The sequence below is a fragment of the Streptomyces torulosus genome (genome assembly GCF_001419765.1).
GTDB classification, from domain to species: Bacteria; Actinomycetota; Actinomycetes; order Streptomycetales; family Streptomycetaceae; genus Streptomyces; species Streptomyces torulosus.
In genome coordinates this window covers 1-54066 of sequence record NZ_LIRK01000342.1, presented here as the reverse complement: position 1 = coordinate 54066, position 54066 = coordinate 1, and the positions used below count along the sequence as shown (strand labels likewise).

49 protein-coding genes are annotated in these 54066 nt (G+C 68.3%); 26 read left to right on the top strand and 23 right to left on the bottom strand.

All coding sequences use genetic code 11. The annotated features are described in order from the left end of the window. Positions 1-390: 390 nt before the first annotated feature. Together AOK23_RS23710 and AOK23_RS23705 are read right to left on the bottom strand one after the other, a co-directional pair. Complete coding sequence (locus AOK23_RS23710) at positions 391-603, bottom strand: DUF5326 family protein (protein ID WP_055714681.1); 213 nt, start codon at positions 601-603, stop codon at positions 391-393. Between the two features lie 158 nt (positions 604-761). Further along, positions 762-1079, bottom strand: a complete 318-nt coding sequence (locus AOK23_RS23705; RefSeq protein ID WP_033530837.1) for a cupin domain-containing protein — start codon at positions 1077-1079, stop codon at positions 762-764. Between the two features lie 57 nt (positions 1080-1136). Here AOK23_RS23705 and AOK23_RS23700 point away from each other — a divergent pair, with 57 nt between their 5' ends. The 5 genes from AOK23_RS23700 to AOK23_RS23680 all read left to right on the top strand — a co-directional run bounded on the left by AOK23_RS23700 (position 1137) and on the right by AOK23_RS23680 (position 4801). Beyond that, positions 1137-1514 (top strand): phage holin family protein, encoded by a 378-nt coding sequence (locus AOK23_RS23700; RefSeq protein WP_055714680.1) that lies wholly within the window; start codon positions 1137-1139, stop codon positions 1512-1514. Between the two features lie 9 nt (positions 1515-1523). Further along, positions 1524-2015: a low molecular weight protein-tyrosine-phosphatase gene (locus AOK23_RS23695; RefSeq protein WP_055714679.1), complete on the top strand. Its 492-nt coding sequence runs from the start codon at positions 1524-1526 to the stop codon at positions 2013-2015. After that, positions 2012-3157 carry a cystathionine gamma-lyase gene (locus tag AOK23_RS23690; RefSeq protein WP_055714678.1) on the top strand — a complete coding sequence of 382 codons (1146 nt, stop codon included), beginning with the start codon at positions 2012-2014 and terminating at the stop codon, positions 3155-3157. Before AOK23_RS23695 ends, AOK23_RS23690 begins: the two co-directional genes overlap by 4 nt. A 184-nt stretch (positions 3158-3341) precedes the next feature. Next, a complete protein-coding gene (locus tag AOK23_RS23685) occupies positions 3342-4244 on the top strand; it encodes a LysR family transcriptional regulator (RefSeq protein WP_055714677.1) in 903 nt (300 codons plus the stop codon). 74 nt (positions 4245-4318) lie between these two features. Further along, positions 4319-4801, top strand: a complete 483-nt coding sequence (locus AOK23_RS23680; protein ID WP_055514539.1) for an NUDIX domain-containing protein — start codon at positions 4319-4321, stop codon at positions 4799-4801. Between the two features lie 44 nt (positions 4802-4845). On the opposite strand, the gene AOK23_RS23675 is transcribed toward AOK23_RS23680, so the two are convergent. Both AOK23_RS23675 and AOK23_RS23670 read right to left on the bottom strand, forming a co-directional pair. Next, positions 4846-6300, bottom strand: a complete 1455-nt coding sequence (locus tag AOK23_RS23675) for a globin domain-containing protein (RefSeq protein WP_240496523.1) — start codon at positions 6298-6300, stop codon at positions 4846-4848. Positions 6301-6720: 420 nt separating this feature from the next. Continuing rightward, positions 6721-7353 carry an HAD family hydrolase gene (locus tag AOK23_RS23670; RefSeq protein ID WP_055714676.1) on the bottom strand — a complete coding sequence of 211 codons (633 nt, stop codon included), beginning with the start codon at positions 7351-7353 and terminating at the stop codon, positions 6721-6723. 178 nt (positions 7354-7531) lie between these two features. Between AOK23_RS23670 and AOK23_RS23665 the strand changes: the two genes are divergently transcribed. After that, positions 7532-8398, top strand: coding sequence for a GNAT family N-acetyltransferase (locus tag AOK23_RS23665; protein WP_055714675.1), 867 nt, complete (start codon positions 7532-7534; stop codon positions 8396-8398). A gap of 37 nt (positions 8399-8435) precedes the next feature. Here the strand turns inward: AOK23_RS23665 and AOK23_RS23660 are convergent, their stop codons facing one another. Next, complete coding sequence (locus tag AOK23_RS23660; protein ID WP_055714674.1) at positions 8436-9644, bottom strand: MFS transporter; 1209 nt, start codon at positions 9642-9644, stop codon at positions 8436-8438. Between the two features lie 137 nt (positions 9645-9781). On the opposite strand from AOK23_RS23660, the gene AOK23_RS23655 reads away from it, so the two are divergent. Continuing rightward, positions 9782-10240, top strand: coding sequence for a MarR family winged helix-turn-helix transcriptional regulator (locus AOK23_RS23655; protein WP_055714673.1), 459 nt, complete (start codon positions 9782-9784; stop codon positions 10238-10240). A 9-nt stretch (positions 10241-10249) separates the two neighbouring features. Beyond that, complete coding sequence (locus AOK23_RS23650; protein ID WP_055714672.1) at positions 10250-10702, top strand: GNAT family N-acetyltransferase; 453 nt, start codon at positions 10250-10252, stop codon at positions 10700-10702. 77 nt (positions 10703-10779) lie between these two features. On the opposite strand, the gene AOK23_RS23645 is transcribed toward AOK23_RS23650, so the two are convergent. Together AOK23_RS23645 and dnaB are read right to left on the bottom strand one after the other, a co-directional pair. Continuing rightward, positions 10780-12168, bottom strand: a complete 1389-nt coding sequence (locus AOK23_RS23645) for a serine hydrolase domain-containing protein (protein WP_055714671.1) — start codon at positions 12166-12168, stop codon at positions 10780-10782. Positions 12169-12236: 68 nt separating this feature from the next. Beyond that, the gene (dnaB, locus tag AOK23_RS23640; RefSeq protein WP_055714670.1) at positions 12237-13709 is read right to left on the bottom strand and encodes a replicative DNA helicase; all 1473 of its coding nucleotides are present in this window, start codon (positions 13707-13709) and stop codon (positions 12237-12239) included. 450 nt (positions 13710-14159) lie between these two features. On the opposite strand from dnaB, the gene AOK23_RS23635 reads away from it, so the two are divergent. After that, positions 14160-15506: an MATE family efflux transporter gene (locus tag AOK23_RS23635; protein WP_107102849.1), complete on the top strand. Its 1347-nt coding sequence runs from the start codon at positions 14160-14162 to the stop codon at positions 15504-15506. A gap of 176 nt (positions 15507-15682) precedes the next feature. Here AOK23_RS23635 and rplI read toward each other — a convergent pair whose 3' ends face one another. From rplI to rpsF, 4 genes are all read right to left on the bottom strand, one after another. Next, entirely contained in the window at positions 15683-16129 is a 447-nt protein-coding gene (gene rplI / locus AOK23_RS23630) for a 50S ribosomal protein L9 (RefSeq protein WP_055714668.1), read from the bottom strand. 18 nt (positions 16130-16147) lie between these two features. Beyond that, positions 16148-16384, bottom strand: coding sequence for a 30S ribosomal protein S18 (gene rpsR, locus AOK23_RS23625; protein WP_003949403.1), 237 nt, complete (start codon positions 16382-16384; stop codon positions 16148-16150). Positions 16385-16466: 82 nt separating this feature from the next. Beyond that, positions 16467-17051: a single-stranded DNA-binding protein gene (locus tag AOK23_RS23620; RefSeq protein WP_055714667.1), complete on the bottom strand. Its 585-nt coding sequence runs from the start codon at positions 17049-17051 to the stop codon at positions 16467-16469. Between the two features lie 79 nt (positions 17052-17130). Beyond that, positions 17131-17421 (bottom strand): 30S ribosomal protein S6, encoded by a 291-nt coding sequence (gene rpsF / locus AOK23_RS23615; RefSeq protein WP_004950685.1) that lies wholly within the window; start codon positions 17419-17421, stop codon positions 17131-17133. Positions 17422-17684: 263 nt separating this feature from the next. On the opposite strand from rpsF, the gene AOK23_RS23610 reads away from it, so the two are divergent. From AOK23_RS23610 to AOK23_RS23600, 3 genes are all read left to right on the top strand, one after another. Then, the gene (locus tag AOK23_RS23610; protein ID WP_055537164.1) at positions 17685-17999 is read left to right on the top strand and encodes a hypothetical protein; all 315 of its coding nucleotides are present in this window, start codon (positions 17685-17687) and stop codon (positions 17997-17999) included. Positions 18000-18226: 227 nt separating this feature from the next. Continuing rightward, complete coding sequence (femX, locus tag AOK23_RS23605) at positions 18227-19348, top strand: peptidoglycan bridge formation glycyltransferase FemX (protein ID WP_055714666.1); 1122 nt, start codon at positions 18227-18229, stop codon at positions 19346-19348. A gap of 65 nt (positions 19349-19413) precedes the next feature. After that, entirely contained in the window at positions 19414-20445 is a 1032-nt protein-coding gene (locus tag AOK23_RS23600) for an alanine racemase (RefSeq protein ID WP_055714665.1), read from the top strand. 118 nt (positions 20446-20563) lie between these two features. Here AOK23_RS23600 and AOK23_RS23595 read toward each other — a convergent pair whose 3' ends face one another. Continuing rightward, positions 20564-22063, bottom strand: coding sequence for a glycosyltransferase family 87 protein (locus AOK23_RS23595; protein ID WP_055714664.1), 1500 nt, complete (start codon positions 22061-22063; stop codon positions 20564-20566). Positions 22064-22258: 195 nt separating this feature from the next. Further along, positions 22259-24916, bottom strand: coding sequence for a transglycosylase domain-containing protein (locus AOK23_RS23590; RefSeq protein WP_206336273.1), 2658 nt, complete (start codon positions 24914-24916; stop codon positions 22259-22261). 373 nt (positions 24917-25289) lie between these two features. Between AOK23_RS23590 and AOK23_RS23585 the strand changes: the two genes are divergently transcribed. The 3 genes from AOK23_RS23585 (at position 25290) to AOK23_RS23575 (ending at position 28512) form a co-directional block, all read left to right on the top strand. After that, positions 25290-25967 carry a PadR family transcriptional regulator gene (locus AOK23_RS23585; RefSeq protein ID WP_055537159.1) on the top strand — a complete coding sequence of 226 codons (678 nt, stop codon included), beginning with the start codon at positions 25290-25292 and terminating at the stop codon, positions 25965-25967. Between the two features lie 44 nt (positions 25968-26011). Then, on the top strand, positions 26012-27094 hold the full coding sequence (locus AOK23_RS23580) for an inositol-3-phosphate synthase (protein WP_055714662.1): 1083 nt from the start codon (positions 26012-26014) through the stop codon (positions 27092-27094). A 101-nt stretch (positions 27095-27195) separates the two neighbouring features. After that, positions 27196-28512, top strand: a complete 1317-nt coding sequence (locus tag AOK23_RS23575) for an MFS transporter (RefSeq protein ID WP_055714661.1) — start codon at positions 27196-27198, stop codon at positions 28510-28512. A gap of 53 nt (positions 28513-28565) precedes the next feature. Here AOK23_RS23575 and AOK23_RS23570 read toward each other — a convergent pair whose 3' ends face one another. Beyond that, positions 28566-30005: a CCA tRNA nucleotidyltransferase gene (locus tag AOK23_RS23570; protein ID WP_055714660.1), complete on the bottom strand. Its 1440-nt coding sequence runs from the start codon at positions 30003-30005 to the stop codon at positions 28566-28568. Positions 30006-30240: 235 nt separating this feature from the next. On the opposite strand from AOK23_RS23570, the gene AOK23_RS23565 reads away from it, so the two are divergent. The 7 genes from AOK23_RS23565 (at position 30241) to trxA (ending at position 39972) form a co-directional block, all read left to right on the top strand. Then, positions 30241-32664 (top strand): DUF6049 family protein, encoded by a 2424-nt coding sequence (locus AOK23_RS23565; protein WP_055714659.1) that lies wholly within the window; start codon positions 30241-30243, stop codon positions 32662-32664. 47 nt (positions 32665-32711) lie between these two features. Beyond that, entirely contained in the window at positions 32712-34931 is a 2220-nt protein-coding gene (gene murJ, locus AOK23_RS23560; RefSeq protein ID WP_055714658.1) for a murein biosynthesis integral membrane protein MurJ, read from the top strand. Between the two features lie 118 nt (positions 34932-35049). Beyond that, a complete protein-coding gene (locus AOK23_RS23555; RefSeq protein WP_055714657.1) occupies positions 35050-36774 on the top strand; it encodes a protein kinase family protein in 1725 nt (574 codons plus the stop codon). Between the two features lie 24 nt (positions 36775-36798). Next, positions 36799-37512 carry an RNA polymerase sigma factor SigM gene (sigM, locus tag AOK23_RS23550; protein WP_055714656.1) on the top strand — a complete coding sequence of 238 codons (714 nt, stop codon included), beginning with the start codon at positions 36799-36801 and terminating at the stop codon, positions 37510-37512. Further along, entirely contained in the window at positions 37509-38450 is a 942-nt protein-coding gene (locus tag AOK23_RS23545; protein ID WP_055714655.1) for an anti-sigma factor family protein, read from the top strand. Before sigM ends, AOK23_RS23545 begins: the two co-directional genes overlap by 4 nt. A 176-nt stretch (positions 38451-38626) precedes the next feature. After that, positions 38627-39598, top strand: a complete 972-nt coding sequence (gene trxB, locus AOK23_RS23540; RefSeq protein ID WP_055714654.1) for a thioredoxin-disulfide reductase — start codon at positions 38627-38629, stop codon at positions 39596-39598. A gap of 41 nt (positions 39599-39639) precedes the next feature. After that, positions 39640-39972, top strand: a complete 333-nt coding sequence (gene trxA, locus AOK23_RS23535; RefSeq protein ID WP_055537149.1) for a thioredoxin — start codon at positions 39640-39642, stop codon at positions 39970-39972. A gap of 119 nt (positions 39973-40091) precedes the next feature. Here trxA and AOK23_RS23530 read toward each other — a convergent pair whose 3' ends face one another. The 9 genes from AOK23_RS23530 to rpmH form a co-directional block, all read right to left on the bottom strand. After that, on the bottom strand, positions 40092-40709 hold the full coding sequence (locus AOK23_RS23530) for a GNAT family N-acetyltransferase (RefSeq protein ID WP_055714653.1): 618 nt from the start codon (positions 40707-40709) through the stop codon (positions 40092-40094). A 327-nt stretch (positions 40710-41036) separates the two neighbouring features. After that, entirely contained in the window at positions 41037-42137 is a 1101-nt protein-coding gene (locus AOK23_RS23525; protein WP_055714652.1) for a ParB/RepB/Spo0J family partition protein, read from the bottom strand. After that, positions 42134-43207 (bottom strand): ParA family protein, encoded by a 1074-nt coding sequence (locus AOK23_RS23520; protein WP_079049649.1) that lies wholly within the window; start codon positions 43205-43207, stop codon positions 42134-42136. Before AOK23_RS23520 ends, AOK23_RS23525 begins: the two co-directional genes overlap by 4 nt. Before the next feature lie 317 nt (positions 43208-43524). Further along, positions 43525-44241 (bottom strand): 16S rRNA (guanine(527)-N(7))-methyltransferase RsmG, encoded by a 717-nt coding sequence (gene rsmG, locus AOK23_RS23515; RefSeq protein WP_055537145.1) that lies wholly within the window; start codon positions 44239-44241, stop codon positions 43525-43527. Between the two features lie 115 nt (positions 44242-44356). Beyond that, positions 44357-44869: a Jag family protein gene (locus tag AOK23_RS23510; RefSeq protein ID WP_055514481.1), complete on the bottom strand. Its 513-nt coding sequence runs from the start codon at positions 44867-44869 to the stop codon at positions 44357-44359. 15 nt (positions 44870-44884) lie between these two features. Continuing rightward, positions 44885-46162, bottom strand: a complete 1278-nt coding sequence (gene yidC / locus AOK23_RS23505; protein WP_055714651.1) for a membrane protein insertase YidC — start codon at positions 46160-46162, stop codon at positions 44885-44887. Between the two features lie 3 nt (positions 46163-46165). Beyond that, positions 46166-46519, bottom strand: coding sequence for a membrane protein insertion efficiency factor YidD (gene yidD / locus AOK23_RS23500; RefSeq protein WP_055714650.1), 354 nt, complete (start codon positions 46517-46519; stop codon positions 46166-46168). After that, positions 46516-46887 carry a ribonuclease P protein component gene (gene rnpA / locus AOK23_RS45410; protein ID WP_079049646.1) on the bottom strand — a complete coding sequence of 124 codons (372 nt, stop codon included), beginning with the start codon at positions 46885-46887 and terminating at the stop codon, positions 46516-46518. Before rnpA ends, yidD begins: the two co-directional genes overlap by 4 nt. A 21-nt stretch (positions 46888-46908) precedes the next feature. After that, positions 46909-47046, bottom strand: a complete 138-nt coding sequence (gene rpmH, locus AOK23_RS45405; protein ID WP_015659252.1) for a 50S ribosomal protein L34 — start codon at positions 47044-47046, stop codon at positions 46909-46911. A gap of 418 nt (positions 47047-47464) precedes the next feature. Here rpmH and dnaA point away from each other — a divergent pair, with 418 nt between their 5' ends. The 4 genes from dnaA (at position 47465) to recF (ending at position 53961) form a co-directional block, all read left to right on the top strand. Beyond that, entirely contained in the window at positions 47465-49465 is a 2001-nt protein-coding gene (gene dnaA / locus AOK23_RS23490; RefSeq protein ID WP_055714649.1) for a chromosomal replication initiator protein DnaA, read from the top strand. A gap of 1043 nt (positions 49466-50508) precedes the next feature. Continuing rightward, positions 50509-51639: a DNA polymerase III subunit beta gene (gene dnaN, locus AOK23_RS23485; RefSeq protein WP_055514473.1), complete on the top strand. Its 1131-nt coding sequence runs from the start codon at positions 50509-50511 to the stop codon at positions 51637-51639. 213 nt (positions 51640-51852) lie between these two features. Then, a complete protein-coding gene (gene gnd / locus AOK23_RS23480; RefSeq protein WP_055714648.1) occupies positions 51853-52728 on the top strand; it encodes a phosphogluconate dehydrogenase (NAD(+)-dependent, decarboxylating) in 876 nt (291 codons plus the stop codon). 108 nt (positions 52729-52836) lie between these two features. Continuing rightward, complete coding sequence (recF, locus tag AOK23_RS23475; RefSeq protein WP_055714647.1) at positions 52837-53961, top strand: DNA replication/repair protein RecF; 1125 nt, start codon at positions 52837-52839, stop codon at positions 53959-53961. Positions 53962-54066 lie beyond the last annotated feature (105 nt).

The window sequence follows — 54066 nt, the reverse complement described above, 5'->3', positions numbered from 1 at the left end:
GTTCGGCGGAGCGGGTGCGCGGGTGTCCGGGGGCGCCGACCAGTGGGGTCGATCGGGGGCCCGGTTGTGCGGGTGGGCCGGCGGCCGGTGTGGACAGGGAGCGCGGCCGGGCCGGTGGGAAGAGGGGTTCTGCGGGTGCGGTGTCAGCCGTGGCCAAGGGTCACTCCCGAAGCGCGAGGAGGGCCGCCCGTGCGGGGGACACGGGAGGGGGTGCGCCGCCCGCGGGGTGGAGCCCGCGACGAGTTCCCGGACTCTAGCCGCCCGCCACCGCCCGCAGACGGCCCCGAGGGGAAACTTCCCCCGGCCGAGGGAACCTCACGTTCCTGTTACCGCCGCGCCCTGACCAGCCCTCACTCACTCACGCCTCAGCCGTTCCCCTGTGCTGACGCGTCACCAGTCGCTGCGGGACGACGAGCTCGCCGTGAACTTCCGTACGACATAGATGAGTCCGCCGACCAGGGCCACGAAGACCAGCACCTTGAACAGCAGGCCGAACACGACCTGGAGGATGCTGGCTATCAGCCCGCCGAACACGACCAGGGCGATGACCGGCACCGCGATCCACTTCACCCACCACGGCATCCCCGCGAAGATCTCCCGCATCGCCTTGCTCCTTGTCTCCGCCCGTGGCCCTCGTCGGGCACTGGTTCCGGGTCCCTTCATGTCCTGCCATCGATGCTAGGGCCGCGCAGGGGGCGTCCGGGGGCTTCGCACCCCTTGTCCGTCCCTGATCGTTCCCCTAGGGAACCCGGAAGTGGAGCTCAGCCCTCCGGCGGAGAGAACACCACCACGACCCGGAGATCCTCGGTGATGTGGTGGAACTTGTGGGCGACCCCGGCGGGCACGTAGACCACGCTGCCTCGCGCCACCTGCGTGGTCTCCAGGCCGACCGTGAGTGAGGCCCTACCGCTCACGACGAGGTACACCTCGTCCTGGCTGTGCGGTCGCTGCGGGTCGAGCTCGCCCGCGTCGAGCGCGTAGAGACCGACCGACATGTTCCGCTCGCGCAGGAACTGCAGATAGGCGCCGTCGTTGGCGGCGCGCTCCGCCTCCAGTTCATCCAACCGGAATGCCTTCATCGACTTTGTCGCCCCTGCCCGGTGCTCGTACCGATCCGTTCTGCCACGATCAGACACATGATGAATTTCCTAGTCAAGACGATCGCCAACGCGGGCGCACTGGCCGTCGCCGTCTGGCTGCTCGACAAGATCACGCTCACCGGGGACAGCACGGGCAAGAAGGTCGGCACGCTGCTGCTGGTGGCGCTCGTCTTCGGCTTGGTGAACACCGTGGTGAAGCCGCTCGTCCAGCTCCTCACGCTGCCCCTGTTCATAGTCACCCTGGGCCTGTTCACATTGGTGGTGAACGCCCTGATGCTGCTGCTCACCTCCTGGCTGGCCGACAAGATCGATCTGAGCTTCCACGTGGAGGGCTTCTGGACCGCCGTCCTGGGCGGCCTGATCATCTCGATCGTCTCCTGGGCACTCCACCTCGTCCTGCCCGACGCCGACTGAGGCTGTGAGATGACCTACCGCGTCTGTTTTGTCTGCACCGGCAACATCTGCCGCTCGCCGATGGCCGAGTCCGTCTTCCGCGCCCGCACGGAAGAGGCCGGACTCGACGGCCTGGTCGAGGTCGACAGTGCGGGCACCGGTGGCTGGCACGAGGGCGAGCCGGCCGATCCGCGTACCGTCAGCGTCCTGGAAGCCCACGGCTACGGCAGCGGTCACACCGCGCGCCAGTTCCACGCCTCGTGGTTCTCCCGCCTCGACCTCGTCGTCGCCCTGGACGCGGGTCATATGAAGGCGCTGCGCCGCCTCGCGCCCACCCCGGAGGACGCGGACAAGGTCCGCCTTCTGCGCTCCTACGATCCCGCCTCGGGTGACGACCTCGACGTTCCCGACCCTTACTACGGTGGCATGGACGGCTTCGAGGAGTGCCTCGAGCTGGTGGAGGCCGCGAGCGAGGGCCTTGTGACCGCCGTACGCGAGCAGGTGGAAGGACATGCCGCATGACTGAGGAGAACCCCGCCCCGGAGCTGGGCGAGGGCACACGAGCCGTCCGCGTCGGGCTGCCCGAACCCGTCAAGCATGAGCCGACCCTTCCGGGCCCGGTCTTCGCCGCCCACTACCACCTGCCGGGCGACCCCACCGGCCCGTACGCGTACGGGCGGGACCAGAACCCCACCTGGACCCTCCTGGAGCGAGCCATCGGGGAGCTGGAGGCGCCCGGCCAGGAGGAGGTCGAGACGCTCGCCTTCGCCTCGGGCATGGCCGCGATCTCGGCGGTCCTCTTCTCCCAGCTGCGCTCCGGAGACGTCCTCGTCCTGCCGAGCGACGGCTACAACGTGCTGCCGCTGGCCGGTGAGCAGCTGCGGTCGTACGGCGTCGAGGTGCGCAGCGCCCCGACCGGCGGCGATGCCCAGCTCGACGCCCTGGACGGCGCCAAGCTGCTGTGGGTAGAGACGCCGTCCAACCCGGGGCTCGACGTGTGCGACATCCGCCGGCTCTGCGAGGCGGCGCACGAGCGGGGCTGCCTGGTCGCCGTCGACAACACCCTGGCGACCCCGCTCGGGCAGCGGCCGCTGGAGCTGGGCGCGGACTTCGCGGTGGCCAGCGGCACCAAGCAGCTGACGGGGCACGGTGATGTGCTGCTCGGTTACGTGGCCGGGCGCGATGCCGGGCTGATGGCCGCCGTGCGGCGCTGGCGCAAGATCGTCGGAGCGATCCCCGGCCCGATGGAGGCCTGGCTCGGGCACCGTTCCCTGGCCACGCTCCAGCTGCGGGCCGACCGGCAGAGCACCAACGCCCTGGCCGTCGCCGAGGCGCTGAAGGGTCGCCCCGAGGTGACCGGGCTGCGGTATCCGGGGCTGGGGGACGATCCGTCCCACAAGATCGCCTCGCAGCAGATGCGGCGCTACGGATGCGTCGTCTCGTTCTCGTTGCCCACGCGCGCGCGTGCCGACCGCTTCCTCGACGCGCTGCGTCTCGTGGACGACGCCACGAGCTTCGGCGGCGTGCGGTCGACTGCCGAGCGGCGTGGACGGTGGGGCGGGGACGCGGTGCCGGAAGGCTTCATCCGGTTCTCGGCCGGCGCGGAGGACACCGACGACCTGGTGGCGGATGTACTGCGGGCCCTCGCCGTGGCTACCGGCTAGTACTCCGCTACGTACAACGGACGGTCCGAGCCTCCCCCCTCGTGGCTCGGACCGCCCCGGTTCCGCGCGCGAAGAACCGCGCGACCAAGGCTAGTTGACTCTGTGTCAGTGTCCAATCACAGTAGCGACAGAGACCTATCGACTTATTTATAGTTGGGCGCTCCGGGGCGGCGAAGGGGCGACCATGGATCTGGCCTTACTGCGTACGTTCGTGACCGTGCACCGGGCCGGTTCGTTCACCCGTGCCGCGGCCCTGCTCGGCCTCTCGCAGCCGGCCGTCACCTCCCAGATCCGCACCCTGGAGCGGCAGCTGGGCCGCCCGCTGTTCCTGCGCCAGGCTCGGGGCGTGACGCCGACGACGATCGGCGACGAACTCGCTCACAAGGCGGCCCCTCATCTCGACGCGCTGATGGAGATCGCCGAGACGGGCCTGGACGACGATTCCTCCTTGGGGACACTCCATCTCGCCGGTCCCCCGGAATTCACCGCCGAGCGCGTCCTGCCCGCTCTCACGGAACTCATCGACGACGGCCAGGGCTTCGCGTTGCGGGTGTCCTTCGGGAACGCCGACGAGACGCTGGAGGGCCTCGGCGCCGGCCACCACGACCTGGCCATCACCACCGCGCAGCCCCGCGGCGCGCTGCTGACCGCGACCGCCCTCTGCGACGAGGAGCATGTACTGGTCGCCGCCCCGCGGTGGGCCGAGCGCATCGGACCCGGCAAGCTGCATCCCAAGGAGGCGCACCTGCTGGAAGGGCTTCCGGTCGTCGAGGTGCACGAGTCGCTGCCGTTCGTCGCGCGCTACTGGGCCTCGGTCTTCGACTCCCGGCCCGCCGCCTCCGGCACGGTGGTCGTCCCGGACCTGCGCGCGGTGCTGGCCTGCGCGATCTCGGGGGGAGGTCTGGCGGTGCTGCCCCGCTATCTCTGCGTCGACGCCCTTGAGCGAGGGGACGTCATAGCGCTTCTCGAGCCGGCGGTGCCGCCGCTGCGGACGTACTTCCTGGTGGTCCGTACCGGCACCCTGGCCATGCCGCACATCGCCCGGGCCCACGAGTGGCTGCTGCGCACCGCGGTGGGCTGGTCCTGAGGCAGCGGGTGTCGTGGCTCATTTCCATGGTCGGGCGATGTTTCACGTGGAACATGACGGGCCACATTTCTCCCATGACCGTCCGACCCGTGGTCAAACGCACCGCCCGCGCCATCCTGCTCGACGGCGACGACCTGATCCTGATCAAGCGGACCAAACCGGGTGTCGATCCCTACTGGCTCACGCCTGGTGGCGGGGTCGAGCCGGAGGACACGACCGTCGTCGACGCGCTCCATCGCGAGGTGCACGAGGAACTCGGCGCCAAGATCACCGATGTCGTGCCCTGCTTCGTGGACACCGTCGAACACATCGGTGAGGACGGTGGCGCGACGGGGGTCAAGGTCCAGCACTTCTTCGTCTGCCGTCTGGAATCCATGGACACGTCGAAGCGACACGGCCCCGAGGTGGACGAGCCGCTGGGCGAGTACGAGATCGTGCGGGTGCCCTTCACCCGGGTCGGGATCGCCTCCGTCCACCTCGTCCCGCTGTCGCTGCGGCACTACCTCGACGGGAACATCGAGGGCGTCCGCGCGATGCACGCGCCCGACCTGGGCTGACGGACAGCTGGCGCTGCCCGTCACGGCCCGGTCGGGCTTCCGGCTCAGTCGCCGGCGGCCACCAGTTCCTCCACCGAGTCATGGCGTATGCGGTCCGACGGCACACCCACGCCCCTGAGCGCGTCCACACCGCTGCGGATCATCCCGGGCGGACCGGAGAGGTACGCGTCGTACTCGATCCACGGTCCGTATTCGCGTATGGCGTCGGGCAGCTGGAGCAGCCCGTGCCGGTCGACCACCGGCCGGACCTTCAGCCAGGAGTTGCTCTGCTGCAGTCGCAGCAGGGTGTCGATGTCATAGAGGTCCTGGTCACTGCGGGCCCCGTAGAAGACCTCGGCCGGGCGGTACCGTCCTCGTTCGGCGACGTCCTCGATCATGGCCTTGATGGGGGCGATGCCGGTACCGCCGCCCAGGCAGAGCAGTCCGCTGTCGGTGCTGTGGTCGACGGTCATCGCACCGGCCGGCGGACCGAGCCGTATGACGTCGCCGGGTCGGGCACGGTGCACGAGCGCGTTGGAGACCCAGCCCGCCGGGACCGCTTTCACATGGAACGACAGCAGTCCGTCCGAGCGGGGCGCCGAGGCGAAGGAATAGTGCCGCCAGATCCGCGGCCACCAGGGAGTCTCCACGCTGGCGTACTGACCGGCGAGAAACGGATACGGCTGGTTCGGCCGGACGGTGAGGACCGCTATGTCGGCTGTTCTCAGCTCGTGCGAGACGACCTCGGCGAGCCACCACGGCGGGGAACGCAGCTCGTCCGCGGCGGCCGCGTCGATCATCACCTGAGAGATCGTGGTGTACGTCCGGACCCAGGCCGCCTCGGTCTCCTCGTCCCAGGTCGTGGGGGCGTAACGGCTCAGGGAGCCGATCAGGCACTCGCCGACCGCCGGGTAGTGCTCAGGCTGCGTGCCGTACTTGCGGTGGCCTCGGCCGAGGTTCTGGAGGTAGTCGACGAGGACGGGGGTGTTGTCGATGTGCTCGGCCGCGGTCAGCAGTGCCTTGAGCAGACGGTCCCGTTGGGCGTCCATCGCCGGCGGGAAGAGGGAGCGCAGGTCCGGGTGCTGGACGAAGAGGAGCGCGTAGAAGTACGAGGTGACCTTGTCGGCGACGGGTCCGACCTCGGCCATGGTCCGCCGGATGAGCACGGCGTCGGGCGAGGCCTCGGGGGTGCGACCCGCGCGGGTGGTGGGGACCCGGGCCTCGAAGACGGACTGCTCGGAGCCGTGCTCCTCACCGAGGGCAGCCGGTCGGGGCGGAGGGCTGGACGGCGGGTCCTGGAACGGGGGTATTCGCTCCCGGGCAGCCTCGTCCAGGGCCCGCTGCGGCCCGGTCGACGGCTCCTGGGTGCGGCCCACGGGACGCAGCCCGGCGAGACGGTTGCCCTCGATCTCCTGATCCCCGTCGGGGGACGGCTGGGTGCGCGGTGTGAACCAGCTGCCTCCGTCACTGTCCCCCGCAGCGCCGTTGCCGGCCGACGTGGTGGTGGTCGGAGCGTCCATGGTGTGCCTCGCCTCGAGCATCTTTCGGTCGATCTGCGCACTCCCTCAGCCGGAAGGTCGCATGTTTCCCCCGCGGACGGCCTTGCTTTCCCCGTTGTGTTCCCCCACGACCAATGCGGCCACATTCAACCCGGCTTCCCGCACCGTACGGACAAGTAGGCGAGAGTGTGACGTGAGCCGCAGCAATATGTGGCAGCGTTCCACAGCACACCAACGCCCACGTTCCACAACGGTGAACGCGGGTCTTCGATCTCTCTGTCCGGTTAGGCTGCATTGGACTGTGTTCGTACCCGCAGGATGAGACGACTACATCTCGCTTCGGACACGAACCGGACTCGACCCTACCGGCACGCGCGTCACATACAAGTCCCCCCATGTCCCGGCGGGAATTCAACAGGGGCGAATCAGCGATTCCTTCAATTACCGGGCGTGGCGCACCAATTCATAGGCATCCCACAGATCCTGCCCCGTGTAGGAGTGCGTGGCCAGCGCGGCCACATGCTGATCCGCATTTACGGCGACCGAGATCGGCACCGAGCCGAAAAGGTCCGCGTCGGACAGCGAGTCACCGTATGCGACACAGTCCGCGCGGGTCAGTCCGAAGCGCGCGCAGAGGCCGTCCGCGATCTCGACCTTGGCCGCCGGGGTGAGGATCCCTGCCGGATCCACCGGCTCGGCGAAGGGCACTTGGGGAAAGAGCGAACCATACGCCGCATGCGCACCCCACGCCGTCAGCCGCTCGACGAAGAACGAAGGCGAGAGGGAGATGACGGCGCAGTACTCTCCCCTGTCCCGGATCTCGGCCCAGGTGTCCTGGATACGCCGGAGCCAGGGCGCCGCCTCGAAGGCAGCGGCGACATGGATCTCGGTGAGCCCGGTCCACAGACCATGGACGCGCTGTGCGTAGATCCGTGAATCGATACGCCGGGTCACGAAATCCCGTTCGAGCTCGGCGATCTCGTGGTCCAGGCCGAGCTGTCGGGAGATCTCCACAGGCGCTGCCGATCGGTGCAGCAGGGTCCCGTCCAGATCGAACAGGTGCAGTCGCGTCATAGCGGCCGAGGCTAGCCAGCCACACGCTTCACGCCTGCTCGGGTGTGCCCGCGCGTTGCTGTTTCACGTGAAACATCTGTCCGCGCGCTGTGCGGTTGTGAGCAAGATGGCCAAAAGCGCGTACGTCCCCCAGCAATCCGGTGGACGTCGGGGTCCTGCGTCGGACAGCCTGGCCCGCGTGCCGACACCTTCCCCTTCTGCTCTCCCCATCCGCCGTCTCACCCCGCGCGATCTCACCGCCTGCGCCGACTTGTCCGAGAACCGGGGCTGGCCCCGCGAAGAGCACAAGTGGGGGCTGCTGCTGGCAGCCGGGGCCGGGTACGGCATCGACGATCCGGAAGGTGGCCTCGTCGCCGCCTGTGTGGTGACCGAGTACGGAGCGGCAGGCCGCCCGGACCTGAGGGCGATCGGCATGGTGCTGGTGGCCGAGCGGCACGCCCGGCAGGGCATCGGCCGCCGTCTGATGCGCCACGTCATCACCGAGTCCGGGACGACCCCGCTGACGCTGCACGCGACGCCCAACGGACAGCCGCTCTACGAGGAGCTGGGGTTCAAGGTCACGGGGCGAGCCGAGATGGTCCGGGGAAACTTCTCGGCCGACGGGGACGATCCCGCTGTCACCACCCGCCCGGCCACCGCCGAGGACCTCACGACGATCGTCCGGCTCGACGGGGAGGTGTTCGGCATGGACCGCACTCACGTACTCACCCGGCTCCCCGCCTTCGCCGATCAGATCCGCGTCGCCGAGGAGAGCGGCCGAGTCATCGGTTACGCGGCCGCCTGGCCCAACATGGACACCCATGTCGTCGGACCGCTGATCGCCCGGGACACACGGACGGCAAAGGCACTCATCGCGTCCCTGGCCGCCCACACCGGACTCCCCCTCCGCACGGACATCGACGTACGGCACGAGGAACTGCTGGCGTGGGTGAAGCAACACGGCCTGAAGTCGGTCGCCTTCAACGCGGTGATGACCTACGGGATTTCCGAGCTGCCGGGCGACTGGTCCCGCCGATACGCTCCGCTGACCGTGGCGGCGGGCTGAGCGCTCGAGCCGGGCGGGCACGGCCGACGCACAACTGTCAGCGGTGCACGGCCGTCCGCCGGTCGGCCATGGCCCCGCCGGCCACAACGGTGCTCGGCACGTACCTCCTGCGCTCCAGAGCCGCCGAGAGGAACGCCAGCACGAGGGCGCTCACCGCGAGGGCGGCTCCGACCCAGTTGGGCGCCGTGTAACCGAAGCCCGCGTCGATGACGAGGCCGCCGAGCCAGGCGGCGAGCGCGTTGCCGAGGTTGAAGGCGCCGATATTGACGGCCGAGGCCAGGGTGGGCGCACCCTGCGCCTGGTCGAGGACGCGCTTCTGCAGCGGCGGCACGGTGGCGAAGCCCAGGGCACCGACCAGCGCGATGGTCACGGCCGCGGCGACCTTGTCGCGGGCGGTGAGGGTGAACAGCGCGAGGACGACGGCCAGGGCGCCAAGGGTGACGTACAGCATGGGCATGAGCGCGCGGTCCGCGTACCTGCCGCCCACGAGGTTGCCGGCGACCATGCCGAGACCGAAGAGAACGAGGAGCCAGGTGACGGAGGCGTCGGCGAAGCCGGCGGCGTGGGTCATCATCGGCGCGATGTAGGTGATGGCGGCGAAGACCCCGCCGAAGCCCAGCACGGTCATCGCCATGGCGAGCAGGACCTGGACGTTCTTGAAGGCCGCGAGTTCATGGCGCAGGCGCACGCCCTGCGGCTTGGGCATGTCGGGGACGAGCCGGGCGACGCCCAGCAGTCCGACGACGCCCAGTGCCGCCACCGCGGCGAAGGTGACCCGCCAGCCCAGGGACTGTCCGATCAGTGTCCCGAGGGGCACTCCGATCACGTTCGCGACGGTGAGACCGCTGAACATCATCGCGATGGCACCGGCCTTCCGGTCCGGAGCGACCAGATCGGCGGCGACCACCGAGCCGATCCCGAAGAAGGCGCCGTGGGCGAACGAGGCGACCACCCGTCCGATCAGCATGACGGTGTAGGTGGGCGCGAGGGCCGCGAGCAGGTTCCCCACGACGAAGAGCCCCACCAGCAGCATCAGCATCCGCTTGCGGGACACCCTCGTCCCCAGGGCGGTCATGATCGGGGCGCCGAGCACCACGCCGAGCGCGTAGCCGGTCACGAGGAAGCCGGCGGTCGGAATGGAGACGCCGAAGTCGCCCGCGACCTCCGGCAGCACCCCCATGATCACGAACTCCGTCGTGCCGATCCCGAAGGCCCCGATCGCCAGGGCCAGCAGCGCGAGAGGCATGAGGACGTACCTTTCAGAAGATTGCAGGTGCAGTGTTCGAGCGTACACAATAATTGCAGACGCGCTATATCTGCCTGAGCTGACTATTGCACCAGTGGCCTATCCTGGGGTGAACCGCTCCGGGAAGGAGGAGACCGATGACAGCCACGGACCCCGCGCTCACCGCCCTCGCTCAGGGCTGGTGCGCTCTCTCCCTGCTGCACGGGAGGATCGAGGCCCGCATCGAGCGCGCACTGCAGTCCGGGCACGGTCTGAGCGTGCGCGAGTACTCCCTGCTGGACGTCCTGAGCCGCCAGCACGACGGCGAGGGCGGGCACCTGCAGATGAAGCAGGTGGCCGACGCAGTCGTCCTCAGCCAGAGCGCCACGACCCGCCTGGTCACCCGGCTCGAGGACCGCGGCCTGCTGTCGCGCTACCTGTGCCCGACCGACCGCCGGGGCATCTACACCGACGTCTCCGAAGCCGGGCTCAAGCTCCTGGCAGAGGCCCGCCCCACCAACGACGCCGCACTGCGCGAGGCGCTGGACGAAGCGGCGAAGAACCCCGAACTGGCGCCCCTGGTCCGCGCCGTGGAGTCACTGAACGCACCTGCGTAGGGTGCGGGCATGGAAGATCTTGAAATTCGCTCGGCGGCCAAGGACGACATCGCCGACATCGTCGCCATGCTCGCCGATGACCCGCTGGGCGCCCGGCGTGAGTCGCCGGACGATCTGACGCCGTACTTCGCGGCCCTGGAGCGCCTGAGCGGTGACCCCCACCAGCACCTGATGGTCGCCGTCCGCGAGGGCCGCGTCGTCGGCACACTTCAGCTGACGATCATCCCCGGTCTCTCCCGGCGCGGCTCCACCCGGTCGATCATCGAGGGTGTGCGCGTGCACGCGGATGAGCGCGGGAGTGGTCTCGGCACCCACCTCATCGAGTGGGCGATCGCTGAATCACGACGTCAGGGATGCCAGTTGGTCCAGCTGACGTCCGATGTCACGCGCACCGATGCCCACCGCTTCTATGAGCGACTCGGCTTCGAGGCCACCCATGTGGGCTTCAAGCTTCCGCTCTGAGCACACCCGGTGATGGGCAAGGGTCCTGTTTCACGTGAAACATCGCACGCCAGGACCCCGCCCCGCCCTTTCGGCGACTACGCGATCCCGCGCCACCCCTCGGAATCCACCCCACCGGGCACCGGAGCGCCCTGCTCGTACGGCTGACGCGTGAACACGAAGGAGCCGATGTCCAGGTGACTCACGCGCTTGTCGGGCCCTCGTACGGCCTGTAGGCGCTCTCCCGCGAAGTATCCGTTGAGACCGGTCCAGTCGCCGTCGTCGTCGCGCCGGAAGCGAGCGCTGCGCCCCGTGCCCGACAGCGGCTCCAACGACACACCTCCGCCGGCCACGAGTCGCAGCACGAAGCTGTACGTCCCCCAGTACCAAGGCCCCACCAGTTCCAGGACCGACTGGTCGACCTCGGGCAGCGGACGCCACGGCTCCGGGATGCGCGGCTCGGCCTCCGCCACGATGCGGACCAGATCGGCGGCCACCTCCGACACCACCGGCCCGGAGGTGCAGTTGGCCAGCACAACGGCCGCGACATCGTCCTCGACGCTGATGGTCAACTGTGCGAGGAAGCCTGGCACCGATCCTCCATGACCGACGAGCAACCGGCCGTCCCGGTCCTGGATCTGCATGCCTAGCCCGTATGCCGAGCCGGCCGACACATCGGCGGCGTCACCCGCGGCAGCGGCAGGCGCCCGCATCTCCTGAACCGACGCCGCGCTCAGCACCCGGTCGTCGCCCTTGGCCAAGAACGCGGCGAAGCGCGCCAAGTCCCTTGCGGTCGACCAGAGTTGCCCTGCGGGCCCCATCTTCCCGAGGTCCTCGACCCGCTCCGGCATCATCACGTCGGCCCAGGGGTGGACGGCCCACCCACCGGCGTGCGGCGCCTCGGGGTGCCACGTCGTGCGGGTGAGGCCCAGCGGTTCGAGCACCTCGCGCCGCAGGACGTCCTCCCAGGAGGCGCCCCTCACCCGCTCGACCAGCGCGCCGAGGAGCGTGAAACCGGGGTTGGAGTAGTGGAAGCGGCGGCCGACGGGATGCCGGTGCGGCTCCTCGCCGAGCACGTCGGCGAGTTCCGGACGCAGGGAGCCGGGGGTCCGCTCCCACCAGGGGGAGGGCGACTCGGCCGCCAACCCGCCCGTGTGGGCGAGCAGGTGGGCGATGGTGACCTCCCCTGCGTTGGTGCCGGGCAGATGCTTCTCCAGCGGATCACCGAGATCCAACAGGCCCTCGTCCCGCAGGCGCAGGACCAGCACCGCCGTGAAGGTCTTGGTGATCGAGCCGATCCGGTACTGCACGTCCGCGTCCGGCGCATGCCCGTCGACGGAGGTCCGCGCCCCGTTCCACACCGTCCTGTCACCTCGCACGACCGCGGCGACCAAGGACGGCGCGCGGCCCTCGGTCTGAGCGACGGCGATACGGTGCAGCAGAGCCCGGCGGGTGGCAGGAAGCAGCTCTTCCAAAGGTTGTGTCATGGGCTCAGTCCACCCGGCCCGGCCACGCACGTCGAGCACATTTCGTTCCGGACGGCCGAGCGGTCGGATCAGGTCTGGGCCATGTCCACGAACCGCGAGTAGTGACCCTGGAAGGCGACAGTGATCGTCGCCGTCGGACCGTTACGGTGCTTGCCCACGATGATGTCCGCCTCGCCGGCGCGCGGGGACTCCTTCTCGTAGGCGTCCTCGCGGTGCAGCAGGATGACCATGTCGGCGTCCTGCTCGATGGAACCGGACTCACGCAGGTCGGAGACCATCGGCTTCTTGTCCGTGCGCTGCTCGGGACCACGGTTGAGCTGCGACAGCGCGATGACCGGCAACTCCAGCTCCTTGGCCAGCAGCTTCAGGTTTCGCGACATGTCCGAGACTTCCTGCTGACGGCTCTCGGACCGCTTGCCGGACTGCATCAGCTGCAGATAGTCGATGATGACGAGCTTCAGGTCGTTGCGCTGCTTCAGACGGCGGCACTTGGCTCGGATCTCCATCATCGACAGGTTCGGGGAGTCATCGATGTAGAGGGGCGCGGCCGAGACGTCCGGCATCCTGCGGGCCAGCCGGGTCCAGTCCTCGTCGGTCATCGTGCCGGAGCGCATGTGGTGCAGGGCTACGCGCGCTTCCGCGGAGAGCAGACGCATCGCGATCTCGTTGCGGCCCATTTCGAGCGAGAAGATCACGCTCGGCAGGTTGTTCTTGATGGAGGCGGCACGGGCGAAGTCCAGCGCCAGCGTGGACTTACCCATGGCGGGACGGGCCGCGATGATGATCATCTGACCGGGGTGGAGCCCGTTGGTGAGCTGATCGAGATCGGTGAAGCCGGTCGGCACGCCGGTCATCTCTCCCGACCGTGAACCGATCGCCTCGATCTCGTCGAGTGCGCCCTCCATGATGTCGCCGAGCGGCAGATAGTCCTCGGTGGTGCGCTGCTCGGTGACCGCGAAGATCTCCGCCTGGGCTCTGTTGACGATCTCATCGACGTCGTCGTCAGCCGCGTATCCCATCTGGGTGATGCGGGTGCCGGCCTCGACCAGGCGGCGCAGGACGGCGCGCTCGTGGACGATCTCCGCGTAGTACTCCGCGTTCGCCGCCGTCGGCACCGTCTGCACCAGCGTGTGCAGATAGGAGGCGCCACCGACCTTGGTGATCTCGCCGCGCTTGGTGAGCTCGGCGGCGATGGTGATGGGGTCGGCGGGCTCGCCCTTGGCGTAGACGTCGAGGATCGCCTGATAGATGGTCTCGTGGGCCGGCTTGTAGAAGTCTGCGCCCTTGAGGATCTCGACGACGTCGGCGATGGCGTCCTTGGACAGCAGCATGCCGCCGAGGACGGACTGCTCCGCGTCGAGGTCCTGCGGCGGCACACGCTCGAAGGCCGAACCCCCGCCGTCCCACTCCCCGTTGTCCCGGCCGCGGTCGTGCTGATCGTCCCGTCCCCGGCCGCCGTCGTGGCGTCGTCGGGAGGCAGGCAGACGATCACTGGGTCCGCTGTCGGCCCACGGGTCGTCCAGGGGCTCGGAAATGCTCACCGAGCGACCTCCTCCCGTCCGCCGAGCGGACCTCGCCGTGCTTCTCAGTTCTACGGCACGACACTGACAAATGAGAGGCCCAACTCCGGTTACGGCACGTCGGATTTGCGGGGTATCCGCGGTCTGCCGAGGGAGTGGGCGCCGCACCACCGTAGGCCCGCGGGCACCTTCAGCCAATCTGGTTATCCACAGGCCATGTGGACGAAGCCCCAGATGCTGTGGAGAACTCCGCGAAACCTGTGCACGACTCGGTGGACAGCCCTGTGAACAAGCCCTCGCCTCAGCCATGGCAACCAGTCTGACCTGCATGTTTACCGTCCACCGGCTGTGCAGAAGAAAAACTTCCCCAACAGGATCAAGATCATCACGATCCGTGCGCGACGACACACTCAACCGGGCTCCGTGTAATAGCCAAAGGCGGATTGCATCTCTTACCTGTGGAAGATTAGATTGGTGCTCATGACACAGGCTCCAGCGACCTCCAAGGTCGACCGCCGGCGCCACGACCGCGAGATCGTCGCACTCGCCGTTCCGGCCTTCGGCGCACTCGTCGCCGAGCCTCTTTTCCTCATGGTCGACACCGCCATCGTCGGCCATCTCGGCACCGCACAACTCGCCGGTCTCGGCGTCGCCTCCGCCCTCCTCGTCACGGCCGTGAGCGTCTTCGTCTTCCTCGCCTACGCCACCACGGCGGCCGTCGCCCGGCGGGTCGGAGCCGGCGATCTCAGAGCAGCCATCCGCCAAGGTATGGACGGCATCTGGCTCGCTCTGCTGCTCGGTGCCGTCGTCGTCGCGGTCGTACTGCCCACGGCACCTGCCCTGGTCACCCTCTTCGGCTCGTCGGAGACAGCCGCCCCCTATGCCACGACCTATCTGCGGATCTCGGCACTGGGCATCCCCGCCATGCTCATCGTGCTCGCCGCCACGGGCGTCCTCCGTGGCCTCCAGAACACCAAGACTCCTCTGTACGTCGCCGTCGGGGGCTTCGTCGCCAACGGCGCCCTCAACGCAGGACTCGTCTACGGCGCCGACCTCGGCATCGCCGGTTCCGCCTGGGGCACGGTCATCGCTCAGTGCGGGATGGCCGCCGCATACCTCTGGGTCGTGGTCCGCGGAGCACGCAGACACGGCGCTTCACTGCGACCGGACACGGCCGGGATACGCGCTTCCGCTCAGGCGGGGGCGCCACTGCTGGTCCGTACGCTCTCCCTGCGCGCCATCCTGATGATCGCCACCGCAGTCGCCGCCCGACTCGGCGACGAGGACATCGCCGCCCACCAGATCATCCTGTCGCTCTGGAGCCTGCTCGCCTTCGCCCTGGACGCGATAGCCATAGCCGGGCAAGCCATCATCGGCCGGTATCTCGGAGCTGGCGACGCTCAGGGCGCCCGCGAAGCCTGCCGCCGCATGGTGCAGTGGGGGATCGCCACGGGTGCCGTTCTCGGGCTTGCGGTGATCGCGGCCCGTCCTCTGTTCATCCCACTCTTCACAGGGGACCCGGCGGTCCGGGAGGCCGCGCTGCCCGCACTGATCGTGGTGGCTTTCGCCCAGCCGATCTCCGGGATCGTCTTCGTGCTAGACGGTGTACTGATGGGCGCGGGGGACGGACCCTATCTGGCCCGGGCCATGCTGGTGACCCTCGCGGTCTTCGCGCCCGCCGCTCTGCTCGTCCCGACCTTCCATGGTGGCCTGACCGCCCTGTGGGGCGCGATGACACTGATGATGGCGACCCGCATGCTGACCCTGGGGCTTCGTTCCCGCTCGGGCCGCTGGATCGTCACCGGAGCCACTCGCTGAGCGGGCCAAGCGCTGTTTCACGTGAAACATCACCCGGTTCACACTGTTTCACGTGAAACAGCCACCGGTGTCGGCACCAGCGCCAGCAGATGAGGGCCACAGCGCTTCTGCACGCAAGTGGGGCCGCACCCCTTCACAGGGTGCGGCCCCACACAGTGCTCTATCGCGCGCAGCGCTTAGGCCGCGATGACCTCGATGTTGACCTTGGCGGCAACCTCGGGGTGCAGACGCACGGACGTCTCGTGAGAGCCCAGCGTCTTGATCGGAGCACCCAGCTCGATGCGGCGCTTGTCGACCTCGGGGCCACCGGAAGCCTTGATCGCGGAAGCGATGTCGGCCGGGGTGACGGAACCGAAGAGACGACCGGCGTCGCCGGAGCGGACAGCCAGACGGACCTTGACGGCCTCGAGCTGGCCCTTGACCTGGTTGGCCTGCTCGATGGTCTGGATCTCGTGGATCTTGCGAGCACGACGGATCTGCTCGACGTCCTTCTCGCCGCCCTTGGTCCAGCGGATAGCGAACTTCCGCGGGATCAGGTAGTTGCGAGCGTAGCCGTCCTTGACGTCGACGACCTCGCCGGCAGCACCGAGGCCGGAGACCTCGTGGGTGAGGATGATCTTCATGAGTCTGTCACCCTTCCCTTAGCGCGCGGTGGACGTGTAGGGCAGCAGCGCCATCTCACGGCTGTTCTTGACGGCCGTGGCGACGTCACGCTGGTGCTGCGTGCAGTTGCCGGTCACGCGGCGGGCACGGATCTTGCCGCGGTCGGAAATGAACTTCCGCAGCATGTTCGTGTCCTTGTAGTCCACGTACGTGACCTTGTCCTTGCAGAAAGCGCAGACCTTCTTCTTAGGCTTGCGCACAGGCGGCTTCGCCATGGTGTTTCTCCTGTGTGATCAAGAAGTGTGGGGTACGGCCCCCGCCCTCGACCGACAGACCGGTGATCCGGCCCGAGCGGTCCTAGAAGGGGGGCTCGTCCGAGTAGCCGCCACCGCTGCCGGAGCCTCCGCCCCAGCCGCCACCGCCGCCGCCCTGGTTGCCACCGGCGGGAGCGCTGGTCGCCCACGGGTCGTCAGCGGGAGCGCCGCCGCCCTGCTGACCGCCGCCGGGGCCTCCGCCCCAGCCGCCGCCACCCTGGCCGCCGCCACCGCCGCCGCCGTAACCACCCTGGCCACCTCGGCCGGCGGTCTTGGTGACCTTGGCCGTGGCATTGCGCAGGCTGGCGCCGACTTCCTCCACGTCCAGTTCGTAGACCGTGCGCTTGACGCCCTCACGGTCCTCGTAGGACCGCTGCTTCAGTCGGCCCTGCACGATGACGCGCATGCCTCGCTGGAGCGACTCGGCGACGTTCTCCGCCGCCTGACGCCAGACCGAGCAGGTCAGGAACAGGCTTTCGCCGTCCTTCCACTCGTTCGTCTGACGGTCGAAGGTGCGGGGGGTGGACGCGACACGGAACTTCGCGACCGCCGCACCGGAAGGGGTGAAGCGCAGCTCGGGGTCGTCGACAAGATTGCCGACGACCGTGATGACGGTCTCGCCTGCCATGGGGAACCTCTCGGCGGGTTTGCTGCTCTGGCTGCTTGGTTGCTGCTACTCGAAACCCGAGATCAGCTGAGCGGGAGGCTCAGTGGGTCTCGGGACGAAGGACCTTGGTCCGGAGGACCGACTCGTTCAGGTTCATCTGGCGGTCGAGCTCCTTGACGACCGCAGGCTCGGCCTGCAGGTCGATGACCGAGTAGATGCCCTCGGGCTTCTTCTTGATCTCGTACGCGAGACGACGACGGCCCCAGGTGTCGACCTTCTCGACCTTTCCGTTGCCCTCACGGACGACGGAGAGGAAGTTCTCGATCAGCGGGGAGACAGCACGCTCCTCGAGATCGGGGTCGAGGATGACCATCACCTCGTAGTGACGCATGTGGAACCCACCTCCTTCGGACTCAGCGGCCACGGTCGTTCCGTGGCAGGAGGGTTGTGATGCGTACGCAACGGTATCGGCCACCACTGACAATCGGGGTTCCCGCTGGGATTCCCTGTCATGGCCTGGGCAGACACCGGTGCAGACGGTACACAGTACCCGCACACCCGCTTCCGGTTGAAATTCGGCGGTGGTGACCGTCAATCTGTACACATCGGGTGTGTATGGCGCTACGATGCGCCGCCTTCCGCAGGAGGTGCCCCATGGCACAGACATTGCGACCCAACATCGCCGGATCCCTGTTCGCGACCGACGACAAGCCCCACCCCGTGCAGGACACGCTGCTCGCCGTGACGCTCGTCCTCGGTGCGGTCTCCTTCATCACGGCGATGTTCCACCACCTTCATCTGATCAGTTCCTGGACGGGGCTGGTGGGAATCCTGACCGGCGCGTACGGGCAGTTCATCTCGGAAACGACTCGTGAGCGCTTCGGCCTGATCGTGGGTCTCGGTGCCTCGGCCGTCGGCTTCTTCCTCGGCATGGCCCATGGAGGTCTGTTCGGCGGACTCATCGGCTGACTCTTCTCCCGGCCGCGGGGTCGACACGACGGGCGGTGCCTCGCACTGTCCGCCGTCCCACATCGGACCAAGCGGCCGAATAGCACCGTCCTGCGCCCCGGCCGCGCATCGGCCGGGGCCGAGGTCCCATGCGGCCATTCGGCGTGCCCGCAGGGCGCAGTAGGCTTCGGCGCGAGAGCCGGAGCCCCTGTACCCATGGGGACACACCAGCCCGAGGAGCGCCCCGAATGAGCCTGACCCTGAGGACGATCAGCCGAGAGCAGCATCTGGCGTACATCCAGAGCCTGCCCTCGGCTAGCCACATGCAGGTCCCGGCCTGGGCCGACGTCAAGGCCGAGTGGCGCTCCGAGAACCTCGGGTGGTTCGACGACAAGACCGGTGAGATGGTCGGCGCCGGCCTGGTGCTGTACCGCCAGCTTCCCAAGATCAAGCGCTATCTGGCCTACCTGCCCGAGGGCCCGGTCATCAACTGGTTCGCGCCGAATCTCACCGACTGGCTGGAGCCGATGCTCGCGCATCTGAAGAACCAGGGCGCCTTCTCGGTGAAGATGGGCCCGCCGGTGATCATCCGGCGCTGGGAGGCCACCTCCATCAAGAAGGGCATCCAGGACCCGGATGTGAAGCGGCTGCGCGACATCGAGGCCGACTTCATCGAGCCCCGCGCCTTCGAGGTCGCCGACAAGCTGCGCCGCATGGGCTGGCAGCAGGGCGAGGACGGCGGGGCCGGCTTCGGTGACGTACAGCCCCGCTACGTCTACCAGGTGCCGCTGGCGAACCGCTCCCTCGAAGAGGTCCACAAGAACTTCAACCAGCTGTGGCGCCGCAACATCAAGAAGGCCGAGAAGGCCGGCGTCGAGGTCGTCCAGGGCGGCTACCACGACCTGGAGGAGTGGCAGCGGCTGTACGAGATCACCGCTGTCCGCGACCGCTTCCGGCCCCGCCCTCTGTCGTACTTCCAGCGCATGTGGACGGCCCTCAACACCGAGGACCCCAACCGCATGCGGCTCTACTTCGCCCGGCACAACGGCGTGAACCTGTCCGCCGCGACGATGCTGGTCGTCGGTGGGCACGTCTGGTACTCGTACGGCGCGTCGGACAACATCGGCCGTGAGGTCCGGCCCTCGAACGCGATGCAGTGGCGCATGCTGCGCGACGCCTACGCCCTCGGCGCGACCGTCTACGACCTGCGCGGCATCTCCGACTCGCTGGACGAGACGGACCACCTCTTCGGCCTGATCCAGTTCAAGGTGGGCACGGGCGGCCAGGCCGCTGAATACCTCGGTGAGTGGGACTTCCCGCTCAACAAGCTGCTCCACAAGGCGCTCGACATCTACATGTCGCGCCGCTGACTCCCCCGTTTTTGCTTCCATACCTCTGATACACCGCAGCCACGAGAAAGGTTCCGGGACCGGCCATGGCGCTCACGCTCTACGTCGACACCGCGCGCTGGCGGGCACACCACAAGCACGTTCAGGAGCAGTTCCCGGGACTCGTCCCCGTCTGCAAGGGCAACGGCTACGGCTTCGGGCACGAGAAGCTGGCGGAAGAAGCCACGCGCCTCGGCGCGGACGTCCTCGCCGTCGGCACGACGTACGAGGCGGCCCGGATCAAGGACTGGTTCAGCGGTGACCTGCTGGTGCTGACGCCGTACCGACGGGCCGAGGAGCCCGTTCCCCTGCCCGACCGCGTGATCCGTTCCGTGTCGTCGGTCGACGGCGTGTACGGCCTCGTGGGCGCCCGCGTGGTCATCGAGGTCATGTCCTCGATGAAGCGGCACGGTGTGAGCGAGCAGGAACTGCCCCAACTCCACGCGGCCATAGAGAACATCCGCCTGGAGGGCTTCGCCATCCACCTGCCGCTGGACCGCACCGACGGCTCCGACGCCGTCGAGGAGGTCATCGGCTGGATGGACCGCCTGCGTGCGGCCCGTCTGCCGCTGCACACGATGTTCGTCAGCCACCTCAAGGCCGAGGACCTCGCCCGGCTGCAGCAGCAGTTCCCGCAGACTCGCTTCCGCGCCCGGATCGGCACCCGGCTGTGGCTGGGGGACCACGAGGCCACCGAGTACCGCGGAGCAGTCCTGGACGTCACGCGCGTCTCCAAGGGCGACCGCTTCGGCTACCGGCAGCAGAAGGCGGCCTCGGACGGCTTCCTGGTGGTCGTGGCGGGCGGCACGTCGCACGGGGTGGGGCTGGAGGCTCCCAAGGCCCTGCACGGCGTCATGCCGCGTGCCAAGGGCGTCGCCCGAGCCGGCCTCGCGACGGTCAACCGGAACCTTTCTCCGTTCGTCTGGGGCGGCAAGCAGCGTTGGTTCGCGGAGCCGCCGCACATGCAGGTGTCGATCCTCTTCGTGCCCGCGGACGCCCCCGAGCCGCAGGTCGGCGAGGAGTTGGTGGCCCATCTGCGGCACACCACCACTCAGTTCGACCGGATCGTCGACCGCTGATCCATGCCCGCCCGGCCGCCACACGGTGCCGGGCGGGACCGCAAGCCGCATTCATGTGAAAGGCCGTGAACGGGGTTCCCGTGCACGGCCTTTCGTGTGCCTCACCTGCCGCGTTCGCTCAGGGCGAACGGTCCGTGGAGTCCTGGCTGCCCCACTCCACAAGGGGGCCGTCGAAGTGCGCTGCGTGCCGCGGGGGACGGGCGGCGGCACCGTACACATGGACGTCTTCCGCGCCGTCCAGCACGCCGCCGGACGGATCGTCGTCTCCGGCGCGGCGCACCATGTCCCGCTCCGGCATGAAGATGTCGCGTACCACGATGACGCACAGGTACAGCGTTCCCAGCAGATGAGCCATGATCGCCACGTGGTAGCCCTCGGGGGGCAGTCCCTTGTGGGCCTCTCCGCTCGTCGTGTACGCGAGGTACAGCCAGATCCCCAGGTAGTACACGACCTCACACGCCTGCCAGATGAGGAAGTCGCGCCAGCGGGGCCGGGCCAGCGCGGCCAACGGCACCAGCCAGAGCACGTACTGCGGTGAGTAGACCTTGTTGGTGAGGATGAAGGCCGCCACGATCAGAAAGGCCAGCTGGGCGAAGCGCGGACGCCGTGGCGCGGTCAGTGCCAGTGCGGTGATGCCGCCGCAGATGAGGAGCATGGCGATCATCGCGTACGCGTTCGCCGTCTCAGGGGTGATCTGGATGTTCATCCGCTGCGAGATGACGAGGAAGGCGGAGCCGAAGTCGACGCCTCGTTCCTGGCTGAAGCGGTAGAACTTCGCCCAACCGTCGGGCGCCAGGAGCATCACGGGGAGGTTCACCGCGAGCCAGGCGCCGACCGCGCCAAGGAGCGCGATCCCGAACTCGCGCCACTTGCCCGCTCGCCAGCACAGGACGAAGAGCGGGCCGAGCAGTAGGAACGGGTAGAACTTGGCGGCTGTGGCGAGCCCGATCAGCACACCGAAGGCCAGAGGGCGCTGACGCGACCACATCAGCATCGCGACCGCCAGCAGGGCCACGGCGAGCAGATCCCAGTTGATGGTCGCCGTCAGAGCGAACGCCGGCGCCAGGGCCACCAGAAGGCCGTCCCAGGGGCGCCGGCGATGGATGCGCGCGGAGCACACGGCGATGACCGCCGCGCAGGCCATCAGCATCCCCGCGTTGACCATCCAGTACCACTGCTCTTGTTCCTGGATGGTGCCGCTGCCCGGGGTGAGCCATGCCGCGACCTCCATGAAGACACCGGTCAGCACCGGGTACTCGAGGTACTCCATGTCGCCGGGGATCTTGTCGAAGTACGGCACCAGCCCGTCGGCGAAGCCGCGCCCCTGATAGAGATGAGGGATGTCCGAGTAGCAGGCGTGGGTGTACTGGGAGCTGGCCCCGAAGAACCAGGCGCCGTCGTAGCAGGGCAGCTTCTGCACCATGCCCAGCGCGAACATGCCGATCGCGACGAGGGCGACGACCCGGACCGGGCTCCACCAGGACGTCCCGAGCAGTGCACGTCGCCCGATGGGGCCGCCGATCAGCTCACTGCCGGCCGCAGCGACCTCGTCCTCTTTGGTCGGCCGCACCGGCTCCGGCTCGTCCACGCTCATTCGCGTCGTCTCCGCACTGGGCATGCCGCACATCCTGCCGTACGTGCCCAGGACTACGTCGAGGACCGCCGCATCCAGCTGTCCGGGATGGCTTGTGTTTCACGTGAAACAGCCTCTTGAGCGCCCGCTCTCGTGCCGCCGCACACGAGAAGGGCCGCCGCACCTCAGCGGTGCGGCGGCCCTTGTTTCACGTGAAACACCCTCTACCGGGACGAAGAGCTATCCGGCGGGTCCTCCGAAGAGTCCCCCGTTCTGATTGCCTCTTGTGTTGTCCTCCGGTTCGCTCGGGGTTGGTGTCACCCCGCCGTCCGTTCCACCGGTGTCCGTGCCCCCTGTGTCCGTACCGCCGGTGTCCTGACAGGTCGGGTCGAACGGGTTCTTGCAGGGCTTGTCGCTGGGCGTCGGCGACGGAACGACAGGCTCGCTCTGGGACGGCGACGGCGACGGCTCCGGGCTCTCCTCCGGGCTCTCTTCCACCGAGGGAGTCGGCGTCGGGTCCGGGTCGTCGTTGACGATCACACCGATGGGCTGCGGCTCCGGGAACGCCTTCGGAGGCACGTTCCTGAGCGCGTCCTCCATGTAGTCGTGCCAGATCTCCGCCGGGAAGGAGGCACCATGGATCGTCTTCTGGCCACCCGTGCCGTACATCTCCAAGAACGTGCGGTTCTTGTTGGATTCGTCGTCGTCCATGCGGTACATGCTGATCGCCGTCGACAACTGCGGGGTGTACCCGACGAACCAGGCCGACTTGTTGCCGTCGGTCGTACCGGTCTTGCCGGCCACCTCGCGGCCGGCCAGCTGGGCCGAGGTACCGGTTCCCTTGTCGACGACGGTCTTGAGGACGTCGGTGACGTTGTCGGCGACGTCCGCGGTGAAGGCCTCCTTGGGGGAGGCGATTTCTTCGTGGTCGAACTTCGTCAGGCCCTCGTACTCGACCTTACTCACGGAGAACGGGTCGTTCTGCTTGCCGCTGGCGGCGAAGGTCGCGTACGAGCCCGCCATACGGATGGCGCTGGGGTCAGAGATACCGATCGAGAACGAGGGGAAGCTGGTGCCCGTGAGGCTGTCCTTCTTGAGGCCCGCCTCGATGGCCGCTTCCTTCACCCGGTCGAGACCGACGTCCATGCCCAGCTGGACGAAGGCGGAGTTCGCCGAGACCCGCATCGCCTCACGCAGGTCGATCTGGTACTTCGGCGCGCTGCCGTACGACTCGTCGCCGTCGTTGGCCTGCAGCCACTCCTTGCCCTCTTCATTGGTCCAGACGGTGCCGTCGTAGTCCTCGATCTTGAGGTTGTTCTTGCCGCTGTAGAGGCTCTTCGGCGAGACGATGGTGCGCTCGTCCTGAGCCTGATCCGGGTCCAGATCGGGGTCGCGCTTGCCCCAGGTCATGGCTGCCGCCAGGACGAAGGGCTTGAACGTCGAACCAACCTGCGCTCCGGTCACGTCGGCGTTGTTGGTGAAGTGCTTGGTGGCGTCCTCACCGCCGTAGATCGCCTCGATGGCACCCGACTTCGGATTCACCGACGCCCCGCCGAACTGCACATGCGTGTCCGTCTCCGGCCGCAGCTTGGGCTTGATGTGCTCCTTGCGCACCTTCTTCACGGCCGCTTCGAGTTCCTTGACCTTGTTTTTGTCGAAGGTCGTGTGGATCTCGTAGCCGCCCTGCTCGAGCTGCTTCGGCGTGATGTCGGTGTTGTTGAGGATGTAGCCCTTGGCCGTGTCGACGAGGTAGCCGATCTGCCCGCCCAGCTGGGCGTTGGACCTGGGCCGCTCGATCTTGGGAAAGTCCTTGTACTTGGCCCGCGTACCCGGCGAGAGGCGCTTGTCCTTGACCATCTCGTCGAGGATCCATCCCCAGCGGTCCGTGGCCCGCTTGGTGTTCGCCTCGGGCGTGGCTGCTGGGTCGATCGACGTCGCTCCGGCCGGGTCGTAGTACGTCGCACCCTTGAGGATGGCGGCGAGGAAGGCGCACTGACTCGGGTTGAGCTTCTCGGCATCCTCGCCGAAGTACGTGCGGGCGGCAGCCTGAAGGCCGTAGGCGCCACGGCCGAAGTAGGCCGTGTTCAGGTAGCCGCGCATGATGTCTTCCTTCTCGACGGAGGCGCCCACCTTCACCGAGATGAAGAGTTCCTTCACCTTCCGGGAGAGGGTCTGCGACTGGTCGTCGAGCATGGCGTTCTTGACGTACTGCTGGGTGATGGTCGATCCACCCTGCGTCTGGCCGCCCTTGGCCATGTTGACGACGGCGCGGGCGATACCCATGGGGTCGACGCCGCTGTCCGTCTCGAACGTCTTGTTCTCGGCCGACATGACCGCGTAGCGCATCGCCTTGGGGATCTTCTCGTAGGCGATGATCTGGCGGTTGACCTCACCACCCGTCGCGACCATCTGCGTGCCGTCGGACCAGTAGTAGACGTTGTTCTGCGCCGTCGCGGCCTCGGCCGGGTTGGGCACCGCGACGACGGCGTACCCGATACCGGCGGCCGCCACGAGGCAGCCGAAGAACCCGATGAAGAGCGCCGTCACCTGGCGCCAGGACGGCACCCACCGCATGGCCCCGTACTTGCCGACGCGCGGATAGTCGATGAAGCGCTTCTTGCCGGGAGGAGCAGGCCGGCCCCGACCCGGTCCGCGTCCCGCGGGCTCGGCCGCTCTCCGGCGGCTGCCACCGGTGCCGGTACTTCTCTGCGCTGCCCGTCGGGCCGCTGCGCGTCCCTCGTAGGGGGAGTCATCACCTCCCGCCCCGTAGGTCTCGGAAAGTGACCCATTGGTGCCCCGCGGTGCAGCGCGGCGGCCGGAGGGCGCCGATTGGCCGCGCCTGGCCGCGGCACGTCCGCCTCCCTGCGGCTGCGGCGGTTTGCGACGGTGCTCGCTCATCGAACGACTACTCCTCGGGCAGGCGCACCCGTGCGCGCCTGGAAACGGCGGCTGGTTTCCGGTCCCCCCGAAGTACGGATGCGGTCGTGTTGGCATTCATCCGTACCGCACCCAGGACCACGACGTGCTCTAACGTCACTCGCTTCCCGGTGGTGTGCATGCCGGACAGACTACGCACCGTCAAAACCTACTGAGCACCGAACTTCACCCCAAATCCGGCAACTTGCTTCGTATCAATCAGTGATGTGACCCCGTTCACCGTGCCCCCACTTGTCGCATACGTAGGGGCGTTCTATCGTCGTGATGTATCGAGTCGATACATCAGCTCGGCATAGTGAGTGTCGGGACGGCCAGCAGGAGAGGGGAGGCGACGATGAGCCGGCGCTCCGGGATCCTCGAGTTCGCCGTACTCGGCCTGCTGCGCGAAGCCCCCATGCACGGTTATGAGCTGCGCAAACGACTCAACACTTCACTGGGTGTGTTCCGCGCCTTCAGCTACGGGACGCTCTACCCCTGCCTCAAGACGCTGGTCGCGAGCGGCTGGTTGATCGAGGAGTCGGGGGGTGCCCAGGACGACGCTCCCGCCGCCCTCACGGGCCGCCGCGCCAAGATCGTCTACAGGTTGACGGCGGAAGGCAAGGAGCACTTCGAGGAACTGCTCTCGCAGACGGGTCCAGACGCGTACGAGGACGAGCACTTCGCCGCTCGCTTCGCGTTCTTCGGGCAGACCTCCCGCGATGTGCGCATGCGCGTCCTGGAGGGCCGACGCAGCCGTTTGGAGGAACGGCTGGAGAAGATGCGTGCCTCCTTGGCACGCACGCGCGAGCGCCTCGACGACTACACGCTTGAGCTCCAGCGCCACGGGATGGAGTCCGTGGAGCGCGAGGTGCGCTGGCTGAACGAGCTCATCGAAAGCGAGCGGGCGGGCCGTGATCTGAAGGGTCCCGCCCATGGAGAACCCGCTCGCGACACCACAGAGGGAGCGCCGGGCGCCCTGCCCCGGCCCGGGGACACCCCCGGTCCGGATGCGCCCGGCGACACCGCCACGTGAGGTCCCTGCCAGGACCTCACTCGTACACACAGGGAGCAACCGGAATGGGTTCGGTTCGCGTAGCCATCGTCGGCGTGGGTAACTGCGCCGCGTCGCTGGTGCAGGGAGTCGAGTACTACAAGGACGCCGACCCGGCGTCCAAGGTCCCCGGCCTCATGCACGTGCAGTTCGGTGACTACCACGTCCGAGACGTGGAGTTCGTCGCGGCCTTCGACGTCGACGCGAAGAAGGTCGGACTCGACCTCGCGGACGCCATCGGCGCCTCCGAGAACAACACCATCAAGATCTGCGACGTGCCGAGCACCGGCGTCACCGTCCAGCGCGGCCACACCCTCGACGGTCTCGGCAAGTACTACCGCGAGACCATCGAGGAGTCCGCCGAGGCCCCGGTCGACGTCGTCCAGGTCCTCAAGGACAAGCAGGTCGACGTCCTCGTCTGCTACCTGCCCGTCGGCTCCGAGGTCGCGGCGAAGTTCTACGCCCAGTGCGCCATCGACGCCAAGGTCGCCTTCGTCAACGCCCTGCCGGTCTTCATCGCCGGCACCAAGGAGTGGGCGGACAAGTTCACCGAGGCGGGCGTCCCGATCGTCGGCGACGACATCAAGTCGCAGGTCGGTGCCACCATCACGCACCGCGTCATGGCGAAGCTGTTCGAGGACCGGGGCGTCGTCCTGGACCGCACCATGCAGCTGAACGTCGGCGGCAACATGGACTTCAAGAACATGCTCGAGCGCGACCGCCTCGAGTCCAAGAAGATCTCCAAGACCCAGGCCGTCACCTCCCAGATCCCCGACCGGGAGCTCGGCGAGAAGAACGTCCACATCGGCCCGTCCGACTACGTGGCCTGGCTCGACGACCGCAAGTGGGCCTACGTCCGTCTCGAGGGCCGTGCCTTCGGTGACGTCCCGCTGAACCTGGAGTACAAGCTCGAGGTCTGGGACTCCCCGAACTCCGCCGGCGTCATCATCGACGCGCTGCGCGCCGCGAAGATCGCCAAGGACCGCGGTATCGGCGGCCCGATCCTGTCGGCGTCGTCGTACTTCATGAAGTCGCCGCCGGTGCAGTACTTCGACGACGAGGCGCGGGAGAACGTCGAGAAGTTCATCAAGGGCGAGGTCGAGCGCTGACGGAACGAGGCGCGGTGCGCTAAGTTCACTCGCTCTACGGGTCGTTGAGGGTCCCCGGGTCGTACACCCGGGGACCCTCCCCCTATGTGAGGCTGTGCCCCATGGCTGTCGTACGAGACCTGCGGGTGCTCCTGCGCTTCCGGGACTTCCGGCGTCTGCTCGCCGTACGACTGCTCTCCCAAGGAGCGGACGGGGTCTACCAGGTCGCGCTCGCCACCTACGTCGTCTTCTCCCCGGAGAAGCAGACGTCGGCCGCGGCGATCGCCTCGGCCATGGCCGTCCTGCTCCTTCCCTACTCCCTCGTGGGGCCCTTCGCCGGTGTCCTGCTGGACCGCTGGCGGCGCCGTCAGGTGCTGCTCCACGGCAATCTGCTGCGCGCACTGCTCGCGTCGGTGACGGCCGTCCTGATCCTGATCCACGTTCCGGACTGGCTCTTCTACGTCTCCGCGCTCTGCGTCACGGCGGTCAACCGCTTCGTGCTGGCCGGGCTCTCCGCCTCACTGCCCCGTGTGGTCGATGCCGACCGCTTGGTGGTCGCCAACTCCCTCTCTCCCACCGCCGGCACGCTCGCCGCGACAGCGGGCGGTGGACTCGCCTTCGTCGTACGGCTGCTGGGCTCGGACTCGGATGCCGTGGTGGTCCTCCTCGGCTCGGCGCTGTATCTGTGCGCGGCCCTCGCCTCGCTGCGCCTCGCCCGGGATCTGCTCGGCCCGGACCCCGCGTGGATACAGACGCGGTTGGGTGTCGCGATCGCCGGCACGGCACGGGGGCTGGTGGCGGGCGTACGACATCTCGTCGCACCGGGGCGGCGGGCAGCGGCGTGGGCGCTCGCGTCGATGACGATGATGCGGTTCTGCTACGGCGCCCTCACGGTCATGGTGCTGATGCTGTGCCGGTACGCCTGGTCGTCATCACCATCAGGAGCGGCCGACGCGGAGGAGGGGCTCGCTCTGCTCGGACTCGCCGTGGGGATCTCGGGGGCGGGTTTCTTCACCGCGGCCGTGCTGACGCCCTGGGCGACTGGACGTCTGGGGCCGGCCCTCTGGATCGTGACGTGCGCCGCAACCGCCGCCGTACTGGAACCCGCTCTCGGCCTGCCCTTCACGGAGCGACCCATGCTGGTCGCCGCGTTCGTCCTGGGGCTCGTCACTCAGGGAGCGAAGATCTCGACGGACACGATCGTGCAGTCAGCCGTCGACGACGGCTACCGCGGTCGTGTCTTCTCGCTCTACGACGTTCTCTTCAACGTGGCGTTCGTCGGCGCCGCGGCAGTGGCCGCGCTGATACTCCCTCCCGACGGCCGCTCCGTCGCCCTGGTGATCACGGTGGCAGTGATCTATGGAGCCGTCGCCGTGGGCATGGCGCGCTTCGGAATGGCGAAGCAGTCGCACCAGACAGGCCGGCGCACGGTGACCTGAGCCCGATGTTTCACGTGAAACATCGCGCCGTCGCTGAGGCAGCCCCCCGGAACCTAGGGCATTTGAGCCCACCACTCCTTGAGCGCCGCCACCGCCTCGTCATGCTCCATCGGCCCGTTTTCCAGCCGCAGCTCCAGCAGGAACTTGTAGGCCTGCCCGATGACCGGGCCCGGGCCGACGCCCAGGATCTCCATGATCTGGTTGCCGTCGAGGTCTGGACGGATGGCGTCCAGCTCCTCCTGCTCCTGAAGCTGCGCGATGCGCTCCTCCAGACCGTCGTACGCACGGGACAGCGCACTCGCCTTGCGCTTGTTCCGCGTGGTGCAGTCGGAGCGGGTCAGCTTGTGAAGGCGATCGAGGAGCGGACCCGCGTCGCGGACGTAGCGGCGGACGGCGGAGTCCGTCCACTCTCCGGTGCCGTACCCGTGGAAGCGCAGATGGAGCTCGACAAGACGCGAGACGTCCTTGATGAGGTCATTGGAGTACTTGAGGGCCGTCATGCGCTTCTTGGTCATCTTGGCCCCGACCACCTCGTGGTGATGGAAGGAGACCCGGCCATCCGTCTCGAAGCGCCGCGTACGGGGCTTGCCGATGTCATGCAGCAGCGCGGCGAGGCGGAGGGTGAGGTCGGGCCCGTTCTCCTCAAGCGCGATCGCCTGTTCCAGGACGATCAGCGTGTGGTCGTAGACGTCCTTGTGCCGGTGGTGTTCATCACGCTCCAGCCGCAGCGCGGGAAGCTCGGGCAGGACGTTCTGGGCGAGACCGGTGTCCACCAGCAGGGTCAGACCCGTGCGGGGGTGCGCGGAGAGGACCAGCTTGTTCAGCTCGTCCCGCACCCGCTCCGCGGACACGATCTCGATCCGGCCGGCCATGTCGGTCATCGCCGAGACGACCTCCGGCGCGACCTCGAAGTCGAGCTGCGCGGCAAATCGAGCGGCCCGCATCATGCGCAGCGGGTCGTCGGAGAACGACTCCTCCGGCGTACCGGGGGTGCGCAGCACTCGCGCCGCTAGATCCTCGAGCCCACCGTGCGGGTCGATGAACTCCTTCTCCGGCAGCGCCACCGCCATCGCGTTGACGGTGAAGTCACGCCGCACGAGGTCTTCCTCGATGGAGTCGCCGTACGACACCTCCGGCTTGCGGGAGGTCCGGTCGTAGGCCTCCGACCGGTACGTCGTGACCTCGATCTGGTAGCCGTCCTTCTGGGCCCCTACCGTGCCGAAGGCGATCCCGACCTCCCATACGGCGTCGGCCCAGGGACGCACGATCTTCAGCACGTCCTCGGGGCGGGCGTCCGTCGTGAAGTCCAGGTCGTTTCCGAGCCGGCCGAGCAGCGCGTCCCTGACCGACCCGCCGACCAGGGCCAGCGAAAAACCCGCCTCCTGGAAACGGCGGGCAAGATCGTCGGCGACGGGGGCGACGCGCAGCAGTTCACTCACCGCGCGGCGCTGCACCTGGCTCAGGGCACTGGACTGTTCGTTGGCGTTCGGCACAACAGAAAAGGGTACGTGGCCACCGTGGCGGTGGTCGCCTTCATTGAACGTGCACAACGGTTTCGCGTAGATGACCCCATCCCCGGCCCCTTTGATACGTGTACATACAGGGACAGCCCGGTCCCGCCGCCCGATCTTGTGGCGCGGACCGCGGCACTTCACCTCGGCGCGCATCGTTACCATGCGTGGACGCACATTCCGACGACCACTGACGACGACGAGGACGGGCGAGCGCGTGGCCGAGGCGGCAGACTTCCAGGGGACCAGTCCCTCACCTGCCCGCCGCTGGCTGCTGCGTGCAGGGGCGCTGATCGCCGGGGCGCCGCTGCTGGCCGGTCTGCTCCAGCTCTCCGCCGCTCCGGAGGCACTGGCGGCGCCGAAGGCCGCGCCGACCGATGCCACGGGGACGAACACCGTCGCTGTCTCGCTCGACTCGCTCAGCCCCAGCGCGCCCACCGACGGCGACACGGTCACCGTCTCCGGCACGGTGACCAACAGGGGCAAGCAGACGATCACGGACGCCCATGTGGGCCTGCGGGTGGGCTCGGCTCCCCTCACGACCCGCTCCGCCATCGACAGCGCGGCCAAGCGCAACGGGTTCGACCAGTTCGTCGACGGGACGGAGGTCGGCGGGAAGTACGTGGAGAAGTTCTCCAAGCTCGCTTCCGGTGTGGCCCAGCCCTTCACCATCTCAGTGCCGGTCAAGGAGCTGGACCTCGATGCGGACGGCGTCTACCAGCTCGGTATCTCCCTCTCGGGCCAGACCTCCGCGGCCCGGTACGACCAGATCCTCGGCATCCAGCGCACGTTCCTCCCGTGGCACCCCGACGAGGCGGACTCGAGGACGAAGACCACGTACCTCTGGCCCCTGATCTCCACCAGCCACCTCACGGCCGAGACCGGGCCCGGAGAGCGCCAGGCGCCCACGTTCCTCAACGACGACCTGGCCAAGGAGATCTCCGCGGGCGGTCGCCTGGAGCAGATGCTGGCGTTGGGCAAGGATCTCGATGTCACCTGGGTGATCGACCCCGACCTGCTGGCGTCCGTCGTCGCGATGACCGAGAGCTACAGCGTCCGAAGCGGAAGCACGACCGTCCCGGGCAGGAGCCAGGCGGTCGCCAACGCGTGGCTGGCCGACCTCGAGACCGCGGTCCAGGGCAAGGAAGTGGTCGCGCTCCCCTTCGCGGACCCCGATCTGGCGTCGCTGGCGCAGAACGGCAAGGCCGTCACGGGCTCCCTCAGCCGCCTCAAGGACGCCACCGACGTTGCCGCGGACACCGTCGAGAACATCCTCCACGTGGAGCCGAACACCGAGTTCGCATGGCCCGTGAACGGCGCTGTGGACCCGTCCATCATCAAGGTCGCCACCTCGGCGGGCGCCGACACGGTGATCGCCCGCAGCGACAGCCTTCAGGAGAACCGCGGCCTGTCCTACACGCCCACCGCCGCCCGCCCCATCGGTGGCGGCACCACGGCCGTCGTCGCGGACGCCCAGCTGTCCACGGCGTTCCAGGGCGACATGACGAAGGCCGAGAGCTCCACGCTGGCGGTGCAGAGGTTCCTCGCCCAGAGCCTGATGACGAACCTGCAGACCGACAGGCAGCGCAGCATCGTGATCGCCCCGCAGCGCATGCCCTCGGCCAGCCAGGCCCAGACGATGGCACAGGCCCTGACCACGCTCCAGGGCGGTACCTGGTCGCAGTTCCAGGATCTGTCCGCGGCGTCCGAGGCGAAGCCCGACCCGAACGCCAGCACCAGGATCCCTTCCGCCTCGGCGTACCCCAAGTCGCTGCGCAAGCAGGCGCTGCCGAAGTCGGCGTTCGAGGAGATCCACGGCACACAGAGCGACCTCGACCGCTTCAAGGTGATCCTCAACCGCCAGTCGCGTGTGGTCACCCCCTTCGGCCGGACCATGGACCGGGAGATGTCCACGTCGTGGCGGGGGCACGCCGCGGACGCGAGGGCCTACCGGGACGGCGTGCAGTCCTACCTGGACACGCTCACCAGCCAGGTCCGGCTGATCGAGAAGTCCGAGACGAAGCTCTCGGGGCGCAGTGCCACGATCCCCGTGACCGTGCAGAACAACCTCGTGCAAGGCGTCGACAACCTGACCCTACGCCTCACGTCACGGCTTCCGAAGCGCCTGAAGATCGGCGACGACGACTACGACGAGCGGTCCATCGACATCTCGGGCGGACACAGCGAGTCCGTGAAGTTCACCACCAACGCCAAGGCCAACGGCAAGGTCGACGTCGTCGCCCAGCTCTACACGAAGGACGGCCAGAAGTACGGCTCCCCGGTCGTCTTCACGGTGAGCGTCACCGAGATCACTCCCACGGTGATGCTCGTCATCGCCGGCGGTGTCCTGCTCCTCGTCCTCGCCGGGTTCCGGATGTACACCCAGCGCAAGCGCGCCGCCGCCCGCCAGGCGGCGGAGGGCGCCTCGCAGGACGAGCCGGCGGACAGCACTTCTCCGGACGAGGAAGCGAACACCGAGGCGACTTCGGTCGTACACACTGACGGAGTCGTACACACTGACGAAGGGGATTCCTCGGCCGAGCCCGTGACAGACGCGCCGGAGCACCCGAGTGACCCGGCCACGGACACCGCATCGGAAAACACCGACCGGTCCGGAACGGGTGAGAGAGTGGACCGTTGAGCGATTGTCGTGGCCCGTGGGCCCGGGGACGATGAGGTGGGGTAACCATGAACGCGCCGTACGACGGTGACCGCGGCCCGGGCGCGGCCGACTCGGGCTACCCCGACGGCTCGCTGCCCGGTTCGGCCCAGGTGCCGCCGCAGCCTCCTGCGGACATGTACCTCCAGGACGCCTACGACCAGGACCCCTACCGCGCGCGGGATCTGTCCGCCCAGGACCCGGTGGCCGAGGCGCTCTACGACCGCGCCGCGCACCCTCCGCCTCCGGGTGCCCACCAGCCGCAGCAGCCGCTCTACGGGCAGCCGGCGCCGTCGCAGTACGCCCCCGACCCGCGAGTGTGGGCCCAGACCCCCGCGCCCGAGCCAGACGGTCCTTCGCGGCATCTGCCGTACGGCGACAACGCCCGTACGACCCAGTTCGTCGGAGTGGACGACCTGGTCACGCAGGCCGGCGAGGAGCGCCACGAACCCGACGCCTTCGCCCACCTCTTCCGGGACCAGCAGCAGAGCGGCAGCGGCCCGGTGGGGCAGCCCTCCGTGCCCGGCCCGACCCCCGCTCCGGCCCCCGGTCCGGGCCGTCCGCAACACGAGGAGCCCGCCGCACAGGCCCCCGCGGCGGCGCCGGCCCCGAAGAAGGGCGGGCGGGCCTCGGGTCTGCTGAAGTCGAGCGCCGTGATGGCGGCGGGCACCATGGTCTCGCGCCTCACCGGCTTCATCCGCTCGGCGATGATCGTCTCGGCGCTGGGCCTCGCCCTGCTGGGCGACGCCTTCCAGGTGGCCTACCAGCTGCCGACCATGATCTACATCCTGACCGTCGGCGGCGGCTTGAACTCCGTCTTCGTGCCGCAGCTCGTGCGTGCGATGAAGGACGACGACGATGGCGGCGAGGCGTACGCCAACCGCCTGCTGACCCTCGTCATGGTGGTTCTCGGCGTTCTCACGGCGCTCGCGATGTTCGCGGCCCCGCTCCTGGTGCGGGCGCTGTCCGTGGGAGTCGCCAACAACCCCGCGGCCAACGAGACCGCCGTGACGTTCACCCGCTACTTCCTGCCGTCCATCTTCTTCATGGGCATCCACGTGGTGATGGGGCAGATCCTCAACGCCCGCGGGCGGTTCGGCGCGATGATGTGGACGCCGGTCCTCAACAACATCGTCATCATCGTCACCCTCGGCGCGTTCCTGTGGGTCTACGGCAGCGCGGCCGACTCCCGGATGACAGTCGGCAACATCCCGCCGGAGGGCGTGCGCCTGCTAGGTGTGGGCATCCTGCTCGGCCTCGTCGTGCAGGCCCTGGCGATGATTCCCTACCTGCGGGAGACCGGGTTCCGGCTCCGGCTCCGCTTCGACTGGAAGGGCCACGGCCTCGGCAAGGCCGCGATGCTCGCCAAGTGGACGATCCTCTTCGTCCTCGCCAACCAGGCGGGCGCCCTGGTGGTCACCCAGCTGGCCACCTCCGCGGGCATCGGCTCCGACGTCAAGGGCACCGGCTTCGCGTCCTACGCCAACGCCCAGCTGATCTGGGGTCTGCCACAGGCCATCATCACCGTGTCCCTCATGGCGGCCCTCCTCCCGCGCATCTCGCGGTCGGCGGCCGAGGACGACGCGGGAGCCGTCCGCGACGACATCTCGCAGGGCCTGCGCACGACTGCGGTCGCCATCGTGCCGATCGCCTTCGGGTTCCTCGCGCTGGGCATCCCCATGTGCACCCTGATCTTCGGTTCTTCCGGCACCGTCGAGGCCACCAACATGGGCTTCATGCTGATGGCTTTCGGCCTCGGCCTGATCCCCTACTCCGTGCAGTACGTCGTCCTGCGCGCCTTCTACGCGTACGAGGACACGCGGACGCCGTTCTACAACACGGTCATCGTGGCCGCCGTCAACGCCGGGGCCTCCGCGATCTGCTTCTTCGTGATCCCGGCCCGCTGGGCGGTGGTCGGTATGGCGGCCTCGTACGGTCTCGCCTACATGATCGGTGTGGGCGTCGCCTGGCGTCGCCTGAAGCAGCGGCTGGGCGGTGACCTGGACGGCTCCAGGGTGATGCGGACGTACGCACGGCTGTCCATCGCGTCGCTGCCCGCGGCGCTGGTCAGCGGCGCGGCCTGCTACGGGATCAGCCGGAGTCTGGGACAGGGCGTGGGCGGCTCGATGCTCGCCCTCGTCGGGGGAGGAATCGTTCTGCTCGGTGTCTTCTACGTCGCCGCGCGGCGCATGCGCATCGAAGAGCTCAACTCGATGGTCGGTATGGTCCGGGGACGACTGGGGCGCTGAGACGGGGTTAGGCGCACAACCATCGTCCGTCGTCGCGTGTCGCTCATAGCGGCGGACTGTGGGCACAATTGGCTTTGGCGCCGCAGAGCGCGCAACGGATGGGGAGGCAGGAACGACGGTGGCGGAACGGAGCACGGCTGCCGTCGACGTGGCAGACAACAGCGGCGACGAGCCGCTGACCGCGCAGGCGGACCAGTCCACGGCCGACGGGGAGGCCCAGAACCGGGAGCGGGACACGGACAGCTCGGCGAGCGAAGAGGCACAGGGAAGCGGCGGCACCGAGAGCCCTTCCAGGACGACACCGCCCGAACTGCACAGCGGTCACAAGCTCGCCAGGCGCTACCGCCTCGAAGAGTGCGTCACCCGTCTGGACGGTTTCAGCAGTTGGCGTGCCGTGGACGAAAAACTGCGGCGTGCGGTCGGAGTTCATGTCCTGCCCGCCGACCACACACGCGCCCGTGCCGTGCTGGCGGCGGCGCGTTCCTCGGCGCTGCTGGGTGACCCCCGCTTCGTCCAGGTACTGGACGCCGTGGAGGAGAACGACCTCGTGTACGTGGTGCACGAGTGGCTTCCCGACGCCACGGAACTGACGACGCTTCTCGCTTCCGGCCCGCTGGAACCGCATGACGCGTACCAGATGGTCACGCAGGTCTCGCACGCCATGGCCGCCGCGCACCGCGAGGGCCTGTCCCACCTCCGGCTCAACCCGAGCGCTGTTCTGCGCTCCGCCGCCGGGCAGTGGCGCATCCGCGGCCTCGCGGTGAATGCGGCGCTGCGCGGCATCAGCTCCGACACCCCGCAGCGCACGGACACGGAGGCGATCGGCGCGCTGCTCTACGCGTCGCTCACCCAGCGCTGGCCGTACGAGAACGACGCGCACGGCCTCTCCGGGCTCCCCAAGGGCGTCGGGCTGATCGCTCCCGACCAGGTACGGGCAGGTGTCCACCGTGGTCTGTCGGAGCTCTCCATGCGCGCGCTCGCCAACGACGGCGCCACCGCCTCGCGGCACGAGTCTCCGTGCACGACGCCGGAGGAGCTGGTGAAGGCGATCGGTGAGATGCCTCGCATCCGCCCGCCGGAGTCGGCGTTCACCGCCCCGCCCGACTATCAGCGCACGACGTACCAGCAGGGCACGTACGGCCGTCCGTCGCCCCATCCGGGCGCCACGCAGCCCATTCCGACCCCTCCGCCGCCGCTGCAGAGCCGTACCGGCAAGGCCCTCAAGTGGGCGGTGTCGGCGCTGCTGATCGCCGCGCTCGGTCTGGGCAGCTGGCAGTTGGCGGACGCCTTGATGGAGCGCGGTGACCGGTCCAACGACACGGACACGGGCCAGACGACGGACAACGACAAGGGCGACAACACGGCCAAGCCGCTCCGGAAGCTCGGCATCAGCGGTGCTGTGGAGTACTACCCGGACGGGAAGCCGCAGCACGCCGACGACGTGGATCTGACCTACGACAAGAGCGGTTCCACGTACTGGCGGACCTACTCCTTCAACGACGGCCCCACCTTGGCGCCCTACAAGCAGGGTGTCGGCATCGTCTACGACCTGGGCTCCGCCCAGGAGGTGTCGGCCGCGTCAATAGGGCTGTACTACACCGGGGACCACACATCGGCCACGCTCTACGCGGCCGACTCCCTCTCGTCGTCCGCCCCTCTCGGTTCGATGACGAAGATCGCCTCGAGCACGACCAGCGGCACCAACCTGAAGATCTCCGCCAAGAAGCCGGTGAAGACCCGGTACGTTCTGATCTGGCTCACCGCCGTGCCCAAGTCGGCGCCCGACCAGTTCAGTGGCGCCGGCTACAAACAGGCGATCACCGACGTGAAGTTCATGGGCTGAGAGTTCTTCGAGGAAGGGGGTCCGATGGCGCCAGTCGCTGACCACAGCGGGACGAGCGATCAGGACCTCCTGGCCCAGCATGTCGGGGGTGACCCCGATGCCTTCGCGGAGCTCGTACGGCGCCACCGGGACCGGCTGTGGGCGGTGGCGCTGCGGACCCTGGGAGACCGTGAGGAGGCCGCTGACGCCGTCCAGGACGCGCTGGTTTCCGCCTATCGGGCCGCGCATACCTTCCGGGGCCAGTCGGCCGTCACGACCTGGCTGCACCGCATCACGGTGAACGCCTGCCTGGACCGCGCCCGGAAGGCCGCCTCGCGCAAGACCTCCCCGGTCGACGACACCGAGCGGCTGGAGCAGCTCCTCGAACCGCAGGAGTCGGCATCCGCTCCCGCCGAGCGCAACGACGTCCACCGCGAGCTCCTGGAAGCCCTGGGCACACTGCCGCAGGACCAGCGGGCGGCCCTCGTCCTGGTGGACATGCAGGGCTATCCCGTGGCGGAGGCCGCACGGATCCTCGATGTCCCGACCGGAACGGTGAAAAGCCGCTGTGCCCGTGGCAGAGCCCGACTTCTGCCGCTGGTCACCCATCTCCGCGGCGACGGTGGAGGGGACGGCGGCGAAAAGGCCGGGCGCGGAAGGAACCGGACGCAGGGGACATCCGTCCCACCCGCAGCAGGACCACATGATGCAGGGCCAAGCGATTCAGCTGCTGTGAAGGGCGGAGGTGGGCGAGCGTGACATCCACGACCGACACAGCCGGACACCCGGACGTCGAGGAGATCTCCGACCTCACCGAAGGTCTTCTGCCGCCGTCCCGTACCGAGGACGTCCGACAGCACCTGGACGAATGCTCCCTCTGCTCCGATGTGTATGCCTCGCTGGAGGAGATCCGCGGCATGCTGGGCACCCTGCCGGGCCCTCCGCGCATGCCCGACGACGTGGCGGGACGGATCGATGCGGCTCTGGCTGCCGAAGCCCTGCTGAGCGCCACCAGGCCCGATCCGGAGATCGAAGAGACCTCGGAAGCGTCCGACTCCTCTGGCACGACTGGTACGACGTCGCGGGCGGACGATGGTGTTCATGTTTCACGTGAAACATCGACGGCGGCCGATCGTCCCGCCGGTCATGGCCGGGGGCCCACGGGCCCGGGCCGCTCCACACCCAAGCGACGCACTCGCCGCGTCAGGATCCTCGCCGCGGCCTTCGCGACCGCCGCTCTGGGGCTCGGTGTACTGCTCGTCCAGTCGATGAACGACAGCGGCTCCGGGGAGAACCCTCCGAGTGCTCAGAGCCCGGCCTCCGACGTGTTCTCCGGCGTCAAGCTGCAGAAGCGGGTGGACGATCTTCTCGGCGGCCAAACGACGAAGGATGCACCGGGCCGGGATTCGGTCGGCGCCAATACGGCACCCGACGATCCGGAACGCTTCGACTCGAACCCCACCACGAAGCTCACGAAGGACGTGCCTCCTTGTATCGCCAAGGGCATCGGCGACGTGACCGGGGCCATCGCTTCAGAACCCGGGACCTATCAGGGGGCGGACGCCTATCTCGTCCTGTTGCCCGTCCCGGAGGACGCTTCGCACGTCACGGCCTACGTCGTCGACGCCTCCTGCGTGGGCAAGGCCTCGGCACCCGCCGGAGAGGTTCTGCTGAAGCAGACCTTCTCCCGCCCCTGAGGACGGCGCGCCGCGCCACCCCTGGCATCCCTGGCATCCCTGTGCGGTGTCACGTCTCCGTGTGCCCGGACACACCGGGAATGCACGCCCCTTAGGATCCGTTGGGTGGGGTGAGAGTTCCGAGAGCAGCTCCCACCGGCAGTACGCAGCACTCCCCAGAGACGAGGAATCAAGCCGTGAGCGACGTCCGTAACGTGATCATCATCGGCTCCGGGCCCGCCGGCTACACGGCAGCGCTCTACACCGCGCGCGCGTCGCTGAAGCCGCTGGTGTTCGAGGGGGCCGTCACCGCAGGCGGCGCGCTCATGAACACCACCGACGTGGAGAACTTCCCCGGCTTCCGGGACGGCATCATGGGTCCCGACCTCATGGACAACATGAGGGCCCAGGCCGAGCGCTTCGGTGCCGAGCTCGTTCCGGACGACGTCGTCGCCGTCGACCTGACCGGCGAGATCAAGACGGTGACGGACACCGCGGGCACCGTGCACCACGCCAAGGCCGTCATCGTCACGACGGGCTCGCAGCACCGCAAGCTCGGGCTGCCCAACGAGGATGCCCTCTCCGGGCGTGGCGTCTCCTGGTGTGCCACCTGTGACGGGTTCTTCTTCAAGGACCAGGACATCGCTGTGATCGGTGGCGGTGACACCGCCATGGAGGAGGCCACCTTCCTCTCCCGCTTCGCGAAGTCCGTGACCGTCGTCCACCGCCGGGACACGCTGCGCGCCTCCAAGGCGATGCAGGAGCGTGCGTTCGCCGACCCGAAGATCTCCTTCATCTGGGACAGCGAGGTCGCGGAGATCCAGGGCGACCAGAAGCTCGCCGCACTGAAGCTGCGCAACCTCAAGACCGGCGAGACGTCCGACCTGCCGGTGACGGGCCTGTTCATCGCGATCGGCCACGACCCGCGCACGGAACTTTTCAAGGGTCAGCTCGACCTGGACGACGAGGGCTACCTGAAGGTCGCCTCCCCGTCGACCCGGACGAACCTGACCGGTGTCTTCGGCGCCGGCGATGTCGTCGACCACACCTACCGCCAGGCGATCACCGCGGCCGGCACCGGCTGCTCCGCCGCCCTCGACGCCGAGCGCTTCCTCGCCGCCCTCGCGGACGGCGAGCAGACTGCCGAGCCCGAGAAGACCACCGTCTGACCCCCGTCCGCCCCACCGCACCAACCAGTTAGGAGCCCGCCGTGGCCGGCACCCTGAAGAACGTGACCGACGACTCCTTCGAGCAGGACGTCCTGAAGAACGACAAGCCCGTCCTGGTGGACTTCTGGGCCGCGTGGTGCGGCCCGTGCCGCCAGATCGCGCCGTCCCTCGAAGCCATCGCCCAGGAGTACGGCGACAAGATCGAGATCGTCAAGCTCAACATCGACGAGAACCCGGCCACGGCAGCCAAGTACGGCGTCATGTCCATCCCGACCCTGAACGTCTACCAGGGCGGCGAGGTCGCCAAGACCATCGTCGGTGCCAAGCCGAAGGCTGCGATCGTGCGTGACCTCGAGGACTTCATCGCCCAGTAGGTAGCACCGCCGCAAGGTGGCACCGCCGTCGCTCGGTGACGATGTTTCACGTGAAACATGAAGGGGTCGATCCCATCGGGGTCGGCCCCTTCGCTTGCATACGCTCCAGTCGGTCGCTCTCAGAGCGGCCGCAGAGCGGGCTCCTTCTGGACCGCTCCCAGAAGCCGGTCGAGCGCCAACTCGACGTCCTCCTTCCAGGAGAGCGTCGTCCGGAGCTCCAACCGCAGCCGAGGGTAAGCCGGATGAGGACGGACCGTCTTGAAGCCCACAGCGGTCAGATGGTCGGCGGGCAGCACACAGGCCGGTTCCTTCCAGCGTGCGTCACCGAAGGCCTCGATCGCCTTGAAGCCCCGTCTCAGGAGGTCCTTGGCCACCGTCTGCACCATCACCCGACCGAGCCCCTGCCCGTGAAAGCCGGGCACGATGTAGGCGGTCATCAGCTGAACCGCGTCCGGGGAGACCGGGCTTGTCGGGAACGCCGTCGAGCGTGGCACATAGGCCGGTGGTGCGTAGAGCACGAACCCCGCAGGGACGTCGTCCACATAGACGACTCGCCCACAGGACCCCCAGTCCAGAAGAACGGCGGAGATCCAGGCTTCCTTCTCCAGTGCGGGAGTACCGGCCTTTAGCGCTGCCTCACCGCTGACGGGGTCCAACTCCCAGAAGACGCACGAGCGGCAGCGCTTGGGAAGGTCCTGAAGGTTGTCCAGCGTGAGCGGTACGAGCCGACGCCCCATGAAGGCTGTTCCTCGCTTCCTACGCCCGCAGCGTCGCGAGCGGCTGTCAGAGCGCTTCGCTCCCTGAGCAGGCTGCCGACGAATCCGCCGATTGCACCCAGCCCCAGGCCGGCGGTCAGCAGACCGGAACGGCTCACGGTTCGCATTGCCCCCGCCTCCCATAAAGGTGCCACAAGGTGGATGATGCGCCCTACCCCACCGCATCGTATCGACGATGTGATTGCCTAGACACTGCCTGCAAGCAAAGAGCGGGCAGTGTCCGGTATACATCGGACACTGCCCGCTTATGCGGTCGACCAGCCGAAAGGCGTCCTACCGATCGACAGCTCAGGCTTCGCTCTCGTCGCTGTCGTCGTCCAGCAGGCTCCGCTGAAGGACGGGTCCTTCGCCGGGGGCGAGCGACGACAGGATGCGCTCCAGATCTTCCATCGAGGCGAACTCGACGGTGATCTTTCCCTTCTTCTGGCCCAGGTCGACCTTCACCCGGGTCTCGAAGCGGTCCGAGAGCCGGGTCGCCAGATCGCTCAGCGCGGGGGAGACACGCGCGCCGGCGCGAGGGCCCTTGGACCGTGAGGTCGTCTTGGGCCGCGAGCCCATGAGCGTGACGATCTCCTCGACCGCTCGCACCGAAAGCCCCTCGGCCACGATCCGGTGAGCCAGCTTGTCCTGCTCCTCCGAGTCCTCGACCGAGAGCAGTGCCCGCGCGTGCCCGGCGGAGAGCACACCGGCGGCCACCCGACGCTGCACCGCGGGCGAAAGCTTCAGCAGGCGCAGGGTGTTGGAGACCTGAGGACGGGACCGGCCGATGCGGTCCGCCAGCTGGTCGTGCGTGCAGTTGAAGTCCCTGAGCAGCTGGTCGTAGGCGGCGGCCTCTTCCAGCGGGTTCAGCTGAGCCCGGTGAAGGTTCTCCAGGAGGGCGTCCAGAAGAAGCTTCTCGTCGTCCGTGGCCCGTACGATCGCCGGGATCGCCTCCAGGCCGGCCTCACGGCAGGCGCGCCAGCGCCGCTCACCCATGATGAGCTCGTAGCGGGCCGGTCCCAGTTGTCGCACGACGACGGGCTGGAGAAGGCCGACTTCCTTGATGGAGGTGACCAGCTCCTGGAGGAGGTCCTCGTCGAACACCTCACGGGGCTGCCGGGGGTTCGGCGTGATGGAGTCGAGGGGCAGTTCCGCGAAGTGGGCGCCGATAGGGGCTGCGGGCACCTCGACGCCGCCGTTCGAAGGCAGCTCCTCCGTTTCACGTGAAACATTGGGCAGCGTGGCCACCCTCGCGGCCGCCACCCCACGTTCCTGGGCGAGGACCGGTACCGCTGCCGGGGAAGGGGATGCGGGTCCACCGATGGCCGGCGGTGCCGCCTTCTCCCCAGTCGGGGCTGCTGGGATCAGTGCGCCGAGGCCACGGCCCAACCCCCTCCGTCGCTCGCTCACTGGATCCCCTCCACCATGCTCGGGTTGTTCTGTGCGCCGATGTGGGCGTGCGTCGGGTCATAGCCCACGCCGACGCCCTTCAGCGCGATTTCTCGTGCCGCCTCAAGGTAGGAGAGGGCACCGCTCGATCCTGGATCGTAAGTCAGCACGGTCTGCCCGTAGCTGGGGGCCTCGGAGATACGGACAGAGCGCGGAATGCTTGTCCGCAGCACCTCGTCGCCGAAGTGGTTGCGCACCTCGTCGGCGACCTGGGACGCAAGACGCGTCCGGCCGTCGTACATGGTGAGCAGGATGGTCGACACATGGAGGGCTGGGTTGAGGTGCCCCCGCACCAGGTCGACGTTGCGGAGCAGCTGGCCGAGGCCCTCCAGTGCGTAGTACTCGCACTGGATCGGGATGAGGACTTCCTGTCCAGCGACCAATGCGTTGACCGTCAGCAAGCCGAGCGAGGGAGGGCAGTCGATCAGGATGTAGTCCAGCGGCTGCTCATACGCCTGAATCGCTCGCTGGAGCCGGCTCTCACGGGCCACCAGGGACACCAGCTCGATCTCCGCACCGGCGAGATCAATCGTGGCGGGAGCGCAGAAGAGTCCCTCGACATCGGGAACGGGCTGGACGATCTCCGCCAGAGGCTTGCTCTCGACCAGTACGTCGTAGATGGATGGCACCTCGGCGTGGTGGTCGATCCCCAGCGCGGTGGAGGCATTGCCCTGGGGGTCCAGGTCGATCACCAGGACACGGGCGCCATGCAGAGCCAGCGAGGCGGCGAGGTTGACCGTGGTCGTGGTCTTGCCCACGCCGCCCTTCTGGTTGGCGACCACCATGACCCGAGTCTGCTCAGGCCGGGGCAGCCCCTCCCCGGCGCGGCCCAGAGCCTCTACCGCCAGTTGAGCAGCACGACCGATGGGAGTGTCGTCCATCGGGGGCGGTGTTTCACGTGAAACATCCTCCCCCATCGATTCGGTACGGGGACCGGGGACCGGATCGGTCATCGGTCCCGCGATGTTGGCGTCGGACCGCAAGGATTCACTCTCCTCGACTTCAGGCTCGCAATGAACAGAGCCTCCCATGTCTTCGGGGTCGTGAACCAGTGAGGCCTGGGGTTCTGTGGAGAAATCCACCTCTGTGGAAATCTCCCTCGCCTCTCCGAGTGACCCGAGAGGCTTCCGGTCGCGCGGTTCGGCCGCAGCGCGGCCCCGGCCGATGATGCCGTGTAGCAGTGAGCGACGTTTCACGTGAAACACGATGCATAGCCGCTCAGGCCACCACCGCGCGACACTCCGACATACGTAGGTTGGGGGGCTTGTGTGGAGTATGCCTCGTCGTCAGGACGGGTCAGCCGGCGTGTCGAGCAACAAGGCCAGTAGCCGCTCGCCGAGCATCGCCGTCAACGACGTCGGCGGGCCCGTCCCGTCCGGGCCGCCTTCGCTCGCTTCGCTGCGAAGCGGACACCGCCCGGGCTCTCGCCTACCTCGACACGGACGACCGTGGAGAGCGGATCCACGACGCCCTCACCGACATGGTGGATGGAGGTCTCCACCGCGCCGAGCTTGCTCAGTGCCGTGGCCGCGCTCTTCAACTCCTCCTCGGCGGTGTCGCCCTTGAGCGCCAGCATCTCTCCGTACGGACGCAGGAGCGGAATACCCCAGGTGGCCAAGCGGTCCAGGGGAGCCACGGCCCGTGCCGTCACCACGTGGACCGGCTGAAGCGTGCCGAGGACTTCTTCGGCACGGCCTCGGAGCACCGTGACATGGTCGAGGCCCAGCAGCTCCACGACCTCCGTCAGGAAGTTGGTGCGTCGCAGCAGCGGTTCCAGCAGCGTGATCTTCAGGTCGTCCCGCACGAGCGCCAGCGGGATGCCGGGCAGACCGGCGCCGGAGCCGACATCGCAGACCGTCACGCCCTCGGGGACGACCTCGGAGAGCACCGCGCAGTTCAGCAGGTGCCTCTCCCACAGCCGAGGTACTTCCCGCGGGCCGATGAGCCCCCGCTGCACTCCCGCTTCCGCCAGCAGTTCGGCGTACCGGACCGCGTCCGCGTAGCGATCACCGAATACGTCGCGCGCCTGCTCGGGCGCAGGGGGAAGCTCCGCTGCCTCCGTCACGGGGACCGTCCTTCCGTACCGCAAGAGCGCACTGTGCGCTGACACCAGAACAACAGGCTGACAAAGTTCGGCCCCGCCTGCGGGCAGACGGGGCCGGAGAAACGTACGTACCGAATCAGGCAGGCAGCACGACGACGAAGCGCTGGGGCTCCTCGCCCTCGGACTCGCTGCGCAGGCCCGCGGTCTTGACCGCGTCGTGCACAACCTTGCGCTCGAAGGGCGTCATCGGCTTCAGCTTGACCGGCTCACCGGTGCTCTTCGCCTCGGCCGCGGCCTTGGCACCCAGCTCGGAGAGCTCGGCACGCTTCTTGGCCCGGTAGCCGGCGATGTCGAGCATCAGGCGGCTGCGGTCACCGGTCTCGCGGTGCACGGCCAGGCGCGTGAGCTCCTGGAGTGCTTCGAGCACCTCGCCTTCCCGGCCGACAAGCTTCTGCAGGTCGCGGCTGCCGCTGTCGCTGATGATCGAGACAGAGGCACGGTCGGCCTCGACGTCCATGTCGATGTCGCCGTCGAGATCGGCGATGTCCAGCAGACCTTCCAGGTAGTCCGCCGCGATCTCACCCTCCTGCTCCAGGCGGGTGAGGGTGTCTCCACCCTCGGAGGCGGCGGAGGTGGTGCCTTCCGTCACGGGATGGGCTCCTTCTTACTTCTTGGACGGGGACTTGGGGCGCTGCTGGCCCTTGCGCTGACCGGACTGGGCCTTGCTGCGGCCGCTGCTGCCGGGCTTGGGCGCCGCCTGCTTGGCTGCGGCCGCCGGCTTGGCGTCCTCGGGCTCATCGGACTTGCTGAGCGAGGTGGGCGCGCTCTGCTGCTCGGCGTCGTCGGCGGTCTTCGTGGCACCGGCCTGACGCTGGGCCTTGGTCTGGCGCTTGGGCTGCTGACGCTTGGCGGAAGTCGGCGTACCGTCCTCGGCGGTGGCCACGGCCGAGGCCTCGCCCTTGATCACGGTTCCGTCGGTCTGGGCCGCGAGGCCCTCCTTGTTCAGACCGTTGATGAACTTCCGCTCGTACTCGTTGCGGTCACGGCCCTTGACGACGATCGCCTTGACGATGGCGCGCTCACGCCGGTTGCGGGTCTTGCCGTGGCGCGTGACGTGCTTGAGGAGGCGCTCCAGGTACGCGGCCTGGGCCTTGGAACCCGGGGTCGGGTTGTTGTGGATGACGTACATCTGCTGGCCCATGGTCCACACGTTGGTGGTCAGCCAGTAGACGAGGACACCGACGGGGAAGTTGATGCCGAAGACGGCGAACATGATCGGGAAGATGTACATCAGCATCTTCTGCTGCTGCATGAACGGCGTCTTCACCGTGGTGTCGACGTTCTTCGTCATCAGCTGACGCTGCGTGTAGAACTGCGACAGCGACATCAGGACGATCATGATCGCGGTCACGATGCGGACCGTGGTGATGGAAGCGTCGAGCGCCGACGCCTCGGCCGCGCTGTCCGTGAAGGTCGCGGCCAGCGGGGCACCGAAGATGTGCGCCTTCTGCGCGCTCTCGAGCAGGCTCTCGTTGATGACACCGATGGTGTCGTTGTTCGCGATGCTGTTGAGCACGTGGTACAGGGCGAAGAAGAACGGGGACTGCGCCAGGATGGGAAGGCACGAGGAGAGCGGGTTGGTGCCCGTCTCCTTGTACAGCTTCATCATCTCTTCGGACTGACGCTGCTTGTCGTTCTTGTAGCGCTCCTGGATCTTCTTCATCTCGGGCTGGAGCGTCTGCATGGCCCGAGTCGCCTTGATCTGCTTCACGAAGAGCGGGATCAGGCAGATCCGGATCAGGATCACCAGGGACACGATGGACAGGCCCCAGGCCCACCCGGTGTCATCGCCGAAGAGGGCGCCGTACACCTTGTGGAACTGGACGATGACCCAGGAGACGGGTGTCGTGATGAAGCTGAAGAGACTGGCAATCGTGTCCACTAATCATGCTCCTTGGGCATGGGACGGGCTCTCGGCGGCCGGGCCCGAAGGGGTGCGCCCCTCGGTGGCCGGTTCGGCGGCGGAGGACCCGCCCTTGCGTGCGCGCCACGCACCACGCACCATCTCGTGCCACCGCGGACGCTTGCGCGGCGGGACATGGTCCACACCGCCGAGCGACCAGGGGTTGCACCGCAGGATGCGCCAGGCCGTGAGGGCCGTGCCCTTGATCGCACCGTGGCGGTCGATGGCCGTATAGCCGTAGTGGGAGCACGACGGGTAGTACTTGCACACCGGCCCGAGCAGCGGACTGATCGTCCACTGGTACAGCTTGATCAGCGCCAGCAGCGGGTACTTCATCGTGCGCCCCCTCCCAGCAGCCGTCGTATGGCGGCATCCAGGTCTTGGGCCAGTTGTACGTGGTCGGCGTCGCCCGCACCGGGCAGCGCTCGTACGACTACCAGGCTACCGGGGGGAAACTGGGCGACTCGATCGCGCATGAGATGGCGAAGCCTGCGCTTCACCTTGTTACGGACGACCGAACCGCCGACGGCCTTGCTCACGACGAAACCCGCACGCGTCGGGGGAGCGCTCTCCCCAGGCGCGTGCGGGTCCATGGAACCGCTACGTAGGTGAACGACGAGGAGCGGGCGTCCGGCCCGACGCCCTCGTCGTACCGCGGTCGCGAAGTCCTCGCGCCGCCTCAGCCGGTTCTCGGTGGGCAGCACGACGGCATGACCTGACCGGGATCAGGCGGACAGGCTCGCGCGACCCTTGGCACGACGGTTCGCGAGAATCGCGCGACCGGCACGGGTACGCATCCGCAGACGGAAGCCGTGGGTCTTCGCGCGACGACGGTTGTTCGGCTGGAAGGTGCGCTTGCTCACTCGGGGGCTCCAGAATAAATCGGTAGTTGCGGGGTGCCGTCCTGGCTGTCACCGTGCGCCCACGAGTAGCTCGTATTAACGCCCGAGTGCACCGCTTTCCGATCACCTGACGCGATCTGTGCCCATCGGAGGCAGGCGGCAGCAGCCATCGACAACTCGACCTGGTTACGGTACGCGCGGCTGCGCCATCCGGTCAAACCAGAGGTCACGGAGGGACACTATCCACAGGCTGGGGACAACAACTTGAACCGTACCGGCCGCCGTGACTACCGTGACGGAACTCCGATTCGTTCCCATTCCTCGGCTGCTGGGTGACCGACCGACCCACCAGACCTGGTCCCGAGCGCACCACCCGAGTTCCATCCCGACCCCCGTCCCAGAACCACACGTTCGTGGGACCTGTGAGAGAGCGTGCCCTGTGGCTGACGTACCTGCCGATCTTGCCGCAGTGTGGCCACGAGTACTGGAACAACTTCTGGGTGAGGGCCGAGGCCAGGGGGTCGAGGTCAAGGACGAGCGCTGGATCAGACGCTGCCAGCCGCTCGCGCTGGTCGCGGACACCGCTCTGCTCGCCGTTCCGAACGAGTTCGCGAAGGGCGTACTCGAGGGCCGGCTCGCGCCGATCGTCAGCGAGACCCTGAGCCGGGAGTGCGGCCGCCCGATCCGGATCGCGATCACGGTGGACAGCTCCGTCGGCGAGACGCCGGCGCCGCCGGTCCAGTCACGCTTCGAGGAGCCCGAGCTCCCCTCGGGCCCGGGGCAGAGCCGTGACTCCTACGACGGCAGGGACACGTACGACAGCGGGCGGGACGCGCGCGGCCCGTACGACAGCCAGAGCTCCTACGACCATCAGAACTCGTACGACAGCCAGGGGCGCGACCCCTACGAGAGCTACGGCCGCCATCGCGCCGACGACCGGGGCACCGGCGGTGCGGGCGACCAGCTGCCGCCGCCGCGCGCGGACCAGTTGCCCACCGGCCGCGGTGACCAGCTCCCGACCGCGCGCCCCGCGTACCCGTCGGAGTACCAGCGTCCCGAGCCGGGCGCCTGGCCCCGGCCGTCGCAGGACGACTACGGCTGGCAGCAGCAGCGGCTCGGTTTCCCTGAGCGGGACCCGTACGCGTCGCCGTCGTCGGACTACCGTCCGCAGTCGATGGAGCGGCCGCCCTACGACCAGCGCCCGGAGTACGACTCGCCGCGCGCCGACTACGACAAGCCCCGCACCGACTACGACCGGCCGGGCGGCGACTACGACCAGCGGCCGGACCGGCGTGAGCTTCCCGAGCCGCCGCCGGGGGGTCCCGGTGCGCACCGGGGCGGTCCGGCCGGCGGTGCGCCCGGCCCGCTGGCCGCGCAACCGGCGCCCGCGACCGGTCCGGGCGAGCCCACGGCCCGCCTGAACCCCAAGTACCTCTTCGACACGTTCGTCATCGGTGCCTCGAACCGCTTCGCGCACGCCGCCGCGGTGGCCGTCGCCGAGGCGCCGGCGAAGGCGTACAACCCCCTCTTCATCTACGGGGAGTCCGGCCTCGGCAAGACGCACCTGCTGCACGCGATCGGGCACTACGCGCGCAGCCTCTACCCGGGCACGCGGGTGCGGTACGTGAGCTCGGAGGAGTTCACCAACGAGTTCATCAACTCCATCCGCGACGGCAAGGGCGACAGCTTCCGCAAGCGCTACCGCGAGATGGACATCCTGCTCGTCGACGACATCCAGTTCCTGGCGGACAAGGAGTCGACGCAGGAGGAGTTCTTCCACACGTTCAACACGCTCCACAACGCGAACAAGCAGATCGTGCTGTCCAGCGACCGGCCGCCGAAGCAGTTGGTCACGCTGGAGGACCGGCTGCGGAACCGCTTCGAGTGGGGGCTGATCACCGATGTCCAGCCGCCCGAGCTGGAGACGCGTATCGCGATCCTCCGCAAGAAGGCGGTGCAGGAGCAGCTCAACGCCCCGCCGGAGGTGCTGGAGTTCATCGCCTCGCGGATCTCGCGCAACATCCGCGAGCTGGAGGGCGCGCTGATCCGGGTGACGGCGTTCGCGTCGCTCAACCGGCAGCCGGTGGACCTCGGGCTGACGGAGATCGTCCTCAAGGATCTGATCCCCGGCGGGGAGAACGCGTCCCCCGAGATCACCGCGACGGCGATCATGGCGGCGACGGCCGACTACTTCGGGCTCACGGTCGAGGACCTGTGCGGCACCTCACGCGGCCGTGCCCTGGTGACCGCCCGGCAGATCGCCATGTATCTGTGCCGTGAGCTGACCGATCTGTCGCTGCCGAAGATCGGCGCGCAGTTCGGCAACCGGGACCACACGACCGTGATGCACGCCGACCGCAAGATCCGCGCGCTGATGGCCGAGCGGCGCTCCATCTACAACCAGGTCACCGAGCTGACGAACCGCATCAAGAACGGCTGAGGCCCAGGCCCTACCACCCGCCGAGGCGCCCCGGGACGAGTTCCCGAGGGCGCCTTCGGCGTTCCCGAGGCCGTTTTCGTCGTCTCCAGGAGCCTGGTTCGGCATTCCCAGCACCCTGGTTCGTCGCTCCCATGAGCCTGTCAGGCGCTTCCCCGGGCGCTTCCGCGAGGCTCCCGCCCCTTTCCGAGGCACTTCCGCGAGGCCCCCCGAGCCTCCGCAGGGGCTCCGCAGCGGGCGCCCCGCGTCATCGAGTCGTCAGCCGGTGTTCGAATACCTGCCGCGTTACGGCCGTCCTCCACAGATTCGGGGACTTTCTCCCGTCCACACCCTGGGGACCGGGAAGTTATGCAGATCATGTCCACAGGGCGGCCTGGTGAGGGATCATCAGGCCAGGTCAACAGCCTGTGGATTGGTGGACGAACGATCTCCACAGACTGTGGACGAAGCGAAGATCCACAGACTGTGGACAGAGTTGTCCACCGGCAACCCACAGCCTGCGGCCGGTTGTCCCCAGCGATCCCCAGCTTCTCCACATGCCTGTCCACTGTTCGGCAAGGAAACCGGCCTTCTCACCGCGTCGAGTGAAAGGCGTCACATGAAGTTGCCTGGTTGGGCTGTGGGAAAGACGGGTAAACCTGGGGACGCGGTTGGGGAGAAGTGCCGTCCGGCTGTGCACGGTGTGTGCAGAACTTTCTGTTCTCCACAGACAGGCCTAGTTGTCCACCGCCTCCACCCACAGGCCCGGTGGACAAAATCTGCTGCCTGAGCTGCGCAAACGCGGTTATCCACGGTTTCCACAGGCCCTACTACTACTCCCAACTAGAGAGAGCTGGGAATTCGTTTCGAAGGGGGCCCTGTGCACAACTCGCTCTCGGCTGCCCGACCGCGCCTCGTCACGACTTGACCCCGGAAGGCTCCGAGTGTCAGTGGCGTGCGTCAGACTGTTCCCCGGTGTCCTTCCCCTCACAGGAACCAGCGACACCGCGACAGACGACGAAGCCAGGCAGGCCGAGAAGCGCCGGCAACAGCAGGAGGCGGCAACAGTGAAGATCCGGGTGGAACGCGACGTACTCGCGGAGGCCGTGGCCTGGGCGGCGCGCAGCCTCCCGGCCCGTCCGCCGGCGCCTGTCCTCGCCGGCCTCCTTCTGAAGGCCGAGGAAGGCCAGCTGAGCCTGTCCAGCTTCGACTACGAGGTCTCCGCGCGGGTCTCCGTGGAGGCGGAGGTCGAGGAGGAGGGCACCGTCCTCGTCTCGGGCCGTCTCCTCGCGGACATCTGCCGCGCCCTCCCCAACCGCCCGGTGGAGATTTCCACAGACGGTGTACGGGCGACGGTGGTCTGCGGCTCCTCGCGGTTCACCCTCCACACACTGCCTGTGGAGGAATACCCGTCCCTGCCGCAGATGCCGAACGCCACGGGCACCGTCCCCGGCGAGGTCTTCGCCTCCGCCGCCGCCCAGGTGGCCATCGCCGCCGGGCGTGACGACACGCTGCCCGTCCTCACCGGTGTGCGCATCGAGATCGAGGGCGACACGGTCACCCTGGCCTCCACCGACCGCTACCGCTTCGCGGTCCGCGAGTTCCTGTGGAAGCCGGAGAACCCGGACGCCTCCGCGGTCGCCTTGGTGCCCGCCAAGACGCTCCTGGACACCGCCAAGGCGCTCACGAGCGGCGACAGCGTCATCCTGGCGCTCTCCGGCTCGGGCTCCGGCGAGGGCCTGATCGGTTTCGAGGGCGCCGGACGCCGGACGACCACCCGTCTCCTCGAGGGCGACCTGCCGAAGTACCGCACGCTGTTCCCGACCGAGTTCAACAGCGTGGCCGTGATCGAGACCGCCCCCTTCGTGGAGGCCGTCAAGCGTGTGGCCCTGGTCGCCGAGCGGAACACCCCGGTGCGGCTCAGCTTCGAGCAGGGCGTGCTGACCCTGGAGGCCGGCTCCAGCGACGACGCACAGGCTGTGGAAAGGGTCGACGCCCAGCTGGAGGGCGACGACATCTCGATCGCCTTCAACCCGACGTTCCTGCTGGACGGCCTGAGCGCCATCGACTCCCCGGTCGCCCAGCTGTCCTTCACGACGTCCACCAAGCCCGCGTTGCTCAGCGGCAAGCCGGCGGTGGACGCGGAGGCGGACGAGGCCTACAAGTACCTGATCATGCCGGTGCGGCTCAGCGGCTGACCCGTCGGGCGACCGCTGTCGCCGCCGTCGGGCGGCCGGAGGCCGTCCACAGCGCTGCGGGGCCCGGTGGATCACCGGGCCCTCGGTGTGAAAGCGCAGGTCGAGGCGTACCTATGAGCGGGTATGCCCACAGATGTGCGTGAGCGTCCGGGTTTAGGCTCGTGCATGGGTACGCAGTGCCCTCATGCCACGTCGCAACCTAAGGAACAACTGATGGAGCTCGGTCTCGTCGGCCTCGGCAAGATGGGCGGCAACATGCGCGAGCGGATACGCCGCGCGGGCCACACCGTCATCGGATACGACCGGAACCCGGATCTCGCCGATGTCCACAGCCTCGAAGAGCTTGTGGGCAAGCTCAAGGGCCCCCGCGTCGTGTGGGTGATGGTCCCGGCCGGGGCCGCCACCCAGTCGACCATCGACGAGCTGGCCGAGCTGCTGGAGCCCGGTGACGTCGTCGTGGACGGCGGGAACTCGCGCTGGACGGACGACGAGAAGCACGCCGAGGAGCTGGCGGCCAAGGGCATCGGCTTCGTCGACTGCGGTGTCTCCGGCGGCGTCTGGGGCCTGGAGAACGGCTACGCGCTGATGTACGGCGGCGACGCGGAGAACGTGGCCAAGGTCCAGCCGATCTTCGACGCGCTGAAGCCCGAGGGCGACTGCGGCGCCGTGCACGCCGGCAAGGTCGGCGCCGGGCACTTCGCGAAGATGGTCCACAACGGCATCGAGTACGCGATGATGCAGGCGTACGCCGAGGGCTGGGAACTGCTGGAGAAGGTCGACTCCGTCACGGACGTCCGTGAGGTCTTCCGCTCCTGGCAGGAGGGCACGGTCATCCGCTCCTGGCTGCTCGACCTGGCCGTGAACGCCCTCGACGAGGACGAGCACCTGGACGGCCTCCGCGGGTACGCGCAGGACTCGGGCGAGGGCCGCTGGACCGTGGAGGCCGCCATCGACCACGCCGTGCCGCTGCCCGCGATCACGGCCTCCCTCTTCGCGCGGTTCGCGTCGCGCCAGGAGGACTCCCCGCAGATGAAGATGATCGCGGCGCTGCGAAACCAGTTCGGCGGCCACGCGGTCGAGAAGAAGTAACCCGCGCCCCACGGCCCGCAGAGGGCACGAACACCACTACGGTCGACGAGAAGTCATCCACAGGACCGCACCGCGGTCCACAACCCTGGGGGAGGTCGGCACCCGACCATGCACGTCACGCATCTGTCGCTGGCCGACTTCCGCTCGTACGCCCGGGTCGAGGTCCCGCTCGACTCGGGCGTCACCGCGTTCGTCGGCCCCAACGGGCAGGGCAAGACGAACCTGGTCGAGGCCGTCGGCTACCTGGCGACCCTCGGCAGCCACCGCGTCTCCTCCGACGCGCCCCTGGTCCGCATGGGCGCCGACCGTGCGGTCATCCGGGCCCAGGTGCGGCAGGGCGAGCGGCAGCAGTTGGTCGAGCTGGAGCTGAACCCCGGCAAGGCCAACCGCGCCCGTATCAACCGGTCGTCGCAGGTCAGGCCGCGTGACGTGCTCGGCATCGTACGGACCGTGCTGTTCGCGCCGGAGGACCTCGCCCTGGTGAAGGGCGACCCCGGTGAGCGGCGGCGCTTCCTCGACGAGCTGATCACCGCACGGGCGCCACGCATGGCGGGTGTGCGCTCCGACTACGAGCGGGTCCTCAAGCAGCGCAATACTCTCCTGAAGACGGCCGCCCTGGCCCGCCGGCACGGCGGCCGCAGCATGGACCTGTCCACGCTCGACGTCTGGGACCAGCACCTCGCGCACGTGGGCGCCGAACTGCTCGCCCAGCGCCAGGACCTGGTCGCCGCGATCCAGCCGCTGGCCGACAAGGCGTACGAGCAGCTGGCCCCCGGCGGCGGACCCATCGGTCTGGAATACAAGCCCTCCTCTCCGGGGATCGTCGGCCATGCGCGCGAGGAGCTGTACGAGCAGCTGACGGCCGCCCTTCTCGAGGTTCGCAAGCAGGAGATCGAACGCGGCGTCACGCTCGTCGGTCCCCATCGGGACGATCTGGTTCTCAAACTCGGTCAGCTGCCCGCCAAGGGATACGCCTCCCATGGGGAGTCCTGGTCCTACGCCCTGGCGCTGCGCCTCGCCTCCTACGACCTGCTGCGGGCCGAGGGCAACGAACCGGTGCTGATCCTCGACGACGTCTTCGCCGAGCTGGACGCCCGACGGCGGGAGCGGCTGGCCGAGCTGGTCGCCCCGGGCGAGCAGGTCCTGGTGACCGCCGCGGTCGACGACGATGTGCCGGGCGTACTGACGGGGACGCGGTTCGTCGTGTCCGACGGGACGGTGGAGCGCGTATGAGCGGATCCGAGGGGAGCCCGAAGACTCCCGAACCGTCCGGTGTGGACCTCGCGCGCGTGCGGCCTCCTTGGCGGCGCGCAGCGCCACGCGCGCGAGGTCCACACC

Excerpts from the sequence above, each read along its gene's own strand:
- AOK23_RS23710 (WP_055714681.1), bottom strand. The coding sequence starts at position 603 with ATGCGGGAGATCTTCGCGGGGATGCCGTGGTGGGTGAAGTGGATCGCG.
- AOK23_RS23705 (WP_033530837.1), bottom strand. The coding sequence starts at position 1,079 with ATGAAGGCATTCCGGTTGGATGAACTGGAGGCGGAGCGCGCCGCCAAC.
- AOK23_RS23700 (WP_055714680.1), top strand. The coding sequence starts at position 1,137 with ATGATGAATTTCCTAGTCAAGACGATCGCCAACGCGGGCGCACTGGCC.
- AOK23_RS23695 (WP_055714679.1), top strand. The coding sequence starts at position 1,524 with ATGACCTACCGCGTCTGTTTTGTCTGCACCGGCAACATCTGCCGCTCG.
- AOK23_RS23690 (WP_055714678.1), top strand. The coding sequence starts at position 2,012 with ATGACTGAGGAGAACCCCGCCCCGGAGCTGGGCGAGGGCACACGAGCC.
- AOK23_RS23685 (WP_055714677.1), top strand. The coding sequence starts at position 3,342 with ATGGATCTGGCCTTACTGCGTACGTTCGTGACCGTGCACCGGGCCGGT.
- AOK23_RS23680 (WP_055514539.1), top strand. The coding sequence starts at position 4,319 with ATGACCGTCCGACCCGTGGTCAAACGCACCGCCCGCGCCATCCTGCTC.
- AOK23_RS23675 (WP_240496523.1), bottom strand. The coding sequence starts at position 6,300 with ATGGACGCTCCGACCACCACCACGTCGGCCGGCAACGGCGCTGCGGGG.
- AOK23_RS23670 (WP_055714676.1), bottom strand. The coding sequence starts at position 7,353 with ATGACGCGACTGCACCTGTTCGATCTGGACGGGACCCTGCTGCACCGA.
- AOK23_RS23660 (WP_055714674.1), bottom strand. The coding sequence starts at position 9,644 with ATGCCTCTCGCGCTGCTGGCCCTGGCGATCGGGGCCTTCGGGATCGGC.
- AOK23_RS23655 (WP_055714673.1), top strand. The coding sequence starts at position 9,782 with ATGACAGCCACGGACCCCGCGCTCACCGCCCTCGCTCAGGGCTGGTGC.
- AOK23_RS23650 (WP_055714672.1), top strand. The coding sequence starts at position 10,250 with ATGGAAGATCTTGAAATTCGCTCGGCGGCCAAGGACGACATCGCCGAC.
- AOK23_RS23645 (WP_055714671.1), bottom strand. The coding sequence starts at position 12,168 with ATGACACAACCTTTGGAAGAGCTGCTTCCTGCCACCCGCCGGGCTCTG.
- rplI (WP_055714668.1), bottom strand. The coding sequence starts at position 16,129 with ATGAAGATCATCCTCACCCACGAGGTCTCCGGCCTCGGTGCTGCCGGC.
- rpsR (WP_003949403.1), bottom strand. The coding sequence starts at position 16,384 with ATGGCGAAGCCGCCTGTGCGCAAGCCTAAGAAGAAGGTCTGCGCTTTC.
- AOK23_RS23620 (WP_055714667.1), bottom strand. The coding sequence starts at position 17,051 with ATGGCAGGCGAGACCGTCATCACGGTCGTCGGCAATCTTGTCGACGAC.
- rpsF (WP_004950685.1), bottom strand. The coding sequence starts at position 17,421 with ATGCGTCACTACGAGGTGATGGTCATCCTCGACCCCGATCTCGAGGAG.
- AOK23_RS23610 (WP_055537164.1), top strand. The coding sequence starts at position 17,685 with ATGGCACAGACATTGCGACCCAACATCGCCGGATCCCTGTTCGCGACC.
- femX (WP_055714666.1), top strand. The coding sequence starts at position 18,227 with ATGAGCCTGACCCTGAGGACGATCAGCCGAGAGCAGCATCTGGCGTAC.
- AOK23_RS23600 (WP_055714665.1), top strand. The coding sequence starts at position 19,414 with ATGGCGCTCACGCTCTACGTCGACACCGCGCGCTGGCGGGCACACCAC.
- AOK23_RS23595 (WP_055714664.1), bottom strand. The coding sequence starts at position 22,063 with ATGCCCAGTGCGGAGACGACGCGAATGAGCGTGGACGAGCCGGAGCCG.
- AOK23_RS23590 (WP_206336273.1), bottom strand. The coding sequence starts at position 24,916 with ATGAGCGAGCACCGTCGCAAACCGCCGCAGCCGCAGGGAGGCGGACGT.
- AOK23_RS23585 (WP_055537159.1), top strand. The coding sequence starts at position 25,290 with ATGAGCCGGCGCTCCGGGATCCTCGAGTTCGCCGTACTCGGCCTGCTG.
- AOK23_RS23580 (WP_055714662.1), top strand. The coding sequence starts at position 26,012 with ATGGGTTCGGTTCGCGTAGCCATCGTCGGCGTGGGTAACTGCGCCGCG.
- AOK23_RS23575 (WP_055714661.1), top strand. The coding sequence starts at position 27,196 with ATGGCTGTCGTACGAGACCTGCGGGTGCTCCTGCGCTTCCGGGACTTC.
- murJ (WP_055714658.1), top strand. The coding sequence starts at position 32,712 with ATGAACGCGCCGTACGACGGTGACCGCGGCCCGGGCGCGGCCGACTCG.
- sigM (WP_055714656.1), top strand. The coding sequence starts at position 36,799 with ATGGCGCCAGTCGCTGACCACAGCGGGACGAGCGATCAGGACCTCCTG.
- AOK23_RS23530 (WP_055714653.1), bottom strand. The coding sequence starts at position 40,709 with ATGGGGCGTCGGCTCGTACCGCTCACGCTGGACAACCTTCAGGACCTT.
- AOK23_RS23520 (WP_079049649.1), bottom strand. The coding sequence starts at position 43,207 with ATGGGAGGCTCTGTTCATTGCGAGCCTGAAGTCGAGGAGAGTGAATCC.
- yidD (WP_055714650.1), bottom strand. The coding sequence starts at position 46,519 with ATGAAGTACCCGCTGCTGGCGCTGATCAAGCTGTACCAGTGGACGATC.
- gnd (WP_055714648.1), top strand. The coding sequence starts at position 51,853 with ATGGAGCTCGGTCTCGTCGGCCTCGGCAAGATGGGCGGCAACATGCGC.
- recF (WP_055714647.1), top strand. The coding sequence starts at position 52,837 with ATGCACGTCACGCATCTGTCGCTGGCCGACTTCCGCTCGTACGCCCGG.